This is a genomic window from Archangium sp. Cb G35, assembly GCF_001896145.1.
In the GTDB taxonomy this organism is placed as follows: domain Bacteria; phylum Myxococcota; class Myxococcia; order Myxococcales; family Myxococcaceae; genus Archangium; species Archangium violaceum.
Genome location: NZ_MPOI01000001.1, coordinates 1,491,333 through 1,547,092, shown reverse-complemented (window position 1 = coordinate 1,547,092; position 55,760 = coordinate 1,491,333). Strand labels below are relative to the sequence as shown.

52 protein-coding genes (2 of these 52 cut by a window edge) are annotated in these 55,760 nt (G+C 68.9%); 25 read left to right on the top strand and 27 right to left on the bottom strand.

The genetic code is table 11. From position 1 onward, the window contains the following. Together BO221_RS06385 and BO221_RS06380 are read right to left on the bottom strand one after the other, a co-directional pair. Positions 1-1,300, bottom strand: the 5' portion of a protein-coding gene (locus tag BO221_RS06385; RefSeq protein ID WP_083680764.1) for an alpha/beta fold hydrolase family protein. 107 nt of this gene lie to the left of the window's left edge; 1,300 of the gene's 1,407 nt are visible here — the first part of the coding sequence; the start codon lies at positions 1,298-1,300; the stop codon falls past the left edge of the window. A gap of 62 nt (positions 1,301-1,362) precedes the next feature. Further along, on the bottom strand, positions 1,363-2,652 hold the full coding sequence (locus tag BO221_RS06380) for an O-acetylhomoserine aminocarboxypropyltransferase/cysteine synthase family protein (RefSeq protein ID WP_073559346.1): 1,290 nt from the start codon (positions 2,650-2,652) through the stop codon (positions 1,363-1,365). Positions 2,653-3,199: 547 nt separating this feature from the next. Here BO221_RS06380 and BO221_RS06375 point away from each other — a divergent pair. Next, complete coding sequence (locus BO221_RS06375; RefSeq protein ID WP_073559345.1) at positions 3,200-4,660, top strand: sugar transferase; 1,461 nt, start codon at positions 3,200-3,202, stop codon at positions 4,658-4,660. Here BO221_RS06375 and deoD read toward each other — a convergent pair. Beyond that, positions 4,654-5,364, bottom strand: coding sequence for a purine-nucleoside phosphorylase (gene deoD / locus BO221_RS06370; RefSeq protein ID WP_073559505.1), 711 nt, complete (start codon positions 5,362-5,364; stop codon positions 4,654-4,656). The genes BO221_RS06375 and deoD overlap by 7 nt on opposite strands. 137 nt (positions 5,365-5,501) lie before the next feature. Here deoD and BO221_RS06365 point away from each other — a divergent pair, with 137 nt between their 5' ends. Then, on the top strand, positions 5,502-7,331 hold the full coding sequence (locus tag BO221_RS06365; RefSeq protein ID WP_073559344.1) for a HAMP domain-containing sensor histidine kinase: 1,830 nt from the start codon (positions 5,502-5,504) through the stop codon (positions 7,329-7,331). On the opposite strand, the gene pruA is transcribed toward BO221_RS06365, so the two are convergent. After that, complete coding sequence (gene pruA / locus BO221_RS06360) at positions 7,297-8,934, bottom strand: L-glutamate gamma-semialdehyde dehydrogenase (RefSeq protein ID WP_073559504.1); 1,638 nt, start codon at positions 8,932-8,934, stop codon at positions 7,297-7,299. The two genes, BO221_RS06365 and pruA, sit on opposite strands and share 35 nt — an antisense overlap. A gap of 131 nt (positions 8,935-9,065) precedes the next feature. Between pruA and BO221_RS06355 the strand changes: the two genes are divergently transcribed. Together BO221_RS06355 and BO221_RS06350 are read left to right on the top strand one after the other, a co-directional pair. Continuing rightward, positions 9,066-10,004 (top strand): aldo/keto reductase, encoded by a 939-nt coding sequence (locus BO221_RS06355; protein ID WP_073559343.1) that lies wholly within the window; start codon positions 9,066-9,068, stop codon positions 10,002-10,004. Further along, complete coding sequence (locus tag BO221_RS06350; RefSeq protein ID WP_073559342.1) at positions 10,001-10,504, top strand: methyltransferase; 504 nt, start codon at positions 10,001-10,003, stop codon at positions 10,502-10,504. The genes BO221_RS06355 and BO221_RS06350 overlap by 4 nt, the downstream gene beginning before the upstream one ends. 7 nt (positions 10,505-10,511) lie before the next feature. Here the strand turns inward: BO221_RS06350 and BO221_RS06345 are convergent, their stop codons facing one another. After that, entirely contained in the window at positions 10,512-10,892 is a 381-nt protein-coding gene (locus tag BO221_RS06345; RefSeq protein ID WP_073559341.1) for a PleD family two-component system response regulator, read from the bottom strand. Positions 10,893-11,094: 202 nt separating this feature from the next. Here BO221_RS06345 and BO221_RS06340 point away from each other — a divergent pair, with 202 nt between their 5' ends. Then, positions 11,095-11,493 (top strand): co-chaperone YbbN, encoded by a 399-nt coding sequence (locus BO221_RS06340; RefSeq protein ID WP_073559340.1) that lies wholly within the window; start codon positions 11,095-11,097, stop codon positions 11,491-11,493. A gap of 18 nt (positions 11,494-11,511) precedes the next feature. Here the strand turns inward: BO221_RS06340 and BO221_RS06335 are convergent, their stop codons facing one another. Next, entirely contained in the window at positions 11,512-12,219 is a 708-nt protein-coding gene (locus BO221_RS06335) for a serine protease (protein WP_073559339.1), read from the bottom strand. 150 nt (positions 12,220-12,369) lie between these two features. Here BO221_RS06335 and BO221_RS06330 point away from each other — a divergent pair, with 150 nt between their 5' ends. The 5 genes from BO221_RS06330 (at position 12,370) to BO221_RS06310 (ending at position 15,798) form a co-directional block, all read left to right on the top strand. Beyond that, positions 12,370-13,020, top strand: coding sequence for a hypothetical protein (locus tag BO221_RS06330; protein WP_073559338.1), 651 nt, complete (start codon positions 12,370-12,372; stop codon positions 13,018-13,020). Between the two features lie 78 nt (positions 13,021-13,098). Further along, a complete protein-coding gene (locus BO221_RS06325) occupies positions 13,099-14,295 on the top strand; it encodes an acetyl-CoA C-acetyltransferase (protein WP_073559337.1) in 1,197 nt (398 codons plus the stop codon). A gap of 29 nt (positions 14,296-14,324) precedes the next feature. Next, the gene (locus BO221_RS06320; RefSeq protein WP_047862989.1) at positions 14,325-14,540 is read left to right on the top strand and encodes a hypothetical protein; all 216 of its coding nucleotides are present in this window, start codon (positions 14,325-14,327) and stop codon (positions 14,538-14,540) included. 166 nt (positions 14,541-14,706) lie between these two features. Continuing rightward, positions 14,707-14,904: a hypothetical protein gene (locus BO221_RS06315; protein WP_047860063.1), complete on the top strand. Its 198-nt coding sequence runs from the start codon at positions 14,707-14,709 to the stop codon at positions 14,902-14,904. 168 nt (positions 14,905-15,072) lie between these two features. After that, a complete protein-coding gene (locus tag BO221_RS06310) occupies positions 15,073-15,798 on the top strand; it encodes a DUF1751 domain-containing protein (protein WP_073559336.1) in 726 nt (241 codons plus the stop codon). Between the two features lie 205 nt (positions 15,799-16,003). Here BO221_RS06310 and BO221_RS06305 read toward each other — a convergent pair whose 3' ends face one another. Next, entirely contained in the window at positions 16,004-17,644 is a 1,641-nt protein-coding gene (locus BO221_RS06305; protein ID WP_073559335.1) for a sigma-54-dependent Fis family transcriptional regulator, read from the bottom strand. Between the two features lie 139 nt (positions 17,645-17,783). Between BO221_RS06305 and BO221_RS06300 the strand changes: the two genes are divergently transcribed. Beyond that, complete coding sequence (locus tag BO221_RS06300) at positions 17,784-18,050, top strand: hypothetical protein (protein WP_073559334.1); 267 nt, start codon at positions 17,784-17,786, stop codon at positions 18,048-18,050. 36 nt (positions 18,051-18,086) lie between these two features. Then, positions 18,087-18,731 carry a YceI family protein gene (locus BO221_RS06295; RefSeq protein WP_073559333.1) on the top strand — a complete coding sequence of 215 codons (645 nt, stop codon included), beginning with the start codon at positions 18,087-18,089 and terminating at the stop codon, positions 18,729-18,731. A gap of 108 nt (positions 18,732-18,839) precedes the next feature. Here BO221_RS06295 and BO221_RS06290 read toward each other — a convergent pair whose 3' ends face one another. The 4 genes from BO221_RS06290 to BO221_RS06275 all read right to left on the bottom strand — a co-directional run bounded on the left by BO221_RS06290 (position 18,840) and on the right by BO221_RS06275 (position 28,252). After that, the gene (locus BO221_RS06290; protein WP_073559332.1) at positions 18,840-24,239 is read right to left on the bottom strand and encodes a hypothetical protein; all 5,400 of its coding nucleotides are present in this window, start codon (positions 24,237-24,239) and stop codon (positions 18,840-18,842) included. Between the two features lie 78 nt (positions 24,240-24,317). After that, positions 24,318-25,685, bottom strand: a complete 1,368-nt coding sequence (locus tag BO221_RS06285) for a peptidase MA family metallohydrolase (protein ID WP_073559331.1) — start codon at positions 25,683-25,685, stop codon at positions 24,318-24,320. Positions 25,686-25,723: 38 nt separating this feature from the next. Continuing rightward, positions 25,724-26,938: a threonine ammonia-lyase gene (gene ilvA / locus BO221_RS06280; protein WP_073559330.1), complete on the bottom strand. Its 1,215-nt coding sequence runs from the start codon at positions 26,936-26,938 to the stop codon at positions 25,724-25,726. A gap of 84 nt (positions 26,939-27,022) precedes the next feature. Next, positions 27,023-28,252: a Glu/Leu/Phe/Val dehydrogenase gene (locus tag BO221_RS06275; RefSeq protein ID WP_073559329.1), complete on the bottom strand. Its 1,230-nt coding sequence runs from the start codon at positions 28,250-28,252 to the stop codon at positions 27,023-27,025. Between the two features lie 91 nt (positions 28,253-28,343). On the opposite strand from BO221_RS06275, the gene BO221_RS06270 reads away from it, so the two are divergent. Continuing rightward, on the top strand, positions 28,344-28,829 hold the full coding sequence (locus BO221_RS06270) for a helix-turn-helix domain-containing protein (protein WP_073559328.1): 486 nt from the start codon (positions 28,344-28,346) through the stop codon (positions 28,827-28,829). Between the two features lie 89 nt (positions 28,830-28,918). Here BO221_RS06270 and BO221_RS06265 read toward each other — a convergent pair whose 3' ends face one another. From BO221_RS06265 to BO221_RS06250, 4 genes are all read right to left on the bottom strand, one after another. After that, entirely contained in the window at positions 28,919-29,740 is an 822-nt protein-coding gene (locus tag BO221_RS06265; protein WP_073559503.1) for an endonuclease/exonuclease/phosphatase family protein, read from the bottom strand. 197 nt (positions 29,741-29,937) lie between these two features. After that, entirely contained in the window at positions 29,938-31,203 is a 1,266-nt protein-coding gene (locus tag BO221_RS06260) for an RNA polymerase sigma factor (RefSeq protein ID WP_073559327.1), read from the bottom strand. Between the two features lie 59 nt (positions 31,204-31,262). Next, positions 31,263-31,697, bottom strand: a complete 435-nt coding sequence (locus BO221_RS06255) for a YciI family protein (RefSeq protein ID WP_073559326.1) — start codon at positions 31,695-31,697, stop codon at positions 31,263-31,265. Between the two features lie 266 nt (positions 31,698-31,963). Beyond that, positions 31,964-34,393, bottom strand: coding sequence for a DEAD/DEAH box helicase (locus tag BO221_RS06250; RefSeq protein WP_073559325.1), 2,430 nt, complete (start codon positions 34,391-34,393; stop codon positions 31,964-31,966). Positions 34,394-34,462: 69 nt separating this feature from the next. Between BO221_RS06250 and BO221_RS06245 the strand changes: the two genes are divergently transcribed. Further along, positions 34,463-35,554, top strand: coding sequence for an RNA polymerase sigma factor RpoD/SigA (locus BO221_RS06245; RefSeq protein ID WP_073559324.1), 1,092 nt, complete (start codon positions 34,463-34,465; stop codon positions 35,552-35,554). A 9-nt stretch (positions 35,555-35,563) separates the two neighbouring features. Here BO221_RS06245 and BO221_RS06240 read toward each other — a convergent pair whose 3' ends face one another. The 3 genes from BO221_RS06240 to BO221_RS06230 form a co-directional block, all read right to left on the bottom strand. Further along, entirely contained in the window at positions 35,564-35,962 is a 399-nt protein-coding gene (locus BO221_RS06240) for a YkgJ family cysteine cluster protein (protein WP_073559323.1), read from the bottom strand. A gap of 79 nt (positions 35,963-36,041) precedes the next feature. Continuing rightward, on the bottom strand, positions 36,042-36,911 hold the full coding sequence (locus tag BO221_RS06235) for a nucleotidyltransferase (protein ID WP_073559322.1): 870 nt from the start codon (positions 36,909-36,911) through the stop codon (positions 36,042-36,044). A 106-nt stretch (positions 36,912-37,017) separates the two neighbouring features. Continuing rightward, positions 37,018-37,239, bottom strand: a complete 222-nt coding sequence (locus BO221_RS06230; protein ID WP_143195283.1) for a hypothetical protein — start codon at positions 37,237-37,239, stop codon at positions 37,018-37,020. Positions 37,240-37,508: 269 nt separating this feature from the next. Here BO221_RS06230 and BO221_RS06225 point away from each other — a divergent pair, with 269 nt between their 5' ends. Continuing rightward, a complete protein-coding gene (locus BO221_RS06225; protein WP_073559320.1) occupies positions 37,509-37,790 on the top strand; it encodes a hypothetical protein in 282 nt (93 codons plus the stop codon). Between the two features lie 9 nt (positions 37,791-37,799). On the opposite strand, the gene BO221_RS06220 is transcribed toward BO221_RS06225, so the two are convergent. Then, positions 37,800-39,350 (bottom strand): MBL fold metallo-hydrolase, encoded by a 1,551-nt coding sequence (locus tag BO221_RS06220; RefSeq protein ID WP_073559319.1) that lies wholly within the window; start codon positions 39,348-39,350, stop codon positions 37,800-37,802. Positions 39,351-39,488: 138 nt separating this feature from the next. On the opposite strand from BO221_RS06220, the gene BO221_RS06215 reads away from it, so the two are divergent. After that, entirely contained in the window at positions 39,489-40,232 is a 744-nt protein-coding gene (locus BO221_RS06215; protein WP_073559318.1) for a DUF6683 family protein, read from the top strand. Position 40,233: 1 nt separating this feature from the next. On the opposite strand, the gene amrB is transcribed toward BO221_RS06215, so the two are convergent. The 5 genes from amrB to BO221_RS06190 all read right to left on the bottom strand — a co-directional run bounded on the left by amrB (position 40,234) and on the right by BO221_RS06190 (position 44,595). Next, positions 40,234-41,028 (bottom strand): AmmeMemoRadiSam system protein B, encoded by a 795-nt coding sequence (gene amrB / locus BO221_RS06210; protein ID WP_073559317.1) that lies wholly within the window; start codon positions 41,026-41,028, stop codon positions 40,234-40,236. A gap of 30 nt (positions 41,029-41,058) precedes the next feature. Next, entirely contained in the window at positions 41,059-42,624 is a 1,566-nt protein-coding gene (locus BO221_RS06205; RefSeq protein WP_073559316.1) for a beta-ketoacyl synthase N-terminal-like domain-containing protein, read from the bottom strand. 48 nt (positions 42,625-42,672) lie between these two features. Next, positions 42,673-43,527, bottom strand: coding sequence for a hypothetical protein (locus BO221_RS06200; protein WP_073559315.1), 855 nt, complete (start codon positions 43,525-43,527; stop codon positions 42,673-42,675). An 84-nt stretch (positions 43,528-43,611) separates the two neighbouring features. Continuing rightward, positions 43,612-44,328, bottom strand: a complete 717-nt coding sequence (locus BO221_RS06195) for a hypothetical protein (protein ID WP_073559314.1) — start codon at positions 44,326-44,328, stop codon at positions 43,612-43,614. Between the two features lie 9 nt (positions 44,329-44,337). After that, positions 44,338-44,595 carry a molecular chaperone DnaJ gene (locus BO221_RS06190; protein ID WP_073559313.1) on the bottom strand — a complete coding sequence of 86 codons (258 nt, stop codon included), beginning with the start codon at positions 44,593-44,595 and terminating at the stop codon, positions 44,338-44,340. A gap of 56 nt (positions 44,596-44,651) precedes the next feature. Here BO221_RS06190 and BO221_RS06185 point away from each other — a divergent pair, with 56 nt between their 5' ends. The 3 genes from BO221_RS06185 to BO221_RS06170 all read left to right on the top strand — a co-directional run bounded on the left by BO221_RS06185 (position 44,652) and on the right by BO221_RS06170 (position 49,084). After that, positions 44,652-45,410, top strand: a complete 759-nt coding sequence (locus BO221_RS06185) for a DUF4159 domain-containing protein (RefSeq protein WP_073559312.1) — start codon at positions 44,652-44,654, stop codon at positions 45,408-45,410. Positions 45,411-45,431: 21 nt separating this feature from the next. Continuing rightward, complete coding sequence (locus tag BO221_RS06180) at positions 45,432-47,717, top strand: glutamine amidotransferase (RefSeq protein ID WP_073559311.1); 2,286 nt, start codon at positions 45,432-45,434, stop codon at positions 47,715-47,717. Between the two features lie 1,028 nt (positions 47,718-48,745). Next, the gene (locus BO221_RS06170) at positions 48,746-49,084 is read left to right on the top strand and encodes a hypothetical protein (protein ID WP_073559309.1); all 339 of its coding nucleotides are present in this window, start codon (positions 48,746-48,748) and stop codon (positions 49,082-49,084) included. A gap of 46 nt (positions 49,085-49,130) precedes the next feature. Here the strand turns inward: BO221_RS06170 and BO221_RS06165 are convergent, their stop codons facing one another. Continuing rightward, positions 49,131-49,769, bottom strand: a complete 639-nt coding sequence (locus BO221_RS06165; RefSeq protein WP_083680763.1) for a TetR/AcrR family transcriptional regulator — start codon at positions 49,767-49,769, stop codon at positions 49,131-49,133. A gap of 143 nt (positions 49,770-49,912) precedes the next feature. Between BO221_RS06165 and BO221_RS06160 the strand changes: the two genes are divergently transcribed. Further along, the gene (locus BO221_RS06160) at positions 49,913-50,572 is read left to right on the top strand and encodes a hemolysin III family protein (protein ID WP_073559308.1); all 660 of its coding nucleotides are present in this window, start codon (positions 49,913-49,915) and stop codon (positions 50,570-50,572) included. A gap of 78 nt (positions 50,573-50,650) precedes the next feature. On the opposite strand, the gene BO221_RS06155 is transcribed toward BO221_RS06160, so the two are convergent. Beyond that, on the bottom strand, positions 50,651-51,274 hold the full coding sequence (locus BO221_RS06155) for a glutathione S-transferase family protein (protein WP_073559307.1): 624 nt from the start codon (positions 51,272-51,274) through the stop codon (positions 50,651-50,653). 66 nt (positions 51,275-51,340) lie between these two features. Beyond that, entirely contained in the window at positions 51,341-52,084 is a 744-nt protein-coding gene (locus tag BO221_RS06150) for a hypothetical protein (protein ID WP_073559306.1), read from the bottom strand. 185 nt (positions 52,085-52,269) lie between these two features. Between BO221_RS06150 and BO221_RS06145 the strand changes: the two genes are divergently transcribed. The 5 genes from BO221_RS06145 to BO221_RS06125 form a co-directional block, all read left to right on the top strand. Further along, on the top strand, positions 52,270-53,295 hold the full coding sequence (locus tag BO221_RS06145) for an aldo/keto reductase (RefSeq protein WP_073559305.1): 1,026 nt from the start codon (positions 52,270-52,272) through the stop codon (positions 53,293-53,295). A gap of 62 nt (positions 53,296-53,357) precedes the next feature. Then, positions 53,358-53,876, top strand: a complete 519-nt coding sequence (locus tag BO221_RS06140) for a hypothetical protein (protein WP_143195282.1) — start codon at positions 53,358-53,360, stop codon at positions 53,874-53,876. Continuing rightward, the gene (locus tag BO221_RS06135; protein ID WP_073559303.1) at positions 53,873-54,601 is read left to right on the top strand and encodes a hypothetical protein; all 729 of its coding nucleotides are present in this window, start codon (positions 53,873-53,875) and stop codon (positions 54,599-54,601) included. The genes BO221_RS06140 and BO221_RS06135 overlap by 4 nt, the downstream gene beginning before the upstream one ends. A gap of 249 nt (positions 54,602-54,850) precedes the next feature. Continuing rightward, complete coding sequence (locus tag BO221_RS06130; RefSeq protein WP_143195281.1) at positions 54,851-55,318, top strand: hypothetical protein; 468 nt, start codon at positions 54,851-54,853, stop codon at positions 55,316-55,318. Positions 55,319-55,326: 8 nt separating this feature from the next. Next, positions 55,327-55,760, top strand: partial view of a hypothetical protein gene (locus tag BO221_RS06125; protein ID WP_143195280.1) — the beginning only. Its footprint extends 847 nt past the window's final position; the window shows 434 of its 1,281 coding nt (coding positions 1-434); the start codon lies at positions 55,327-55,329; its stop codon lies off the right edge, out of view.

Here is a 55,760-nt window from a genome sequence, read left to right as displayed (position 1 = left end):
ACGTGCCCTCGTACCCCGGGCCCGGAGCACGAGGCAGGGCGAGCGCGCGCCGCAGCAGCCCGTCGAGCGGCTCCCACTCGATGAGGAAGCCGTCGTGCCCATGCGCGCTGGAGAGCTCCGCGTACTCCGCGTGGCGTCCGAGCGTCCGCAGGCGGTTCGTCAGCCGCTCCATGTGCTCGGGGTAGAAGAGTTGGTCGTTGTCGATGCCCACGCACAGGGCGCTCGCGCGGATGCGGGCCACTCCCCAGGGTTCACCCGTGTCTCCCTCCGGCGCGCGCGCGAGGTCGTGGTGGTCCATCGCTCCCAGCAGCGCCAGGTATGTCCGCGCGTCGAAGCGCGCCCGCAGCTTCGCGCCCTGGTACTCCAGGTAGCTCTGGATGGGGTAGAGCGCCCGCGAGGACCACCCGGCCGACTGTGCCGCTCCCGGGCGCGGCTGGTTCCTCCCGTGCCGCGATTGCAGGCCCGGCTCCGCCCGGTAGGTGAGCATCGCGAGCTGCCTCGCCAGCTCCAGGCCTCGCGCGGGCGCCTCGGGGAACTCCGGGTCCAGCAGCAGCGCCTGCCTCGCCACGTGGTTCCACCCCACCACCCACGGGCTCGCCTCCTCCGCCGCCGCGATGGGACAGATTCGCTCGAAGCGCTCCGGCGCCAGTACGGCGAGGCACAGGACGATCATCCCTCCCAGGGAGCCTCCCACCACCAGGGAGAGCCGTTCGACTCCCAGAGCGTCCAGCGCCTGCAGGATGGCCCGCGCCTGGTCCCACGGCGTCACCGTGGCCGGTAACGGGTGCTCGTTCTGCCGCAGGTCTCCCTTGGGTAGTGGCTCGGGAGGGGTGAAGCGGTGGTCGTCCACGCGCCTCGGGAAGCCCTCGTCCGCCGGCCCCGAGCTCCCGTAGCAGGAGCCCAGGTTGTTGAAGCACAGCAGCCGCACCCGCTCTGGATCCAGTGCTCGGCCCGGCCCGATGACCGGCTCCCACCACCCTCCCTCTCCTCCTGCTCGCATGTCTCCCGTCAGCGCGTGCACCAGCAGCACCGTGGGCACCGCCGTGTCAGGATTCACCGGGGGTTGGTTTCCTGGCGGGGTGGTGAGCCGGTGGAGATCCTCCTTCGTGCGGCGCACGACTCGCAACGCGTTCTCCCGCACCGTTTCTTTCGGGAGTATCTGGGCTCTCGAGCGCAGCCAGGGCAGGTCCTGCTCGGGCCCCCACCACCAGCCTCGCGCCACGTGGGACATGACCCGCGCCCCTGCTTCGAGCGGCAGGTCGGGCAGTGAGAGGTCGAAGACACAGGGCGACGGAGACATGGCGGGGTTCCTCGTGAGATGGATTCACGGCGAGATGAGGCGAGATGGGGCGGGTTCCTGGCTCAGGTCTCCGCGAGCCCCTGCTCCAGGTCCGCCCGCAGATCGTCCAGGTGCTCCAGTCCCACCGACAGCCGCACCAGTCCGTCCGTCACTCCCGTGCTCAGCCGCTCCTCGGGCGTCAACTGCTGGTGCGTCGTGCTCGCCGGATGGATGATCAACGAGCGCGTGTCACCGATGTTCGCCAGCAGGCTCCACAGCTTCACTCCATCGATGAGCTTGCGTCCCGCCTCCACTCCCCCTCGCACCCCGAACGTCACCAGTCCGCCCGCTCCGTTGCGCAGGTACTTCTTCGCGTTCGCGAACGACGGGTCCTCCTCCAGCCCCGGGTAGCGCACCCACTCCACCTTCGGGTGCCGCCGCAGCCACTTCGCCACCGCCAGCGCGTTCTCCGAGTGCCGCTCCACCCGCAGCTTCAACGTCTCCAGCCCCAGGATGAAGGCGTGCGCGTTGAACGGGCTCAGCGCAGGGCCCAGGTCCCTCAATCCCTCCAGCCGCGCCTTGCCAATGTACGCCGCCGCGCCCAGCGCCTCCGTCAGCCGCAGCCCGTGGTAGCCCGGATTGGGCTCGGTGAACTCGGGAAAGCGTCCGTTGTCCCAGGGGAACGTGCCCCCATCCACGATGACGCCGCCAATCGACGTCCCGTGGCCACCGATGTACTTCGTCGCGCTGTGCACCACGATGTCCGCCCCGTGCTTCAACGGGTTGAACAGCGCCGGCGACAGCGCCGTGTTGTCCACGATGAGCGGTATCCCCGCCTCGCGCGCAATCGCCCCCAGCGCCTCGAAGTCCGGGATGTCCAGCCGCGGGTTGCCCACCGACTCGATGTAGAGCGCCTTCGTCTTCGGCCCGATGGCCGCCTTCACCTCGTCCGGCTTGTTCGCGTCCACGAAGCGCGTCTGGATGCCCAGCCTCGGCAGCGTCACCTTGAACAGGTTGTACGTGCCCCCGTACAGGCTCGTGGCCGAGACGAGCTCGTCACCCGCCTTGAGGATGTTCAGGATCGCCAGCGTCTCCGCCGCCTGTCCCGACGCCACCGCCAGCGCTCCCACTCCGCCCTCGAGCGCCGCGATGCGCTTCTCGAAGACGTCCGTCGTGGGGTTCATGATGCGCGTGTAGATGTTGCCCGGCTCCTTGAGCGCGAACAGATCCGCCGCGTGCTGCGCGTTGCGGAAGCGGTAGCTCGTCGTCTGGTAGATGGGCACCGCGCGCGAGCCGGTGGTCGGATCGGGCTCGTAGCCTGCATGCAGGGCCAGGGTCTCGAAGTGCTTGGACTGCGACGGATTCGTGCTCATGGAGGTGCTCCTCGGGTGGGCTGAAAAAAGCCACGAGGGCACCGGAGGCCATGAAACGGCTGAGCCCACCGACCCTCGCGGGATGGTGGGCTCCGCTCTGCTTCGCCACGGGTCGACGAACGTCGGTCAACCGGCGGCGGGCAGAGGCCCACCACTCGGCATCCGCATTCGACGACAGGCGAAGGGCGCGAAGGTCATGATGCCCGCCAACATGAACCCCCTCCGCTATGTTGTCAAGACATCCGCTCTACAGGATGTCCGTGATGGCGGAAGTGTGGGGCGCAACACCCCCGGTGCGCGGTTCCCGGCGTGCTCGGAATATGCCGTCCGGCATGAAGCAGCCGGGCGAGCACGAGGGCGCCCCAACCCCCCAGGTCGGGTCTTTATTCCAGATCAAGCATGGACTCGGCTGCCGGGCGAGTGGCAAAATATGAGAGTGAGTCCCCCTGCCTCGCCTGTCCCTCCCCCCGGGACGACCACCGCGTCTGGCCGATTCCTCGCGGTCGCGGTCCCCTCCAAGCCGCTCTGGCTGGTTCCTCCTCGCGTCGTGCTGCAGCGCCGTGCCTCCCGCACGCTGCTCATGCACGCCCTGAGGGCCACCTCGCGCGTCTTCTTGCTGCTCGTCGCCGACATCGCGGCCTTCCTCATGGTCCGCGCCGCGTTGAACGTCGTGCAGACCAGCCACAAGCTCGAGCCCCTCGACGCGGCCACCCGGTGGGCCGTGCCGCCGCTCGGCTCCGCTGGCGGATGGCAGATGGGGGGTGCCCTCGTGGTGGGCCTGCTCATCGCCGGGGCCTATCGCTCGGGAGACGACTGGCGCTCGTTGCGGCGGGTCGTCAGCGGCGTGCTGCTCGCGGTGGGCCTGGTGCTCTGGCGCGATCTGTGGGTGCGCGGCATCGCCCCCGTGATGGTGCACTACTTCACCGCGGTGGGCGGCCTGGGCGCCGCCGTCATGGTGAACCGCTTCGTGCTCGACCAGCTCATCGCCCGGCTCATCCGCATCCCCGCCTTCCACTCCCCCGCCGAGCGGGTGATGTTGGTCGGCTCTCCGGATGATCCGACCTGCCAGCGCGTGCACAAGCGGCTGGAGCACTTCGGCGTGCTGGAGGTGGTGGGCTGGGTCTCCCCCACCGTGCCCGAGCTTCCCAGCGAAGGTCCGGACAAGGTGCTCGGCTCCGTGGATGACCTGTGGAACGTGTTGCAGCACAACGCCGTGGACACCGTGGTGCTGTGCGGCCTCGTGGACGATGAGCAGATCAAGGTGCTGACGGAGGCCGTGGTGTCCGCTGGCGTCCGGCTGATGGCCGTGTCCCGTTATGACCGGCTCGGCTGGGTGCGTCCCTCGCCCATCTCCTATCGCTCGATGTCCTTCATGGAGCTCACCGTCCCCTCGCTGCGCGCGCAGCAGATGTGGGTCAAGCGCCTGGTGGACCTGGTGTGCGCGGGCCTGGGGCTGCTGGCCATCTCCCCGCTGCTGTCGCTCATCGCCATCGCCATCAAGCTCGATTCGCGCGGGCCCGTCTTCTTCGCCCAGGAGCGGGTGGGGCAGGGCGGCCGCATCTTCCGCATGATGAAGTTCCGCACCATGCGCGTGGGCGCCGACGCGGAGAAGGCCAAGCTGGCCCACCTCAACACCAGCGGCGACGCGCGCCTCTTCAAGATTCCCAACGACCCTCGCGTCACCCGGGTGGGCGCCTTCCTGCGCAAGTGGAGCCTGGACGAGCTGCCCCAGCTGCTCAACGTGCTGCGCGGGGAGATGTCGCTGGTGGGGCCCAGGCCCTTCTTCGAGTCGGACCTGGTCAACTACCGCGAGCACCACTTCGGCCGGCTGGGCGCCCTGCCGGGCATCACCGGCCTGTGGCAGGTCAGCGGCCGCAGCTCCATCACCGATTTCGAGGACGTGGTCCGGCTCGACTGCGAGTACATCCACCGCTGGTCGCTCTGGTTGGACCTCGAAATCCTGCTGCGGACGCTGCCGGCCGTGCTGCGGCGCACCGGCGCCTACTGAGCGGCGGCCACGTCGAGCGCCAGCTCGATCATCTCGTCGAACGATGTCTGCCGCGCCTCGGCGCTGAGCTTCTCGCCGGTGCGCAGGTGGTCCGACACGGTGAGCAGCGCGAGCGCGCGGGCGTTGAACTCGGCGGCCAGGCCGTAGAGGCCGGCCACCTCCATCTCCACGGCGAGCATGCCCATCTGCTCGTGGACCGAGTAGTTCTCCCCGCCCGGGGCGTAGAAGAGGTCCGAGGTGAAGACGGAGCCGGTGCGCACCGGGAGCTTGCGCTTCTCGGCGGCCTCGACGGCCTGGCGGGCCAGCGCGAAGTCCGCCACGGCGGGGAAGTCCTGGCCCTTGAGGCGCATGCGGTTGACGTTGGAGTCGGTGCCGGCGGCGAGCGCGACGATGACGTCCCGCAGCTTCACGTCCTGGCGCAGGGCGCCGGCGCTGCCCACGCGGATGAGCACGCGGGCGCCGTACTCGCGGATGAGCTCGGTGGCGTAGATGGAGATGGAGGGGATTCCCATTCCATGGCCCATGACGGACACCTTGCGGCCGCGGCTCTGGCCGGTGAAGCCGTACATGTTGCGGACCGAGGTGACCTCGCGGGCGTCCTGGAGGAAGCGCTGGGCGATGTAGCGGGCGCGCAGCGGGTCGCCGGGCATGAGCACCACGTCGGCGAAGTCTCCCGGCGCGGCGGAGATATGGGGAGTAGGCATGGCGCGGGAGCATAGCCCCTTCGCCGTCCAGGCGAAGCGGTTCCGGCTGGCCGCCGGGCGATCGGCCGGGAGCATCCGGGAATCCCCAGCCAGGGCGGTGGGACGAGTCCCGCGCATGAGCATTCTTCCCGCAGGACATGAAGACGCTCTCCTTCCGCGCCCAACTCCTGCTGCTGATGCTCGCTCCCGTGCTGGTGACGACGGGGGTGCTTGGTGGGCTGGCCTACCGGGCGGCGAGCGAGGCGGTGCGCGAGAACGCCATCCAGGCGGTGGGGATCGCCGCGAACGCCCGCGAGCAGGTGTTGTTGACGCGGCTGCACCGGCAGCATGAGCGCGCCAGCGCCTTGCTGGACAGGACCGGCGAATGCGTGCCCGGCCAGGGCCCGGAGCGGGTCCGCTGCCTCCAGGGCGTGCTCAATGGTTTCGTGGCCACCGAGGGGGTGCGGGACGCGAGGCTGGTGGTTCCCGGGCTGCAACCCCTCCTGGTAGGAGCGGAGGCACGGTCGCTGGAGTCGCTGACCCCGCTGCCCGCCGGGCAACTGGCAAGTGTCGAACCCAAGCGAGGGCCGGAGCGCGTCTACGACATGCTCGTCCAGCGGGGAGGGATGAGTCTGGGCCTGCGTTTCAGTGCCACCACGCAGCTCGAGCCTCTCTTCCGGGATCGCTATGGTCTGGGCGAGTCGGGGGAGGCGTTCCTGACGGACAGCCAGGGCGGCTTCGTCACGGCGCCGCAGTATCCGGGGCCCTCGGGGGAGAGCCAGAGCCATCCCATCGATGTCCGTCCCATGAGCGCATGCCTGGAGGGCCGGGACGCGGAGCTCCTGGCTTCGGACTACCGTGGAGTGGGGGTCATCCACGGCTTCCGCTACATCGAGGAGCTCGGTGGCGGCTGCATCATGGCCCACGTCGAGCAGGCCGAGGCGTTCGCTCCGGTGCATATGCTCCGGACCCGGCTCGTCGAGCTCGCCGGAGTGCTGGCGGCGCTCGCCGTGGGGCTCTCCTTCGTCTTCGCGCGACGCTTCTCACGCCCGGTGTCGCACCTCACGGAGCGGGCCCGGGCGCTCCAGGCGGGCGCGCTCGACATCGTGGTGCCGGCCGAGGGGCCCCTGGAGCTGAAGACGTTCGCCGAGACCTTCACGAAGATGGCGCGCTCGCTCCAGGAGGCCACGCAGGAGCGCGAGCGGCTGCTGCGGGAGGTGCAGGAGGATCGGGCCCGATTGGAGGTGCTCGCCCGGCAGGCACAGGAGGCCGCCCGCATTCGCGAGGACCTGGTGGCCGTGGTGTCCCATGATCTACGCAATCCCATCTCGGCCATCTCCATGTCCGCCGGCGCGATGCTCAAGCGCGAGGGGCTCCAGGACTGGCAGGCGAAGGGATTGAGCCGCATCTACTCGGCGGCGGACCGGGCCATCCGGTTGATCCGCGACCTGCTCGACTCGACGCAGGCGCGGGTGGGAGGGATTCCCGTGGAGCGCAGGCCGCTGGACTTCCACGAGCTCGCCCGGCACGTGGTGGAGGAGGTCCAGCTCGCGCACCCCGAGCGGCACATCCACTTCGAGACGGGAGGGGAGGCCCAGGGGGCGTGGGACGCGGACCGCATGGCCCAGGTCATCACCAACCTGGTGGGCAACGCCGTGCAGCACAGCCCGGTGGACACGCCGGTGCGGGTGCGCTCGAGGGGAGAAGAGGGGGCGGTGTGCCTCGACATCCACAACGAGGGCCCGCCCATTCCGGCCGAGGTGCTGCCCACCCTGTTCGAGCCCTTCCGGCGGGGCCGGAGCGCGGGCGGCGGTGCGATGGGCAGCGTGGGCCTGGGGCTCTTCATCAGCCGGCAGCTCGTGGAAGCGCACGGGGGCTCCATCGAGGTGCGCTCCTCGCGGGGGGATGGGACCACGTTCACGGTCCGTTTCCCCCGCGCGAGTCCGGCCGCGGCTACTGCCCCATGTACGGATACGGGACGCGAGTAGGCGGGACGAGGTTCTCCTTGATGGTGCGCGGAGACGTCCAGCGCACCAGGTTCAGCATGGAGCCCGCCTTGTCGTTGGTGCCCGAGGCGCGCGAGCCACCGAAGGGCTGCTGGCCCACCACGGCACCCGTCGGCTTGTCGTTGATGTAGAAGTTGCCCGCCGCGTGCCGCAGCTCGCGCATCATCGTGCTGATGGCCTTGCGGTCCCGGGCGAACACCGCGCCCGTCAGCGCGTACGTGGCGCTCGTGTCGCACTCGCGCAGCGTCTCCTCGAACTTCGCGTCCGGGTACACGTACAGGCCCACCACCGGCGCGAAGATCTCCTCCTGCATGATGCGGTGACGCGGATTGGTCAGCTGCACCAGCGTGGGCTTGATGAACCAGCCCTCGCTCCGGTCCGCCTCGCCGCCCGCCAGGATGGTGGCCTCCGAGCCGCTGTTCTTCGCCAGCTCGATGTACGAGGACGTCCGCTTGAAGGACTTCTCGTCGATGACCGCGCCCATGAAGTTGCGGAAGTCGGTGACGTCGCCCATGCGCAGCTCGGCGATCATCTCCTGCAGCCGCGTCTTGAGCTTGGGCCACATGGACTCCGGCACGTAGATGCGCGAGGCCGCCGAGCACTTCTGGCCCTGGTACTCGTAGCCGCCGCGGACGATGGCCGTGGCCACCGCGTCCAGGTCATCCGCCGCCGAGGTGTGCACGAAGATGAAGTCCTTGCCACCCGTCTCGCCCACCAGCCGCGGGTACTGCTTGTAGCGGCCGATGTTCTCGCCCACCGTGCGCCACATACCCTGGAACGTGGGCGTGGAGCCGGTGAAGTGGATGCCGCCCAGGTGCGGGCTGGCCATGACCGGGTTGCCCACCGTGGGGCCGTCACCCGGCAGCATGTTGATGACGCCGTCCGGCAGGCCCGCCTCGCGCAGCAACTCCATGTTGTACCAGTTGCTGTAGGCCGCCGTGTTCGAGGGCTTGAAGAGCACCACGTTGCCCATGATGGCCGGCGCCACGGCCAGGTTGAGCGCGATGGACGTGAAGTTGAACGGCGCCACCGCGAACACGAACCCGTCCAGCGGACGGTAGTCCATCATGTTCCACGTCTGCGCCGGGCTCACCGGCTGATCGCTCAGCAACTGCTGCGCGAAGTGCACGTTGTAGCGCAGGAAGTCCACCGCCTCGCACGTCGCGTCGATCTCCGCCTGGTGCGCCGTCTTGGACTGGCCCAGCATGGTGGCCGCGTTGAGGATGGGGCGGTACTTCGTGGCCAGCAGCTCCGCGGCCCGCAGGAAGATGGCCGCGCGCTCCACGAAGGGCATCCGCGCCCACTCGTCCTTCACCGACAGCGCGTTCTGGATGGCCTGCTCCACGTGGCTGGCGTCCGCCTCGTGCAGCGTGGCCAGCACGTGCGAGTGCTTGTGCGGCATCCGCACCGTGTCCGTCTTGCTGGACTTGATGCGCTTGCCGCCGATGACGATCGGAATCTCGATCTGCTCGGAGGCCATGCGCTTGAGCGTGGCCTGCAGCTCGGCGCGCTCGGGGCTGCCGGGCGCATGGGAGAGCACGGGCTCGTTCTGCGGCGTTGGGACGCGGACGTTGGCGTTGATCACGCGGAGCTCCTCGGGGGAGAAATCGGGGAAAGGGCGGCGGAGCATAGCCCGTCGTCCCAGGGGTTGAATCCTCGGGGTATGTAAAACCCGTACCCGGGCACATCACATCCATCACCCTGACTGAGGCTCCCATGGCAGATGAACGATCGCTTCCCCGCTTCCAGCCCCGGCGGCAGCTCGGGCGCACTGGTTTCCGGGCCACCGCCGTGGGCATCGGAGACCTGGCGGACCGCTCCGTTCCCCTGGCGCAGTGCGTGGCCACGCTGCACCGCGCCATGGATGCCGGGCTCAACGTCGTGGACACCGCCCCCGGCTACGAGGATGGCTACAGCGAGCAGATCGTCGGCGAGGCCCTGCGCGGCCGGCGCGAGGGCATGTTCGTCATCGACAAGGTGGACTTCCTGGACCAGCCGGTGGCCCCGCAGGTGGAGGAGAGTCTGCGCCGGCTCCAGTTGGAGGCGGTGGACCTCTTCGTCTTCCACAACCTCTCGAAGCTGGACACATGGGAGCGGCTGGCCGCGCACGGTGGGGGGCTGGAGGAGCTGGAGCGCTGCGTGCGCCAGGGCAAGGCGCGCTTCCGGGGCATCTCCAGCCACCACCCGGACGTGCTGCGCGCCGCGCTCGAGTCCGGCCGCTGTGACGTGGTGATGTTCCCCGTGGGGCCCTTCGTCCACCCGCGCTACGTGGAGGAGATCCTCCCGCTGGCGAAGGCCAGGGGCGTGGGCACGGTGACCTTCAAGACCTTCGGGGCTGGCAAGTTGCTCGGGGACACCGAGGGCTACGGGCGGCCGCTCCAGGCCCGTCCGCGCGGCAAGGTGAGCTCGGGCGGGGCCGAGACGGATGCGCCCTCGCTGCCCCACCTCGGGGTGGAGGAGTGCGTGCGCTATACACTCACGGTGGATCCAGACGTGGCACTGATGGGGATGAGCTTCCCCAACGAACAGGACGCCGCGCTCCACGCCGCCGCGGCCTTCCAGCCCCTCACCGCTGAGCAGATGACGGATGTCCGCCAACGCGCGGCGCGGGCCATCGAGGGCAAGGGCGCCGTGTGGTGGAATCCTGGGGCATGACTGCCCTCACCGTCAGCCGCATCCTCTTCGTGTGCTTTTTGATCAACGAAGCCGTCGTCCTGGCGCGCACGCCTCCCGAGGAGCGCAAGCGCATCATCATGCCGCGGGCGATGCCCTTGCCGGTGCTCCTGTTGCTCGCCCCATTCTTCTTCGCGATGGAGCTGCCGGGCGGGTGGGGCTGGTTCGCGGCCTTCGCGCAGGCCCTGGGGTTGGGGATGGAGATCGCCGGAGAGCTCCAGCTCGCGCGCGCCCAGTCGTTCTCGATGTCGGCCAACCTTCCGGCCCAGCCGCAGACCACGGGGCTCTACCGCCGTCTGGAGAATCCCATCTACGTGGCCATCCTGCTGCAGCTGATCGCCTGGGCGGCGTGGATGCCGGTGGCGTTCATCGCGGTGGCGATGCAGCTCGAGGCCTTCCGGCGGATGGTGCGGGAGGAGCGCAAGTACCTGGCGCAGCTGGCGGTGTCCCACCGGGGCGCGGACAGCTTCCTGTGGAATTGAGGTCCGCTCAGCTCCGGGCCACGGCGGCGAGCGGGCGGGGCTGGAGCAGCTCGTGCATCCGCGCAATGAGGACGGCGGGCTGGACGGGTTTGATGAGGTAGGCATCACCGGCCTCGGGCATGCCCGGGCGGGGCGGGTGGCCGCTGATGAAGAGGAAGGGCACCGCCTGGAGCGCGGGCTCGGCGCGCACCTGGCGGCACAGCTCGTACCCGTCCATGCCGTCCATGTTCACGTCCGACACGATGAGGTCCGGCGGGCTCTGGCGCACCTGCTCCAGCGCGGACATGCCATTCTCGGCGAGCGCGCAGTCGAACTCCGGGGCCAGCAACAGCCGCAGCGTCTGGCGCATGGACCACGAGTCATCCACGATCAGGACTCTGGGCTTCACGGGGCTCTCCAGGATGACGGGCCTGCATCCGTGCCCCGGTTTCACCGGGGGTGCTCATGGGCCCATACCCACGAGCGCGGACGTGTTCAGTTTCGCTCGCTTCTTGGGGATTAGGAAGAGGGAGGCGGGGTGAATCTACCGTCTCGTTCCCTGGCCCCTACCTTTAGAGCGGGTGAGGTGCGGCCCGTTCTGGAGGAGTCCCATGGCGGTGGTGTCCCTGGACAGCAGGAGCTTCGGACCGACGTTGGGGCGGCCCGGCACCCTGCTCATCGACTGGTGGGCGAGGTGGTGCTCGCCCTGCCGCATCTTCGGCCCTGTTTTCGAGGGGATGGCCGAGCGGTACCCGGACATCACCTTCGCCCGGGTGGAGGTGAACGGGCAGCCGGAGCTGGTGGAGGTGATGGGGGTGCAGGTGCTGCCCACGTTGATGGTGTTCCGCGATGGCTTCCTGTTGCTCCACCACGTGGGGGTGCTGCTGGAGCCCATGCTGGAGGACGTCATCCGGCAGGCGCTCGCCCTGGACATGGACGAGGTGCGGCGCAAGCTGGCGGAATACCGGGCCAGCCAGGCGCGCGTCCGGGTCGGTCTGCACGGGGTGTGACGGTCTCCTTCGCGGGGACTACTGGCCCGCGCCACCGCTTCCGCCGACGCCCTGCTCGGCACCGGGCCGGGCCAGCTCCGCGACGAGCGTGTTCAACACGGGCGCCATGTCGGCCGTGGGCGTCGCGATGCTGCACGCCGCGCCTCCATGCACCAGGCCCACCACCTGGAGCTGACGGTCCACCACTGGCGCGCCGGAGTCTCCCTTCTCTCCCGTCAGGCTGGTGAAGAGTGCCTGGGGCACGCCCGGCAACGAGGGGCAGCGTCCGAGCCGCTTCAGCTCCACCTCCTGCGGCTCGTTGGGCCGATCGGTGCGGCCGAAGAAGAGGAGCCCTTCTCCGGGAAGGGGCATGGCGGTGGCCACGTGCAGCGGGCGCACCGGGGCCGCCTCGTCGAAGCGGATGACGGCGACGTCCCGCACGGAGTCCACCACCTTCACGACGCCGCTGAGCATCCGCCCGCTGCGCAGCACCACCGGCTGGCGCTCGCCCGGGGCCACGTCGATGCAGTGCGCGGCGGTGAGTGCATGACGTCCGTCCTCGACCACCACGCCCGCGCACTGCCCGGGAAAGAGCGTCACCGTGGCGTCCTTCAGGGCGGTGAAGGCCTGGCTCGTGCCGTCCTCGGACTCCGGCTTCTCGGCCTCCGGCTTCTTCGACGAGCCACACCCCGCCAGCGCCACCACCGCCAGCACTCCGGCCAGCCTCGAGAGTCTCTTCGCTCGCATCACCGTCCTCCCGCGGCGCAGCCGTTGCTCCGCTGCTGGAGACGATGTGCACGCCTGAACGGTGGCTATTCCCGCCGGTCCGCTCAGCGGGCGTGCGGCCGGGCCCGGGCCGGGCTAGGGTGCGCGCCCCATGTCCCCGGGAGTCCCGCCATGAGCCCCCTCGCCGAGCTGCTCCTCGTGCTCGTCGTGTTGGGGATGGCCGTGAAGCTGCTGCTCCTCAATTTCTGGCGGGCCGTCCTCTTCGTGTCCCCCGGCAGCGTCCGCCTCCTGCCCGTGTCCTCCGCCGAGGGCATGCAGGTGCCGCCCGGACTCGCTCCGCTGGCGAGCCAGCTCCAGGCCCTGGGCTTCGTTCCCCTGGGCAGCCACGTGGAGAAGCCCCGCTTCCAGAAGGGCACCCCTTCCTACGATTTCGCACACGCAGGGGAGCACACCTTCGCCACCCTTCATTTCTCACCCCGGGGCGAGCCCCGCGTCTATCTCCTCACCCCGCTCGCTCCGGAGGGGTTCGTGCTCACCGCCGGTTACCCGCGGCCGGGTTTCGAGATCCCCGGCCGTTATCGCTCTGGGGGCTTCCTGGAGTCCTCTCCCGAGCGGCTGCTCCAGTTCCACCGCGTGCGTCTGCTGGGGCTCCAACCTTCGGAAGATTTCACCTGGGAAGATCGGTTGCGGTCTGGGCAGGCATGGTACCGGGGGCTCGGACAAAGGGAGATTCGTCGACAGAACCTCCAAGGGTTGTTGTGGACGGTTGTGGCCCTTGCCATCGTCGCCGGTCTCTTCCTGGGGGGCGACCGCCCGGTCTGATGCACCTGGAGCGTGCACCGCATCCGTTTGGGGAGTAGGAAGAACGAATCTTTTCAGCCCGTCTGGAGCCGTCCCGAGATGAAGAGCGTGTCCAAGAGCGAAGAAATCTACTTCCTGTCCGGTAAGCGTACGGCCTTCGGTACGTACGGCGGCTCGCTGAAGGAGCTGAGCGCCACCGATCTGGCCGTGGAGTCGGCCCGGGCCGCGCTCGAGCAGGCGAAGGTATCGCCCGAGTCCATCCAGCACGTCATCTACGGCAACGTGGTGCAGACGAGCGCGGACGCCATCTACCTGCCCCGGCACGTGGGCCTGCGCACCGGGGTGCCGGTGCCGGTGCCGGCGCTGGGCGTCAACCGGCTGTGTGGCTCGGGCTTCCAGGCCTTCGTCACGGCCGCGGAGATGATGCTCACCGAGCAGGCCGACTGCGTGCTGGCCGGTGGCACCGAGTCCATGAGCCAGGCCCCCCACGTCATCCGCGGCGCCCGCTGGGGCATTCCGCTGGGCAAGGGCGGCATGGAGGACATGCTGTGGACGGCGCTCACGGACAGCTACACCGGGTCGCCCATGGCGATGACGGCCGAGCAGCTCGCGATGGACTACTCGCTGTCCCAGGACGCGGTGGACGAGTACGCGGTGCTCACGCAGAAGCGCTTCGCCGCCGCCCAGGAGTCGGGCCGCCTGGCGCAGGAGATCTGCCCCGTCACCCTGAAGACGAAGAAGGGCGAGACGCAGTTCGCCAAGGACGAGCACAACCGGCCGGACACCACGGTGGAGGGCCTGAAGAAGCTGCCCAAGGTCTTCAAGAAGGACGGCGTGGTGCACGCGGGCGCGGCCAGCGGTATCAGCGACGGCGCGGGCTCCATGGTGATGGCCACCCGGAGCTACGTGGAGAAGCACGGCCTCAAGCCCCTGGCCCGGCTGGTCAACTGGGGCATCTCCGGGTGCGACCCGAAGGTGATGGGCATCGGCCCGGCCCCGGCCATCCGCCGGCTGCTCGAGCGCGCCCAGTGCAAGCTGACGGATGTGGAGCTCTTCGAGGTGAACGAGGCCTTCGCCCCGCAGTACCTCGCGGTGGAGAAGGAGCTGGGCCTGCCGCGCGAGCAGACGAACGTGAATGGTGGCGCCATCGCCGTGGGCCACCCGCTGGGGGCCTCGGGCGCGCGCATCACCATGACGCTCGCCTACGAGCTCAAGCGCCGGGGCGCCCGCTACGGCATCGGCTCGGCCTGCATCGGCGGCGGCCAGGGCATCGCGCTGCTGATCGAGGCCCTCTGATTTCTCAGACGAATACGGAACCCATGACGATGAGCAACGAGCTGGATGCGAAGGCGGCCCGCGAGCGGGCCAAGGCGATCGCCGAGCAGCGGCGCGCCGAGCGCCGCAACCGCAAGCGCAAGTGCGTGGTGTGTGGCGTGGAGGAGAGTGACAAGACGCCGCTGGGCGCCCACCCGGACGGCATCGGGCCCTCGTGCAAGGACGAGCTCACCTGTCAGGCTCGACGCGCCGCCGCCTCGCGGTGAGACGTACCCGGGGAGGCGCCCTACGTCCCGGGTCGCCTTCCCCTCCTGCCGGGTAGGAGTGTCGTGCGCTGGGCAGGAAAAAGGCCGGAATTTCGGGCCGTTTCCTTGATGGCCGTCAAGACTCGCGGTAAACCTGCGGAATCTCTTGGCTACACGAGGGTCGGGAATGGCCGTCATCAACTTCACGGGAGTCAAGGTGTTCTCCACCACGCTCGCGCGCGATCGCGAGAACATGGGCGAGAACATCACCAAGTGGCTCAAGGAGAACTCGAACCTGGACGTGGTGGACAAGATCGTCACGCAGTCCTCCGACAAGGAGTTCCACTGCCTGACCATCACCCTGTTCTACCGCCATAAGTCCTGAGCGGGACGTCCTGTCGGTGACGACACGGGCCCCGGGCGCTCTCCCCTGAAGCGGGGATGGGCGCCCTTCGCTTTTGGCACGCCCGGAAGTGGACGGAAACGGTTGCGAAGCGGGCGGTGTTCCACCACCTTTGGACGACTCTCGGGTGTTCCGAGTCAGGAGGGTTGGATGCGACCGATGCGTAGCTTTGGCGGCGGCGGAGGCGGGGGATTTGGCTTCCCCAGCGTGGAATCCACGGCGGCCAGGCTGGCGATCGGGCTCGTGGTGGGCTCGGTGTTGTCCCTGGCGGTCCGCTCCCTGGGCGCCATGCTGGTGCTCACCCCGGGCGCCGTGTTCCCCGGGCTGATGCTCTGGCAGCCCTTCACCTACGGCTTCGTCGAGCTCCACCCCTTCGGCATCATCTTCGGCGCCTTCGCCCTCTACTCCATTGGCGGCGGCCTGGAGATGAGCTGGGGCTCCAAGCGCATGCTGTGGGTGGTGCTCGGCGGCACGGTGCTCGCGGGTCTCCTCACCATCGTGCTCTCCCTCTTCTTCCCCCAGCTGCGGGGTGTGCCGTACACCGGCGGCTGGGTGATGGGCTCCATCGCCTGGGTGGCCTACGGCCTGTCCATCGGGCGCGGGCAGACGAACTTCTGGGGCATCCCCATCACTGGCAACGTCTTCGCCGGCATCGGCGCCGGTTTCGTCATCCTCAACGGGCTCTCGGCTGGCTGGCGCACCCAGGTTCCCGAACTCCTGGCGCTCGCCATTACGTTCATCGCCGTGCGCGGCGGGAGTCCTCGCACCCTCATGCTCCGCCTCCAGCACTGGCGGCTCCAGCGGCAGCTCCGTGGGCGGTCGCGCCACCTGCGCGTCATCTCCGAGGATCGCCCGGACGACCGGTATCTGAATTGATTCCGGGTGGGGCTCACGGGGGGAACCCGGGGCCCAGGCACCCTCACCCCGTCCCTCTCCCGGGGGGCGAGGGGTGGTTGGCTCGGTGGGGCAGGGTGCTTTCGCTAAGCAGGGTGCTTTCGCTGAGCAGGGTGCTTTCGCTGAGCAGGGTGCTTTCGCTGAGCAGGGTGCTTTCGCTGGACCAGGTGCTCCGCGGGGGGGGCACTCAGTTGGGGGCTTCGGGCTCTCCGTATTGCTTGAGCTTTCGGTAGAGCGTCGCCACCCCGATGTCGAGCTGCTCCGCCGTGCGCGCCCGGTTCCCTCCGTTCTGCGCCAGCACCGCGAGGATGTACTCGCGCTCCATCGCCTCCAGTGTCCGCGGTGAGTCCCCGGGCACCAGGCTCGGCGGCGCCGCGCGCACCTCCTCCGGTAGATCGTCCCGCTCCACCCGGTTGCCCTCGCACAGCGCCACCGCCCGCTCGATGGCGTTGCCCAGCTCGCGCACGTTGCCCGGCCACCCGTACCGCAAGAGCTGGTCCGCCGCCTCCGGTGACAGCCCCGACACCCTCCGCCCCAGCCGCTCCGTCGCCTCCGCCAACAGCATCCGCGCCAGCGGCAGGATGTCGTCGCGCCGCTCCCTCAGCGGCGGCACCCTCAATTCAATCACCCGTAGGCGGTAGTAGAGGTCCTGCCGGAAGCGTCCCGACACCACCTCCGCCGCCAGGTTGCGGTTGGTGGCCGCCACCACCCGCACGTCCACCTTGCGGCTCTGGTTCTCCCCCACGCGCCGCACCTCCTTCTCCTGCAGCGCGCGCAACAGCTTGGCCTGCATCGACGCGGGCACCTCGCCCACCTCGTCCAGGAAGAGCGTGCCCCCGTGCGCCGCCTCGAAGAGCCCCGGCCTGTCGTGCGTCGCCCCCGTGAAGGCCCCCCTCACGTGGCCGAACAGCTCGCTCTCCAGCAGGCTCTCCGTCACCGCCGCGCAGTTCACCGCCACGAACGCCTTGTGCGCCCGCCCCGACTCCTCGTGGATGAGCCGCGCCACCCGCTCCTTGCCCACGCCGCTCTCTCCGGTGATCAGCACCGTCGAGTCCACCTTCGCCGCCCGCCGCGCCAGGCTCAGCACCTGCTTCATCGCTTCCGTGCGCGCCACCATGCCCGCCGGGTCCTCCGGCACGCCCGACACCCGCGCCAGCGTCTGCCGCTTCGCCCTCAGCTTGCGCTCGGCCTGCTTCAGCGCCTCCGTCACCTGCGCCAGCGCCCCCTCCATGCACTGCGTCTCGTAGAAGCGCAGCGCCTCCTTGCACTCGGGGCTCCACTCCTCCTCCGGCTTGCCCAGGATCTGGCAGACCGGGTCTCCCTTGCCCACGCAGCGCGTCTCGATGCAGTACACCGGCTTGCCGTTGCAGTAGCTCATGTAGCCGCTGGCGAAACCCGTCAGAGCCCAGCACACCGCCTCCTCCGCCTTCCCCAGGTGCAGCAGGTGCTGCTCCGCCTCGTACGAGTGGTGCCACAGCGCCTCCGCGAAGGGCTCCGGTCCATCCTCCGCGTGGCGCTCCACCGGCTCCAGCACCACCTGCCCCTGCAGCGTGTGCAGCCGCCCTCCCGCACGGCGCCACTGCGACTCGTCCTCCCACGGGAAGGAGCTCTTCATCGTCTCCGCCGTCCGCCAGCCGTGCGCGAAGCCCAGCCGCGTGAGGATGCCCCGCGCCGCCGTCATCCCCACCGTCCCGATGAGCTCCTTGCGCAGCAGCCCCAACGCCACCGGATCCAACAGCAGCACCCGCTGGCCCGCGAAGTGGATGAGCCCTCCGTTCGGGTCGAACGTCAGCAGCTCGTTCAGGTTCAGCTCCAGCCTCGGCGCCATCGGCTACTCCCTCTCAGGATGATGCGTCTCTCTATCGTTTTGAGAGCCCGGGCGCGAGCCAAAGTAGGAGAGGTGAGGAATTTCGAGGGGTTGAAAGGCCGGGTTTCCTGGCCCGGGGGTTGCTAATGGTTCTCCCGAGATGAGCACGGACCTGGAACAGCGCGAGCGGGTGAGGGGAGCGGCGGTGGCCGCCCGGGTCCGCCAGAAACTCGCGGCCCGAGATTTCGCGGGGGTACAGTCCCGCGCGTCCGCACCGCACGCACGGCTCGCGCATCTCAGTGTGGAGTTCTTCCCGCCGCGCTTCTTCGTTTCCGGTGCGGCCCACCTCGAGGATCGGCTCACCCCGGTGTTCGAGGGCTTCCGTCATTCACGTCTGTCCATGCGCAGCGATTCGCTGCGTGGATGAAACCCGCTGTACGTCGTTCAACTGGAGAGAAACACCATGAAGCTGTCCTTCAAGCCCGCCATTGCCGCCCTCGTGCTCGCTTCCCCGTCGCTGGCCTTCGCCGCCGAGTTCACCATCGACTCGGCCCACTCGGCCGCGAACTTCTCCGTGAAGCACATGATGGTGTCCAACGTGCGCGGCGCCTTCTCCAAGGTGACTGGCACGGCCAACATCGACGAGAAGGACATCACCAAGTCCACCGTGGAGGCGGTCATCGACGCCACCACCATCAACACCAACGAGCCCAAGCGCGACGAGCACCTGCGCAGCGCGGACTTCTTCGACACCGCGAAGTACCCCACCATCACCTTCAAGTCGACGAAGGTGGAGAAGGCCGGCCAGGGCCTGAAGGTGACGGGCGACCTCACCATGCACGGCGTGACCAAGCCGGTGGTGCTGGAGGCCGAGGGCTTCACCACGGAGGCGAAGGATCCGTGGGGCAACACCAAGCGCGGCGGCTCGGCCACCACGAAGATCAACCGCAAGGAGTTCGGCCTGGGCTGGAACAGCGTGCTGGAGACGGGCGGCGTGGCGGTGGGCGAGGAGGTCACCATCACGCTGGACCTCGAGCTGAACAAGAAGCAGGCCCCCGCGGCCACCCCGGCGGCTCCCGCCACCAAGCCGGCCCCGGCCAAGAAGTAGCCGGCTGAAGCAGCACGGGGCGTGAGCCCGGAGGGGCCTCGGAGACGAGGCCCCTTTTTCATTGCGGGAACCGCCGGTGCGTACGGCCACCGGCGGTGGAGGAGGGGCTCAGCCCTCGGCGACGGCCTGCACGCTCGCGCGGTAGATGAAGATGCGCGAGGTGTTGGTGCGCATGTCCGCGGGGATGACGAAGAAGCCCTGGCCCGGGTTCTTGTAGTCATCGGAGAAGCCGGCCACCTGGCGCCCGTCGGTGAAGGTGACGCGGACCTTCTGCTGGCCCTCGGTCTGCGGCGGACGGCTGCCCGTGGCGAGCATGAAGAAGATGGCCTTCACGCGGCTGACCGGGATGCGCTCGGGCGCGAAGCCGGTCTGCTGCTCGAGCGGGATGACCTCGTCGAGCAGGTCCACGTCCCGGATGGCGCCGCGCTTCACCTGGCCCTCCACCGTGTGGATGATGACCCGGTGCTCGCCCTCGATGAAGGCGTTGACGGGGGCCATGACGGCGCTGGCGGAAGAGGAGGACCGCACGGCCGGGATCGTGTTGAGCGTCGGGCGAGGCGGTGGCGCTCCAGGCACCAGCACCTGAGGAGTCACCGGTGCGGCGGACGCGGTCGCGGGAGCCCTTGGGGTTGCCACGGCGGCGGCAGGTGCCGGGGGAGGGGCGGCGATTCGCGAGGCCATCGGAGACGCCGGAGGATTCACGGGCAGCGGTGCGCTCCGGGCCACCGGAGCGGCGGCCACGGGAGCCGGCGGCGGAGGCGGAGCGAAGACCGGTGCCGCCACGGCGGGCGGCTCCACGCTGTCCTCCGTGAGATCGATCTCCGTCGTCTCGGGCTCGGCCTCCATGACGGGGAGCTCGGGCTCGGGCTCGGCCTCCATGATGGGGATGTCGTTCTCGGTCGTGGGCCGATCGAAGGCGGGCGGCTGGGCGCTGGCCAGCTCCTCGGTGGGAGTGGCGAGGCCGTCGCTCTGACCCCACGCGGGGGCCTGCTCCTGGCTGGACCAGTGGGGTTGCGCTTCGGGCTCCGGCTCCTCGGCGGACCAGGCGCTGTTCGTGCCGAACAGGGACGGATCACGGCCGGCGTTCACGGGCTCGGCGTCGTGGGCCGAGGTTCCCCACTCCCCCTGGTTCTCGGTGGTGGGCGCGTTCCAGTCGGTCTGCGTGCCACCGGCCTGCTGCTCCTCCCAGCTCGACGCCTCCGGAGCGGGCTCGCCCCACGACGTCTCGGCGGGAGCGCTGGACCAGGCCGAGGCCTGCTCCTCGGGCGCCGCCTCCATCACGGGCTGCTGCTCCGCGGAGGCGCCCCACTCGGGAGCAACGGCCGGAGCCTCGGAGGACTCCGTCGTCGCCCACTCGGGCTGGCTCTCCTCGACGGGCGCGTTCCACCCGTTCTGGCCATCGGCGGAGGCGTTCCAGTCCGTGCCCGGCGTGGCGGCAGGAGCGGCGTTCCAGTCCTGCGTGGCGCCACTGGAAGCCCACTCCGCCTGCGGCTCGGCGTTCTCCGCCGGCTCGGAGGCCATCCACGGCTGCTGCTCCGCAGGCGCGGCCCACTCGGCCTGGGCCTCCATGACGGGCTGCTCTTCAGCGGGAGTGGCCCACTCGGTCTGGGCCTCCATGACGGGCTGCTCCGCGGGAGCGGCCCACTCGGCCTGGGCCTCGAGAACAGGCTGCTCCCCGGCGGGAGTGGCCCACTCGGGCTGCGCCTCCATCACCGGCTGCTCTTCGGTGGGAGTGGCCCATTCGGGCTGCGCCTCCATGACGGGCTGCTCTTCAGTGGGAGTGGCCCATTCGGGCTGCGCCTCCATCACGGGCTGCTGCTCGGTGGCAGGCTGCTCCTCAGCAGGCGTCGCCCACTCGGCCTGAGCCTCCATGACGGGCTGCTCTTCAGCGGAAGCGGCCCATTCGGGCTGCGCCTCCATCACCGGCTGCTGCTCGGTGGCAGGCTGCTCCTCAGCGGGAGTGGCCCACTCGGCCTGAGCCTCCATGACGGGCTGCTCTTCGGCGGAAGCGGCCCATTCGGGCTGAGCCTCCATCACCGGCTGCTCTTCAGCGGGAGTGGCCCATTCAGTCTGCGCCTCGAGAACAGGCTGCTCTTCAGCGGGAGTGGCCCATTCGGCCTGGGCCTCCATGACGGGCTGCTCTTCAGCGGGAGTGGCCCATTCAGTCTGCGCTTCGAGAACAGGCTGCTCTTCAGCGGGAGTGGCCCATTCAGTCTGCGCTTCGAGAACAGGCTGCTCCTCAGCGGGAGTGGCCCATTCGGCCTGGGCCTCCATGACGGGCTGCTCTTCAGCAGGAGTGGCCCATTCAGTCTGCGCTTCGAGAACAGGCTGCTCCTCAGCGGGAGTAGCCCATTCAGTCTGCGCTTCGAGAACAGGCTGCTCTTCAGCGGGAGTGGCCCACTCGGCCTGAGCCTCCATGACGGGCTGCTCTTCGGCGGAAGCGGCCCATTCGGGCTGCGCCTCCATGACGGGCTGCTGCTCGGTGGCAGGCTGCTCCTCAGCGGGAGTGGCCCACTCGGCCTGAGCCTCCATGACGGGCTGCTCTTCGGCGGAAGCGGCCCATTCGGGCTGCGCCTCCATCACCGGCTGCTCTTCAGCGGGAGTGGCCCATTCAGTCTGCGCCTCAAGAACAGGCTGCTCTTCAGCGGGAGTGGCCCATTCGGCCTGGGCCTCCATCACAGGCTGCTCTTCAGCGGGAGTAGCCCATTCAGTCTGCGCTTCGAGAACAGGCTGCTCCTCAGCGGGAGTGGCCCACTCTGCCTGGGCCTCCATGACGGGCTGCTGCTCGGCGGCGGGCTGTTCCTCGGCGGGAGTGGCCCACTCGGCCTGCGCCTCCATCACCGGCTGCTCCTCGGCGGGAGTAGCCCACTCGGGCTGCTGCTCGGCGGCGGGCTGCTCTTCAGCGGGAGTGGCCCACTCGGCCTGAGCCTCCATGACGGGCTGCTCTTCAGCGGGAGTGGCCCACTCGGGCTGCTGCTCGGCGGCGGGCTGCTCTTCAGCGGGAGTGGCCCACTCGGGCTGCGCCTCCATGACGGGCTGCTGCTCGGTAGCCGTAGCCCACTCAGGCTGGGCCTCCATGACGGGCTGCTCTTCAGCGGGAGTGGCCCATTCAGTCTGCGCCTCGGCGGCGGGCTGCTCTTCAGCGGGAGTGGCCCACTCGGCCTGGGCCTCCATCACCGGCTGCTCCTCGGCGGGAGTAGCCCACTCGGCCTGAGCCTCCGTGGCAGCGGCGGGCTCGGAGGTCATCCACTCGCCCTGGACCTCGATGGCGGCCTGCCCGTCGGCGGACGTCGTCCACTCCGGCTGGGTCTCAACGGGAGGCAGTCCGGCGTCCTCGCTCAGGGGCGTGCCGTACGCCGAGGTGTTCTCGGGCTCGGCGGGCGTCTCCGGCTGGTGGCCCCACGTGGCACTGGCCGTCGCGAACTCCGGAGTGCTCATGTACTCCGCGGCGCTCTCCAGCGGGATGCCCTCACCGGTGTTTCCGGCCTCGTTCCCGCTCCAGCTCGCCTCGCTCGTCTCCAGCGGCACGGGCTCGTCCGAAACCGACGCGCCCGGCTGCTCCGAGTGCCCCAGGAAGTCCGAGGCGCTGGCCAGCGGGACGGCGTCGCCCGGATTGCCCGTGTCGTACGTCTGCTCGTCTGCGGGCGCCGCCTCGAGCGTGTCCGTCTGCACGCCCCAGTCCGATGGCCGCGTGGCCTCGGGCTCGAACGAGTCAGCGACCTCGACGGTGTCCGCCTGGAGATCGGGTGCCACCTGCACCGGGTTCAGCTCCAACGTCGTCACGTGCGTGCCGTACGCGGGGTCCAGCGCGGGCGCCGGGGACTCCATCTCGGCACCGACTTCCGCCATGTCGAACGTGGGCGGCTCCACGCCAGCCTCGGCCGTGGGCTCCTCGGTGGTGGTCTCCCACGGCGTCTCGGCCGCGGCGGCCGCGTCCGGCTCCGGCGAGGCCTCTAGCTCCGAGACGTCGAACGTGGGCGCCCCGCCCGCCGAGGCGGGCTCGGACCGCACGTCGTTCGGGTCCTGCGTGGGAACGGGCACCGCGTCGGGCGCGGTCTCGTACACGGGGATCGCGTACGACGCGGTGATCTCCATCGGATCTTCTTCGGACGCGTCCTCGGACTGCTGCGCGGTGCCCTGCTCCGCGTCCACCGCGAGCGGCGCGGAGGCCCACTCCTCGGAGACGGGAGGCGAGAGCTCCTCGGCGTACACCGGCTCGGCGGCGAGCGGCGTTTCGGCCTCTTCCTCGATCAGCTCGATGTCCGAGTGCTGGATCTCGATGGTGCGCAGGGGCGCGCGCGGATGCTCCTCGGCCACGGGCGGCGCCAAGGAGGCGGTGGGCGTCTGCGCGTCGGCGTTGAGCGAGGAGAAGTCGTCCTCACCCAGCTCGAGGGGACCCGAGCTCTCCGGCTCGGCCGTGACGTCGTGCTCCAGCGTCCGCGCCGAGAGCGAGGCCGCCGAGGGCGCGGTGACGTCGTTCCAGTCGCTCATGTCGACCGACTCGGGAACGCTCTCGGGGATGGGGATGGCCTCGCTGACGGGCGAGACGTCTGTGTCCGTTACCTCGAAGACGTCCTCGGAGGCGGGCTCCGCGGAGGCGGGCTCCGCGTCGTCGAACCTCATCGGATCGTCCTCGGCCTGGGCCTGGGACTCGGCGGGAGGCTCCGGCGTGGGCTCCTCCCAGGGCGCGGGCTCGTTCAGCGCGGGGACCTCGAGGTTCTCGGTCTCGAGGCTGAGCTTGACCGGATCCGGCATCGGCTGCGGCTGCTGCGGCACGTACCCGGGCACCGGGGAGTTGTAGGCGGGCTCCTGCTGCTGCGCGGTGGCATCGGCCGCGTAGGCCTGTGGCGCATCGGCCGCGTAGGCCTCACCCTGCGGGGCGGCGTAGCCCTGGTTGGGGTCGTAGCCCTGGTTGGGGTCGTAGCCCTGGCCAGCGTAGCCCTGGTTGGGATCGTAGCCCTGGTTCGGGTCGTAACCGGCGGGGTAGGCGTACCACTGGCCGTCGTCGCCGTAGTAGCCCTGGGGCTGCTGAGCGTAGCCCTGGTTGGGGTCGTAGCCCTGGCCGGCGTAGCCCTGGTTGGGATCGTAGCCCTGGTTCGGGTCGTAGCCCTGGTTCGGGTCGTAACCGGCGGGGTAGGCGTACCACTGGCCATCCTCGCCGTAGTAGCCCTGGGGCTGCTGAGCGTAGCCCTGGTTGGGGTCGTAGCCGGCGTAGCCCTGGTTGGGATCGTAACCCTGGTTGGGGTCGTACCCAGCGGGGTAGGCGTACCACTGGCCGTCGTCGCCGTAGTAGCCCTGAGGCTGCTGCGCGGGGTCCTGGACGGACTGCTCCTGCGCCGGGTCACCCAGGTGCCCTCGCAGCTCGTTCAAACGAGCTTCCTCCGTGGGGGAAAGATTCCCCCGCGTCCGCTTCTCGTCCAGGAAGCGAAACTCCCTCATCGCCGCGCGCGTGTCGGACATCGTCACCTCGCTGCGGACCCGGGGCCGGGACTCCTGCCGCAGCGCCATATCAAAAAATTTCCGTGGGCGAGTGTAGGGGACTCAAGGGGAGGGGTAAACTTCGCGAACACGGAATCCGCCTGCTCGCTACCTCCGCGAGAGAGTGGCCTGGACAGAGGCCTCCAATTCCGCGACGCCGCGGCCATAGCGCTGCCGGAGGGCCTCCTCGAAGGAAGCGCCCTGGCCCACCTCGCGGATGAGCTCGAGCAGCCGGGCGGGCCCTCCTTCGTTCAGCAGCTCACGGACGGCCACGGCCGACGTTCCATAGGCCAGGGCCGGGTCGCGCTGCTGGATGAGGGCCCCACCGGCCATGTCCGAGAGGCGCGGGAGCTGCCCGTTCTGGGCGGCACCGCGCATACGGGTGGCCAGCGCGTGGGGCGGCTTGTCGCTGCCCAGGTAGCGCCATTCCACGTACTCGGCAAGGCCCTCGTTGAGCCAGATGGGGACACGCTGGCCGCCCTCGGCGGCGCGCACCAGGTCATCCACCACGGCGTGCACGTACTCGTGGACGAGCGTGGCCTTGGTCTGCTGGGTGAGCTCGGCGGCGTCGTTGATGCGGATGGCGCCGTCCGAGTACAGCCCGGCCGCCATGCGCGCCAGGGCCGAGCCCTGGTGGGTGCGGAACTCCTCGCGGGTGTAGAGGATGACGTCCACGGGAGCCTCGCGCGTCTCGCCCAGCACCTGGCGGGTGTGGAAGTGGGCCTCGTCGAGCGCGGCGACGATGCGGCCCTCGTACTCGGCGCGCTGGCCGAAGTCGCGCGCGTTGTTGAAGTACTTCACGACGAAGCGGCTGTTGGAGCGGGTGCGCATCCCGTCCGAGGCCACGCCGGATTCATAGGACAGGCCGGTGGAGGCCGAGCCGGAGGCGGGCTGGACGGAGCCCTTGTTGTCCTCGGTCTCGCCGGTGAAGCGCCGCTCGATGGCGCGGGCCTGGGCCATGGCGGCGCTCTCCTCGCTGGAGGCGCTGCGGGCCTTCTGCATGAGCGCTTTGGCCTTGGCCGCCTCGGGCGAGCGCGGGGGCACCTTGCCCAGTGCCGCGAGGGCGCCCTGGGGATCCTTGTCCTCGAGCAGGAGCTTGCCCAGCTCCAGGCCGAAGTGGCCCTCCTTGGGGAAGTGCTCCAGGCCGCGGCGCAGGGCGTCCTCGGCGGTGCCGCGCTGGTCCGTGGCGAGCGCGGTGCGGGCGAGGCAGCGCAGGCCCGGGGCCGTCTCGTCGTAGAGGACGGCGCGCTCGCCGAGCGAGTACGCCATCACGCCATCGGAGCTGGCGAGGGCCTCGCAGCCCTTGAGGAGCGAGGTGGCGATGGTGCGGCGATCGGGCTGGGAGTAGCCCTTGGGGTCCACGGAGGACCAGGCGAGGTAGAGGTCCTCCCAGGCACGCTGGGCCGCGAGTTTCTGGGCCTGCGCGGGCGTGGGCGGATTGGCGGACAGCAGGGAGAGGAGGAGCAGGGCGCGCATGGCCCGCAGTATCGCCGAGCCTCCGCTCCGGAATGAAATCAGGTCTCTTCCGAGACCTGCCAGCCCTTCTGTCCCAGGCCGCCCATCAGCTCCTCGATGTGGCCGCGGCCGCGCGTCTCCAGCGTCACCTCCACGGCCACTTCACCCAGGCCCGCCTTCGAGAAGGCACGGTTGTGGTAGATCTCCACCACGTTGGCACCCGCCTGGGCGATCTCCGCGGTGAGCCGCGCGAGCATTCCCGGCCGGTCCGGCATGCGCACCACCAGCCGCACCAGGCGCCCGTCCTTCACCAGGCCGCGCTCGATGATGCGGCTGACGAGGTTGACGTCGATGTTGCCGCCGGACAGCAGCAGCACCACCTTGCGCCCGCGCGCCGAGGGAATCTTCCCGTGGATGAGCGCCGCCAGGCCCACCGCGCCCGCGCCCTCCACCACCGACTTCTCCCGCTCCAGCAGCAGCAGGATGGCGTTGGCGATCTCCTCCTCGTCCACCGTGACGATGTCGTCCACGTAGCGGCGGATCATCTCGAAGGTGTAGTCGCCCGGGCGCTTCACCGAGATGCCGTCCGCGATGGTGGTCCCCGCCGGCAGCTCCACCAGCTTCCCCGCGTCCACCGAGGCCTTCATGCTCGCGATGGCCGAGGCCTGCACGCCAATCACCTTGATGCGCGGGTTGGTCTCCTTGAGCGCGCACGCCACGCCGGAGATGAGCCCGCCGCCGCCAATGGGCACCACCACCATGTCCATGTACGGGCATTGCTCGAGCAGCTCCAGCCCGATGGTGCCCTGGCCCGCGATGATGAGCGGATCATTGAAGGGGTGGACGAAGACGCGGTTCTCCTTGTCCTGGATGCGCAGGGCCTCGGCGTAGGCCTCGTCGAAGTTGGCCCCGTGCAGCACCACCCGCGCGCCGTACGAGCGCGTGCGCGTCACCTTGATGAGCGGGGTGCGCTCGGGCATGACGATGGTGGCGTTCACCCCCAGGCGCCCCGCGTGGTAGGCGAGCCCCTGCGCGTGGTTGCCGGCCGAGGCGGCGATGACGCCACGGCCCCGCTCGTCCGGCGACAGCGTGAGCAGCTTGTTGAGCGCTCCCCGCTCCTTGAAGGCACCCGTGCGCTGCAGGTTCTCCAACTTGCAGTTCAGCGTGGCGCAGTCCGTGAGCTCCTTGAACTGCTCCGACTTCGGGCAGGGCGAGCGGTAGACGGCGTCACCGATGCGCTGCTGGGCGTCTTCGATTTGCTGGAGGGTGACCATGGGCGTGTGAGGCGCCTGATAACCGAAGCGCCGCCGGGGCGAAAGGGGAGGGCGCCCCGGGCCGCCGGTTGCCCGGCCGCCCTGTCAGATGCCGCGCAGCACCGTGGCCTTGCCCACGCGGCCGATGGCCAGGATGAATGCCGCGGTGCGCAACGTCACCTTGCGCGAGCGCGCCAGCTGCGCCACCCGGTCGTACGCCTCCTTCATCGTCCGCTCCAGCTCGGCGTTTACCCGGTCCTCCTCCCACGAGAGGTGCTGCAGGTTCTGCACCCACTCGTAGTAGCTGACCGTCACACCGCCCGCATTGGCGAGGATGTCCGGCACCACCAGCACGCCGCGCTTGTCGAGAATCTCGTCCGCCTCGGGGTCCGTGGGGCCGTTGGCGCCCTCGATGACGAGCCGCGCGCGCACCGCGTTGGCGTTGTTGCGGTTCAAAGCATGACCGAGCGCGGCGGGAATGAGGACGTCGCAGTCGGAGAAGAGCACGTCCTCGCTGGCGCAGGCCTGACCGCCGCCGAAGCCGGTGACGGTGCCGGTGCGCTTCACGTGCTCGAAGAGGCCGGGGATGTCCAGGCCCTGCGGGTTGTACACGCCGCCGTACACGTCCGACACGGCGATCACCACGCCCCCGTCCTGCCACAGGAGCTGCGCGGTGTGGCTGCCCACGTTGCCGAAGCCCTGGATGGCGAAGCGCGTGCCCTTCATGGGCATGCCCGCGTCGCGGAGGATTTCCCGGGTGATGTAGAGCAGGCCGCGCCCCGTGGCCGAGTCACGGCCCCGGGTGCCGTAGAGCTCTGCGGGCTTGCCGGTGACGATGGCCGGCGAGTGCCCGTGGTAGCGCGAGTACTGGTCCATGATCCACGCCATCACCTGGGGGTTGGTGTTGACGTCGGGGGCGGCGATGTCGCGGGTGGGACCAATGACGTCCTGGATCTGATCCACGTACTTGCGGGTGAGCCGCTCCATCTCCTTCATGGAGAGCTGGGTGGGGTCCACGGCGATACCGCCCTTGGCACCGCCGTAGGGCAGGTTCACCACGGCCGTCTTCCACGTCATCAGCGAGGCAAGCGCCACGCACTCGTCCTGGGTGATGGTGGGGTGGTAGCGCAGGCCGCCCTTCATGGGGCCGCGGCTGTTGTCGTGCTGGGTGCGGTAGCCGATGAAGGTGCGGATCTCTCCGTTGTCCAGCTCGATGGAGACCTGGACCTTGACCTCGCGCAGGGGGGTGGCGAGCAGCGTCTCGATGCGCTCACCCACGTCCATGATGCGCGCGGCCTTGCGGAAGTAGTAGTGAATCCCTTCGAGGGCGTGCATGTCCGGAGTGCTCTCCTGGGCCGGCTCCCACGGAGGGGACCGACGACGGCGCGAGACCTTAACAGATGGGGTGCGCTAGCATGGGTTGGCGATGCGCTCCAGTTCCCCGCCAGCCCAGGATGCGAGCGGGCACCTGCAGGGGCTCGCGCGGCGGATTCGAGGCCTGCGAGAGCGGCGGGGCCTGACCCAGGAGGAGTTCGCCGAGCGCAGTGGCATCTCGGTGAGCTTCGCTTCACTGCTGGAGCGGGGCGAGCGCAGCCCCAGCTACGAGACGCTCGTGCAGGTGGCCGGGGCGCTGGGGGTGCCCCTGGCGGAGCTCTTCCGGGTGGAGGAGGACGAGGCGGTGGGGGCGCACCGGTTGGTGGAGTTCGCCCGGGCGCACCAGCTGACGCGGACGGAAGTGGACCGGCTGCTGGCCGTGGCCGAGGCGATGTTCGCCGTGCGGGCGCCTGGAGGGGAACCCGCCGTGGAGACGCCGCGCTGCAAGGAGCCGGACTGTGGCAAGCCGGTGCTGGCCAAGGAGCTGTGCGCCGCGCACTACCACCGGGCTCGCCGGGCGAAGCCGCCCGCTTCCTGACTCGAGCGGGGGAGGGGAGACAGACGAAGGGCCCGGAACCGGCGGGTGGTTCCGAGCCCCTGGGAGGCGAGGTGCTTTTCGTGGCCGTGCTACGGCGCGGGCACGGTGATGGTCATCTTCACCGGCCGGTGGTCGCTGCCGGTCTGCGCCAGCTTGTGCAGGTCGGTGGTGCCGATCGCCTGCGACACGTAGAAGCCGTCGATGCGCGTGCCTTCATCGGGTCCACGCGGCTTCAGGCCGGTGCGGGCGCCGATGTTGTTCGGGTCGTCGTCCACCACCTTGTTCCAGTCCGCGCCCAGGACGAGCAGGCGCTCGCTGCGGTTGGCGAACGCCACGACATTGTCCGCCATGACGGCATAGGGGCTGCCAATGCCGTCCTGGCAGCGCAGCGGGGGCATGTGCAGCGACGCGAGGCGGAGCCATCGGCCGTTGTTCAGCTGCACGTCCACCCGGGCGATCCACCGGGTCATGATGCCTCCCAGCACGGGATCGTCACAGTCGTTGGCATCGACCCCCTTCACCAGCACCAGCTGATCGGCGGCCTGGACCACCGAGCGGCGGATCACCACGGCGCTGCCCTGCACGGCATCCGATGACGTGTCCTGGCGCACGATCCAGGTGTCCAGATCGAGGATGTCGCGCAGCACGACGTTCTTGGCCTCCTGGACGAACACGATGTCGGCCTCGGGACCGATCGTCTTCCAGTCCTCCTTCACCCCCGGGTTGCCGCGGAAGGCGAGGTTGGCCGTCACCACACGTAGCTGCGCGGGGGCCGAGAGCGTGGCCGCCGTGGTGGGCGTGGTCGCAGACCGAACGCTGGCGAGCGCCGCACCGGAGGCCACCAGCACGGCGAGTGCCGCTCCAGCGAGGGTGGCGAATCGCTTCATCAGGGATGCGGGATGGGGACTCATGGTCATGGCGCCTCTTCGTGAATGGAGATGGCTCGAAGGTCTTCTGCCCTTCAATCCAGAGAGGCTCCGTCCGGCCTGCCATCCCAGAAAAAGAATATTCCCGGATTTACGGGGAAGACCCTCACCCTGGCCCTCTCCCAGAGGGAGAGGGGACATCCACGGGTCCTCGGAGCATGTCCCAGGACTTCGTGGATACGTCACTCGCTCGGGGTCGTGGTGCACGCGGCCGCGCGCTCGAGCAGCAACTGGCGCTCGCGGACGTTGCGCGTGAGCGAGGCCGCGCGCTCGAACTCCGCACGGGCCTCGTCGAGGCGTCCGAGCTTCGCGAGCAGATCCCCTCGCACGCTCGGCAGGAGGTGGTAGCCCTCCAGCGCGCGCTCCGAGGTCAGCGCATCGACGATCTCCAGTCCCGCCGCGGGACCGGACGCCATCGAGACGGCGACCGCGCGATTCAGCTCCACGACGGGCGAGGACGTGAGCTGGGCGAGCTCCTCGTAGATCTCCGCGATGCGGGCCCAGTCCGTCTGCTCCGGCGTGAGCGCCCGTGCGTGACAGGCGGCGATCGCGGCCTGCATCACGTACGGGCCCCGCTCGCCCCCGAGCTTTCCGGCCCGCTCCAGCGCCGCGAGCCCCCGGCGGATGAGGAGGCGATCCCAGCGCGCACGGTTCTGCTCCATCAACAGGATGGGCTCTCCCGATGGGCCCACCCGCGCCCTCAGCCGCGAGGCCTGGAGCTCCATCAGCGCGACGAGACCGTGGACCTCCGGCTCCTCCGGAACGAGCTCGGCCAGGATGCGGCCCAGACGGAGCGCGTCCTCGCAGAGCGCGGGCCGGACCCAGTCGTCACCGGCGGTCGCCGAGTAGCCCTCGTTGAAGACGAGGTAGACGACCTCCAGCACCGATGACAGCCTCGCGGCGAGCTCCTCCCCCCGGGGAACCTCGAAGGGGACATGCGCCTCGGAGAGGGTCCGCTTGGCCCGGACGATTCGCTGGGCCACCGTGGGCTCCGGCACCAGGAAGGCCCGGGCGATCTCCTCGGTGGTCAGTCCTCCCAACAGCCGCAACGTGAGCGCGACGCGGGCCTCGGTCGAGAGCACCGGATGACACGCGATGAGCATGAGGCGCAGGAGATCATCGCCCACGTCATTGTCGATCGCCGTCTCGAGGTCCGGTGTCCGTTCGGTCTCGAGCTCGTGGCCGAGCTCCTCGTGCTTGCGCTTGAGCAGCTTGTTGCGGCGGAACTGATCGATCGCCCGGCGCTTCGCGGTGGCCATGAGCCAGGCGCCCGGCTTCTCCGGAACACCCGACGTGGGCCACTGCTCGAGCGCGGCGACGAGCGCGTCCTGTGCGAGCTCCTCGGCCATACCGACGTCTCGCACGAACCGCGTGAGACCGGCGATGAGCCGGGCCGACTCGATTCTCCAGACCGCGTGGATCGCGCGTTGCGTCTCGGTGGCCGTCATGGCGGCCGATCAGAACAGCTTCGGCCGCCCGTGCAAGAACGGGGTTGCTCCGGCTCCGGCTACTTCTTCGCGTTCTTCGCGGCCAGTTCCGCGGCCAGACGCTCCTCCGACTCCCGGAGCTCGGGCGTGAGCTCGGGACCGAAGTCGTCCAACTCGACCACCCGGCGGATCTCGATCTCGCTCTCCCCGGGCATGGGGTTGGGGCAGCGCTTGACCCACTCGATCGCCTCTTCCATCGACTTCACCTGCCACATCCAGAAGCCGGCGACCAACTCCTTGGTCTCGGTGAAGGGCCCATCGATCACCGTCCGCTTGGTGCCGGAGAACCGGACGCGCGCGCCCTTGGCGCTCGGGTCCAGCCCCTCGCCAGCGAGCATGATGCCGGCTTTCACCAGCTCCTCGTTGTACTTCCCCATGGCCGCCAGCATCTCCGTGCTCGGCATGGCGCCCGCTTCGCTGTCCTTGGTGGCCTTGACCAGAACCATGACCTTCATCGCGTCGCTCCTTCGTGGGTGGATGCCGGGGTTTTTCCCGGGCTCTTACCCTGACGTCGAACGAGGGCCGGCGAGATCGACATGGGATTTTCGATTATTTTTCCATCCCCTCTCCCCTCGGGAGAGGGACGGGGTGAGGGTGCCCGGATCCCGGGTTGAACCCTCGACCCACCGTGTTCCACGGGTTGGAGCACGGGGACAGACACCCTCACCCCCACCCTCTCCCGGGGGGAGAGGGGGTTTGCGAGGGAGTCCTCGCCTGCTGGCTACCGGCGGCGGGCCCGCTCCAGCTTGAGCGTCTTCTCGCCGTGCTGCTTGCCGTTGAGGGCCTCGAAGGCCGGCACGTCCTCGTCGGCGACGAAGACATACGCGTACGTGGGCTTGAGCTCCACGCGCTGCACCTTGCCCGCCGGCGCCCCCATCGACTCCAGGGTGCTGGTGACGGCGGCCTCGTCCTGCGCCTCGGAGCGGCCCAGGCCCACCCACAGGCGTGCCTGGCCGGGCACCTCGGGCGTGGACTCGGGACGCTCGGTGCGCTCACGGCGCGGCGGACGCTCGCGCGTGCCACGCGGCCGGTGCTTGTCCACCTTCAGCGCCTTCTCGCCGTGCTGCTTGCCGGTGAGCGCCTCGAAGGCCTCGGACTCGGACTCGGGCACGTAGGCGTAGCCGTACGCGGGGCGGAGCAACGCCTTGTTCACCTTGCCCGCGGGAGCGCCAGCGGCCTCCAGGGCGGCGATGAACTTCGCCTCGTCCAGGCCATCGTCCATGCCGATGTTGAACTTCAGCTTCACCTCGCCGGGGCCGGCGTCGGGAGAGGGCGGCGGCCGGTTCGGATCGCGCTCGCCGCGCGGCCGGCTCTTCTCCACCTTCAGCGTCTTCTCCTTGTACGCCTTGCCAGTGAGGGCCTCAAAACCCGCCAGGTCCTCCTCGGCGATGAAGACGTAGGAGAAGCCGGGCTTGAGGTCGGCACGCACCACCTTGTTGGCGGGGGCGCCAGCCTCCTCCAGGGCGGTGACGATGCTGCCGGGCCCCAGGCCATCCTCGGTGCCCAGGTTGACCCACAGCTTCACCTCGCCGGGGCCGGCCTCGAAGGACGCAGGGCCACGCTCGCTCCGCTCGGGACGGTCACGGCGGCGCCTGTCGCCCCGCTCACCGCGCTCGCGCGACTCACCCTCACCCCGGGACTCCCGGCGCTCCTCGCGGCGCGGCTTGTCCCGATCCCGCTCGCGGTCACGGGGACGCTCGCGGTCGCGCTCACGCTCCTTGCGGCGGCCCTCGGGCTTCGCCTCCTGCTGCTCGCCGCGCTCGGCCTGCTGGGCGGCCTGGACCTTCTCCATGCGCAGGTGGCTGAAGAAGTACTTCAGCAGGAAGGCCATCAGGTCATCCGCGTCCGGACGGGCCTTGAGCTGCGCGGCCAGGGGCAGGAAGCCCTCGAAGATGGCACCGGAGGCGGCCTCGCGGATTTCACGCACGTGGCGCTCGGCCCACAGGCGCATGGCCTCCTCGGGGGCGGGCATCTGGCGCTTCTCGAACTTGATGCCGAACTTCTTCTCCAGCGTGGTGTACGTGGCCAGCTCGCGGCCGGAGAAGAGGTTGATGGCGGTGCCCTTGTTGCCGATGCGGCCGGTGCGGCCCACCCGGTGCAGGTACACGGCCGGATCCTCGGGCAGCGAGTAGTTGATGACGTACTCGAGGCCGGAGATGTCGATACCGCGCGCCGCGATGTCCGTGGCCACCATGAAGGCCACTTCCCCGCGCTTCACCTTGCCCATCACCCGCTCGCGCTCCTTCTGCGGCAGGTCTCCGTTGAGCAGCTCCGCGTCGAAGCCGTTGCGGTTGAGCACCGCCGTCACCAGCGCCGTGTCATCGCGGGTGTTGCAGAAGATGATGGCGTTGGGCGGCTCCTCCGCCTCCAGCACGTAGATGAGGTTGCGCGGCTTGGGCAGCGCGTCCGACACGTCGTAGCGGATGTGGTGGATGTGCTCGACGGTGAAGACGTCGCCGGAGAGCAGCAGCGTCTCCGCGTTCGTGGTGTAACGCGCGATCAGGTTCTGGATGTCCGTGGGCACCGTGGCGCTGAAGAGCAGCACCTGCCGGTCCTTCGGGAGGCGGTCGAGGATGCGCGTGACTTCCTCGTAGAAGCCCTGGTTGAGCATCTCGTCGGCTTCATCCAGCACCGCGTGGGTGCAGCCCTCGAGCTTGAGGTTGCCGCGGTTGATGTGGTCGAACACCCGGCCGGGCGTGCCCACGATGATCTGCGTGCCCTCCTCGAGGGCGTCCTCCTGCTGCTTCATGGAGGCACCGCCGTAGATGGCGGCGACCTTGACGCCCTTGTGCTTGCCCAGGGCGGCCAGCTCCTCGGACACCTGGAGCGCCAGCTCGCGGGTGGGGCAGAGGATGAGGGCGCGTACCTTCTTGTCCTCGGCGGAAATCTTCTCCAGCAGGGGCAGGCCGAAGGCGGCCGTCTTGCCGGTGCCGGTCTTGCTGCGCACGATGAGATCCCTGCCCGCCATGACGGGGCCAAAGGCCTTGGCCTGGACAGGGGTGGGGTTGGTATAGCCACGGTCCGCGATGCCGCGACGGAGGGGCTCGGACAGGTTCAGGTCATCGAAGCTGACGTCCGCGACGTACTCGGCGGGGCGCGACGGGGCTTCGGCAGTGGTTTCCGGCTGCTCCGGAGATTGGATGTCGCTCATCAAGCTTGGGGCATAACCCCTGCATTAGGCTCTGGCAACAATCGGCTCACTTTGCTTAAGGAACTCCTCATGGCGATTGGGAGGAAGAAGACGGGAGGGACAGGGACCCGGACCCGGGCGAAGCGGCCCGCCGCTGCCCCGCCCCCCGAGGAGGCCGAGGTCGAGGAGGCCGAATCCGCCGAGCCGGAACCGGACGCCCTGGAGCCCGCCCCCGAGGAGCTGGAGGAGGTGGAGGCCGAGGTGGAGGAGGCTCCCAGCCCCCCCAGGGCGGCCCTGGTGAAGGCGGGGGAGACGGGGCTGGCCCGGACCGACCCCCTCCAGGCGTACATGAACGAGGTGCAGCGCCACCCCCTGCTCTCCCGCGAGGAGGAGGTGTCGCTGGCCAGGCATTTCCGGGACACGGGGGACGTGAAGGCGGCCTACCGCCTGGTGGCGGCCAACCTGAGACTGGTGGTGAAGCTGGCCCACGAGTACCACCGCAACCCCCTGTCACTGTTGGACCTGGTGCAGGAGGGCAACATCGGGCTGATGCAGGCAGTGAAGAAGTACGACCCCGAGCGCGGGGTGAAGCTCAGCTCCTACGCCGCATGGTGGATACGCGCCTACATCCTGCGTTACATCATGGACAACTGGAAGATGGTGAAGCTGGGGACGACGGAAGCCCAGCGGAAGCTCTTCTTCAAGTTGCGCCAGGAGCAGGACAAGTTGATGGCGCAGGGTTTCGAGGTGACGCCGAAGATGCTGGCCGAGCGCCTCGACGTCACCGAGCAGGACGTGGTGGAGATGGACCAGCGGCTGGGCCACGACGAGATGTCGCTGGACGCGCCGGTGGGAGGGGACGATTCGGGGGCGACGCGGGCGGACCGCTTCCTGCCGTCCTCGTCGGTGGGCGCCGAGGAGCGGCTGGGCAACGAGCAGCTCAAGGCGCTGTTCCGCGAGAAGATGCAGGAGTTCGCGAAGTCGCTCGAGGGCAAGGAGCGCTACATCTTCGAGAACCGGCTGATCTCCGACGAGCCGCTGACGCTCCAGGACATCGGTGACAAGTACGGGGTGAGCCGCGAGCGGGCGAGGCAGATCGAAGCGGCGCTCATCAACCGGATGCGCGAGTACATGCGCGAGCACATTCCGGACTTCGACCTGGTGGCCAACCCGAAGGGGTGAGCGGGCGGGCTACTGCGCGGTGTAGCGCCGGTGCCGGCCCCGGAAGTGCTTGTCGAGGTAGTCCTCCAGCTCGGGGCCCTTCTCTCCACCCGCGGCGGCGAGCAGGGCGTGAGCCCCGTCCACCACCGAGAGCGCCTCCTGGAGGGACACCTCTCCCTCGGAGAGCGCGCTGAAGAGGTGGCAGTGGTAGCGGCGGCAGCCCTCGGGGCGCTGGGCGTAGGCGGTGCAGGTGCGTCCCTCCAGGGCGGCGCAGCGCTGCGGGAGGATGGGCGTGCCGTCCTCGCGCTCCTTCACGGGCAGGCCCAGGGCCTTCAGGGGCCCGGCCTCGGTGGGCCGGAGCGGGACATGGGTGAAGAGGGTGCCGTCGCAGCACAGGCCACAGCGCAGGCACAGCGTGGAGAGGGACATCGGGGCACGGCTTCCGGGGAGCGAGGAGCCCCCTTGCTAGGGGTGAACGGCCTGCCAGGCAAGGGGCTCGTCGTGTGCCTCAGTCCTTCTTCGGCTCGTGGTAGTCGCGGAACGTCGCGACCTCCTCGAGGCGGGCGTCGGTGTAACCCCAGTGCTCGACGTCCACGTTGTACTGCCCCTTGGCGATCAACATTCCCCGGCAGAGCTTCTTCTTCTCGGGCTCGTTGTGCTGGTTGCGGGCCCGCTCGAGCAGCTCGTCCCAGACCCAGCGGGGCACGTGGTCTCTCTGGCCGGGGTAGCTGAAGCGGTAGAAGGTGACGTGGGCCAGCAGCACCTCCCAGTGCGGGTCGAACCGCCGCATCAGGTGCTTCCAGTCCATCTGCTTGCCGCGCGCGAGGATGAGGTGGTTGATGTCCGTGCCGTCGAAGCGCTCGCGCTCGCAGACGAAGGCCTTGGACCAGATGATGTCCTCGGGTGGCGCCACGAGGATGGGCAGCCCGTGGATGACGCCCGGGTGGGCCGCGTCGATCCAGTGGTCATCGACGATGGCCACGCCGTTGCCCGAGCTGAAGATGAGATCGGCGAAGTACTCGTCGTTGGCGTAGGCCTTCGCGATCCACACCGGATCATGCATCTTCGTCTGGAAGCCCATGGAGCCCAGGGCTTCCATGGCGCGCTCCACGTGCTCGCGCTTGAGGAAGAGGTCCAGGTCCTTGGTGTCGCGGTAGATGCCCGTATAGAGGTGCAGCGCATAGGCGCCCGCGACCACGAAGGGAATCTCCGCGTTCTTGAGCGTGCTGAGCGCGAGCAGGTGCGCGCCCCGCTCGATGGGAGGGCGCTGGTCCGCCTGCATCGGAGGCGGCGCCTTGCTCGGTTTGCTCAACGGCCTGGAGGAGTCCTGGCTGCTGTCCTGCCCCTCGGTCGGATTGTCGGTCTGTTGAACGGTCATTCCACGCCCTCGGTGTCCTGGCAGGGAGGTTAGGGATGGGGATTTCCGGGGGCAGGACGGTCCACGGTGGCGCCAGCCTGCCCGGCCGCTCCCCAGGCGGGTGACATCAACTCGGGTTCGCCCAGAGCGCCGTTCCCGGCTCCGAGCCATTCACCTGCCGCTCCGCGTGGCGGTAGGCGCGGGCCTTGCTGGGCGCATCCACCTTCATCTGCTCGCCGCGCGGGCCGTGGAGCTCCAGGTGGTAGCCCCGCTCCCGCTGGCCCTCGTTGGCGATGCTCCAGCCCGCCTGCTTGATGTGCTTCTTGCACACGCGCTCGCGTCCCTTCATGGTCGTCTCCTCATCCTTCGTCGCGGCCATGACGGACCGCGTCACGAGGGTGGAGGATTCGTCCGCTCCAACGGCGCTGCATGCTGTGGCCGGAGGTGGAGGCTCGGATGCCCGCCCATCGGCCTGGCGCGCGTGAGTGCATGGCCGCCGGGCTCCCACGGGGCGTCGGAGCGCCTCGCGGCGTGTCCGCCGGGCCCTCCAGCATGGGCGGTGGCCCTGGCACCCGGGGGCGGGGCGTTCTCATGGTGTGGGGACGGAGGGAGACGACCATGGCACTTCCCAAGCACCTGGACGACGCCGCCGACAGGCTGCACGAGGCCTTCGCCCGTATCGAGGATGCTCGTGCGAAACCCACGAGCCAGGAGAGTCTGCGCGAGTGGTTGAGCGCGCTCACGGACTACGCCCAGGCGTTGATGGACCTGCACGAGTTCAGCAACGAGTCGGTGCACGAGAAGCTCCACCTGCTCTCGGGCCTGCTCAAGCTGCAGTCCTTCCCCGAGGAGCCCCTCCGGGAGCTCGAGCCCCAGGCCCCCCAGACTCCCGGCACTTGAGCGGGTGTGTCACGCCCGGCGCCGTGCCGGCATGCCGCCGAAGGGCCACTCGAAGCCCGGGTACCGGACCAGCTCCGGTGCCGTGCGGCCTCGCCAGGCGAGGGCCTCTCCGGGGCGCATCAGCAGTGCCTGGGGTCCGTGACCCACCTGCCGGCGCACCTGCTTCAACCGCTCGGGATATGGGTCCGCGTCGGGATTCTCGTCCCTCGTGCTGGCGCCACTCACCGGCTCGCCCGGGTAGCCCGGGTAACGCGGGCCCATGCCCTCGCGCCAGTACCAGGGCGCGCCCCCGTCCGCGCACGGCACCACGTAGCGCGCGCCGAGCAGCTCGCCGTAATGCAGGGCTTCCTCTGGCCCGGCCATGAGCTGCTGCGGCTTCCCGAGCGACTCCACGGGCACGTCGACGAGGTAGGCGTCCAGCGTGGTGTAGCCGAAGAAGAGGGGCTCGAGCCGGAAGCCGCGCACGCCGCAGAAGAGCACGTCCACGGGCGCTTCCTTCCTCAGCGCGCGGCAGACGGTGCGCATGTCTCCGCGCACGTCGTGTCCGGCATCCGCGAAGAAGGCGGCGGAGAAGCCCGGTGCGCGCACCAGCCAGGTGTTCCCCTCGTTGAAGAGGCCCGGGTAGAGGCCCTCGCCGTCGGTGGGCTGCTCGCCGTGGAAGGGCAGGGCGCGCACGGTGATGTCACCCACGAGCCGCTCCTCGCCCCAGCGCAGCGCCTCGACGCGGGTGTAGCCGAGCTGTCGCAGCCGCAGCACGCAGTCGGTGGAGAAGAGGCTCTCCCGCTCCACCGCCGGGACGAAGATGCGCGTGTCGCGCGGGAGCTGGAGCAGCGAGCCCAGGTGGAAGTGGTCTCCATGCGAGTGGGTGATGACGACCGCGTCCACCTGGCCCAGGTCCCTCGGCTGCATGGGCGGATAGTCCGGCCGGTCGAGCCGGCTCGCGGGGCGGAAGTAGGGGTCCACCAGGACGCGCGCCTGGGTGCTCGACACCAGCACGGTGTTGTGGCCCACGAAGAGGGCGCCGGGAGCGGGCACGTCCACGGGGCCGTCGTGGCGCACGAGCCAGCCCGCGCTGGACATGTCCGCGAGCAGCTCCCCCACGGCGGGCACGGCGGAGAGGGCCCGCAGCTCGGCCCGGGTGGCACCGCGCGCCAGCGACGCGAAGAGCTCGGCGAGGGCCGGCCATTCGCCGGACTTCACGGGGAAATCGAGTCCCAGCTCCTCCTGGCGCAGGTGGAGGACGCGGGGCTTGTGCCGCGTCGCGTTGGGGAAGAGCACCTCGTGACGCAGCGGGCGCCGGCCTCCGCGCCGCCGGCCCTCGTCGCAGAGCGCGGCATAGCCGGGCGTCTCCTCCAGCCAGCGCACGAGCGCCTTCGCCTCGCGCAGCGATCGCTCCGGCCCCAGCTCGGCGAGCCGCTGCTTGAGGGGGACATGGGCTTGCCGCACGGGCCTCGAGGTGGGGCCCTGGATGCTGCACCCCAGGTCCTCGTGGTGCTCGGCCTCGGTACGGGCGGAGGCGAGGACGGCGAGGCTGACGCCACGGTGGAGGGTGAGCCGCATGGGGACGCTGCTAGCAGACTTGCTTGCTCGCTCCCATCCTTTCCGATGATGCTCCGCGCCGACCGGGAGCAGGGGCCGGAGGGAGAGGGTTGTCGCGTCCGGTAGGCTCTAAGTTCCCGTCACCTTGTGGAGGGGGAGATGAATAGCTTCTTCAGGATGGTTCCCGTCATGCTGGCGGGACTCCTCCTGCTCGGTGCCGCGAGGCCGGAGGGCGCACCGTCCCTCAGTCCCTTCAGACACTACGACAGCAACGTCTTCATCCACGGCAACTTCAGGCCCGCCTTCCAGAAGCAGTGGAAGGCCAGTGCCGAGCGCCGGAAGAACCCTCCTCCCGAAGGAGAGGACCCGCCGTTGCTGCCGCTCTCGGTGTCCTCGTTTCGCACCGTGACAGGCCCCACCGTGCCCAAGCGGCTCGCCGAGAGCGTGAAGTCGCTCGGTTCGGAGGAGCGCGAGGGGCTCGAGGGCGCCCTGACACAGCTGCTCAAGTCCCATGAGCAGACGTTGGATCAACAGGACGAGACGCTGCTGAAGAACAACCTGGCGGGAGCCTTCAACTCCTTCTTCGCGGCCTCGTTCTACGTGCTCAAGAATGGCCAGGAGCTGACTAGCGTGCAGCGGCAATCCATGTTGCAGCAGATCAACGCGGCCATCGCCAAGGGGCTCCAGGACCGGCGCATGTCGGACCGGGACAAGCAGGAGCTGTACGAGTCGGTGGTGCTCGCGAGCCGCATCATCCTCGGGCTCTACAACGAGGGGCGGGACAAGGGGCGCTCGGAGCTGACGCGCGAGTCCCGCGAGCTGGCGAAGGAGCTGCTGGACGAGATGATGGGCATCCGCATCGAGAAGGTGCACGCCGAGGACGATGGGGTGTGGATCGAATGACTCAGGCCCGCGGGTAGAAGGCGAACGCGCCGTAGCCGACGACCTCGCTCTTGTCTCCGGCGGTGTCCCCCGAGCTGCGCAGATCGAGCAGTTCGGCGTTCAGGCCCCGGCGCTTCGCCACGAGCAGCAGGCCGTTGATGGCCGCCGCGCCGCACGCGCGATCGTCCTCGAGGGGCCCCTCGAGCTGGAGGATGTGATCGGCCGTCTCGCGGTCCACCCGCCGGGCGAGCTCATAGGGCAGGTAGTGCGACAGGTCGGAGCTGATGATGGGCAGCACGTCCTGGGTCCAGAGCGTGTCGAGCACCTCGGCCACCTCCTCGGGCGGAGCGGAGCCCACCACGAGCGGCAGCACCTCGAAGTCTCCCAGCGCGCGCTGGAGGAAGGGGAGTTGCACCTCGAGCGAGTGCTCCTTGCGGTGGGCGAGGTCCGAGGCGGTGACGTACGGGGTGGCCTCGGCCCGCGCGCGCAGCGTGCCGTCGACGGGCACGTCTCCGAGCGGGGTGCGGAGGGCCTCGGCGTCCGGGTGTGCCAGCCCGTTGAGCAGGACGAAGTGGCAGGGCCCGAGCAGCAGCACGTGCCTCACCCGGCCCTTCAGCGCGCGCAGGCAGGCATAGGCGCTCGCGGCCACCGGGCCCGAGTACATGTAGCCGGCATGGGGGACGATGAGCGCCGCGGGAGACGGAGGCGGACAGGCGGACGCCTGCTCCAGCCATTGGTCCACCTGACTGGCGAGGAGGGAGGAGGTGGCGGGGTAGAAGGAGCCCGCCACCGCGGGAGCGCGAACACGAGCGGCCATGACCCCACTACGGGTAGGGCCGCTCCGCGCTCAGCGCCAGGGGCGCGAGATGACGCAGGCGTTGATGCCGCCCACGCCCATGGAGAGCTTGCCAGCGCAGCCCTGGGGAGTGGCCACCGCCTTGTCGAAGACGTAGCGGGGGTGCACGCGGCCGATGTCCTTGTTGAGCTCCTCCTCGGACAGCGGCGTGGGGAACACCTGGCCCCGGGCGTAGCCGAGGTACTGGGCCGTCAGCTCCCAGCCGCCACCGGCGCCCATTCCGTGGCCGAAGGTGCCCTTGCGCGCCGTCACCAGCACCGTCTCGGGCAGCACCGCGCGCAACGTCTCCACCTCCAGGTAGTCACCCGGGGTGGCGGTGGCATGCAGATCCCAGCTGCCAATCTCGGACGGCTCCACGCCCGCCTTGCGCAGCGCCTCGTGGATGGCCACGGTGGGGCCCTCCTTCGAGGGCGTGATGATGTGGTCCGCGTCCGCCGTGACGCCCACGGTGATGGGCTCCATGCCCAGCGGCTTGAAGCCCTTGGCGGTGAAGTGCTCCAGGTCCCCGAGGATCCACACCACCGAGCCACCGGCCACGTGCGTGCCGCGCAGCTGCGTCAGCGGCTTGGACACCGCGCCGTCCGCGCTCACCACGCGCGCGTTGTAGAAGCCACCCACCGTGAGCGGGTGCGGCGGAGGATCCGTCATCCCCATCACCACGGCCTTCGCGTCGCCGCAGTTGATGGCGTCCAGCGCCAGCTTCAGCCCGTAGCCGAACGACGAGCACGCCGCCACCGGCGCGAACGTCATGCCGGTGATCTTCCCCATCATCGAAATCTGCGACGCGGGGGTGTTGTGGATGTTCCAGAGGATTTCCGACGGCACCGCGTTCCACGGCGGCTCGGGGGCGCTCCACTTCTTCTGCAGGCGCTGGTTGCGCGTCCGCTTCTCCTTGATGACGGCCAGCTTGGCGGCTTCCACGTTGCCGCCCTGCTGCACGCCCAGGCCTTCGATTTCCTTCTGCTCGGCGAGGTACTCGCGCAGCTCCGGGGACTGGCCGGCCCAGAAGTGCCACCAGTTCTCCTCGGCCACGTCCCGCTCGGCCTCGTCCACGGTGGAGGGCTCGGGAGGCAGGCCGGGCAGGGGCTCACGCGTCTCCAGCCAGCGGCGCAGCGTGCCGTTGCGCTCGGGCGAGGCCCAGAACCGGTCCCACCGCCGCTGGGCGCGGTGCAGGTTCAGGGTGATGTCGTGGATGGTCGGCAGATCTCCCAGGCCGGTGCCCACGTAGACGTGGGAGCGCGCGCCCAGCGCCTGCAGCTCCTGCTCCAGGCCGGGGTTCTGGCCCAGCGCCTGGATGAAGGAGCCAATGGCCATCTTCGTCGGCATGCCCATCTTCTTCTCGAGCTGGGCATAGCGCGTGGCGGGGAAGCGGGCGTCGATCCACGGCTTGTACTCCGCGAAGTCGAAGTCCGGATTGCCGACGAGGAAGTTGTCCGGACCGAAGCCGTTGAAGGGGGAGAGCCAGCTCTCCGACGATGCGAGGTTCCTCTCGAAGGCCTCGATGTTCCGGGACTTGGGAGCGACCACGCCCCAGCCGAAGATTCCCACTCTGCGCACGTTGTGACCTCTGATTCCTGGTTCGCCGCCAACCCTCGAGCCACCGCCTTACAGCGGCTCGATCTTCAGGTTGTCGAAGAAGAGCTGGGCCTCCCAGCTGGAGAACCCGAAACGGTCGTGACCCTTGCCCTCGAGCGGCAGCGGGTCATCGAACTCCATGAAGGGCTTCCCATCGATGGACCAGCGTAACAGCGAGCCCCTGCGCTCGATACGCCAGTGATAGGTGCGGCCGATCTCCACCGGGTAGGGCCGGGCCTCCACCCGCATGTGCGTGTTCTGGCTGAACACGCCCGTCTCCACCAGCCCCGAGCCCTTGCCACCATTCTGCTCGGCCACCTGCCGCGCCTGACGCTGGAGCGCGTCCAGGGGCGCGCCGTGCTCGTCCAGCCGCGCGATGATGGACAGCGAGTTGTTCCACCCGCCGTGAATGAGGATGTACCCGGAGGCATGGTCCGAGCCGTCGCCGAAGATCTCCACCTTGATGTCGCCCTCTGGGGACTGGGAGCGCACGTCGAACTCGACGGCCACGTCGCGCGGCAGCTTCGCCTGGAGCCAGAGCGGGTTGTTCTTCACACCCGGTGAGAGCAGCTGCCCGTTCACCACGCGCCAGTGGCCGCCAGTGGAGAAGAAGTCGCGCTGCACCACGTTGGGGTCCGAGAAGTCCTGGCTGTAGGGGACGGTGGCGGTGGTGGCGGGCTCACTCCGGAAGAGGGCGTAGTGGATGAGCGGGAACTGGATGGCGAGGATGATGGCGGCGAGCACCGCCCAACCCCGGCGGGACAACCCCTCGGGTTTCTTCCAGGCGACGGTGGCCTCGGCGTCCGCGGCGGGAGCGCTATCGGCCTCCGGGCTCTTGGAGTCCCGGTTCTCGGGGTTCTTCTCCTTGCGTCTGGCCTGGCCCATGGGTGTCGCTCGTCCCGGGGGGGTGGAGGGGGGCGCGGACTGTATGCGCGGCCCCGGTGGAGGTAAAGGCTGGTTCCAGCCCGGCTACTTGCCGCCCCGGGGGGCGCTCCAGCGCTTCTCGGTGGCCTTGAGCTCGGCCTGGCGCATCTTCAACCGTTGGCGCTCGGCGAGCTGGCGCTCCTCCTCCTCGGGCGAGGGGCGCACGGCGATCTGATAGACGCTGCCGGCGATGGCGAAGAGGCCCGCGGCGATGATGAGGCCCCAGGGCTGGCTGGCCATGGCGCTGACGAGCCCGCCGAACTGGTGCAGGGCCGCCATGGCGCCGAGCACGAGCAGCCAGCCGCCGAGCAGCGAGGCGATGATGGCGGCCACGTGGCGGTGCAGCACCGCGGCGACGAGGCCGCCGAGGATGAGGCCGGGCGCGAAGCCGACGAGGAAGTCGCTGGGGCCGGCGATCTGCCCGCCCAGCAGTCCGATGGGGACACCCACGCCGAGGTAGATGATGGCGGGCGGGAAGATGAAGCCCAGCACGGCGAGCACCGCGGCGGTGGCGGCGGGCATGCGCGGGTCCATGGACATGCCGAATTTGGTGAACAGTACGCTCGTCCACGCCAGGCCGATGAGGGCCCCCAGGGGCCCGGCCACGATGCGGAAGACGCGGCCTCCCCCGAAGAGCAGCATCGCGAGGCCCACCACACAGCTCACGATGCCGGCCCACATGGGCATCAGCCGGTAGATGGCCACCCAGCCGGCGGGGTTGAACGTCTGGTAGGCCTTGAGGGCTTCGAGGTACGAGTCCACGACGGTGTCCTAGTAGCGCGTGGCGGCGAGCACCACGAGCAGCACGAGGAGGACGGCGGCCAGGATGGCGAAGCCGTAGAGCGCGGGAGCGGTGGAGGCACGGCGCAGCAGCTCCTCGGCCTGCGCCTTGTCCTCCGGGGTGGGGTTGTCCGCCAGGATGCGCTCGGCCTCACGCCGGGCGGAGAGCACGTCCCCCGAGTCCTTGAGCTTCCACGCCGCCTGCATCCGGGGGGAAGCAGGATTCGGCGTCTGTCCGCCTTTCGCCATGGGGGAACTCTATAGCGGGGAATGCAAGGGCGCGTCGACGGTATATAGAACCCCCTATGCCCGTGCGCCCCCTCAGCCGTCGTACCCTCCTGCTCGGGAGCGCGGCGCTCGTCCCGCTGCTGTCCGGACGTGCGTCCGCCTTCGGAGAGAAGAGCCGCTTCATCCCCGCCGTGGCCCGGCATGGTGGCCGGTGGGACACGAGATTGTCGGGGCTCCGACGAATCGCCTGGGAGCTCCAGCGGCGTACCTCGGTGGAGGTGTTGCCGGACGCCCGGCCCTTCGACCTCTCCAGTCCGGACCTCTTCGACTACCCCTTCCTGTACCTGGGCGGGGACGGGGCGTTTCCGCCCTTCAGTGAGGCGGAGGTGGAGAACCTGCGGCGTTACCTGACGTTTGGCGGCTTCCTGCTGGCGGACGCCAATGACGGCAGCGACGGGGAGGGCTTCGACGCCAGCTTCCGCCGCGAGCTGGCGCGGGTGCTGCCGAAGAGCCCGCTCACCCCGGTGCCCTCCAGCCATGTCGTCTTCAAGAGCTTCTTCCTGCTGGACTCGGCGCCGGGCCGGTTGCTCAACAAGCCACAGTTGCTGTCGGCGAACCTCGGAAAGCGGGCGGCGGTGATGTACTCGCAGAACGACCTGGCCGGGGCATGGAACCGCAGCGAGGCGGGAGACTATGAATTCGACGTCTCCCCGGGCGGAGAGCCCCAGCGCGAGCTGGCCGTGCGGCTGGGAGTGAACCTCTGCATGTACGCGCTCTGCCTGGACTACAAGGACGACGCCGTCCACCTGAACCTCATCCTCAACAAGCGCCGCTGACACGAGGCCCCCGACTCATTCATGGACACCACGCCTTTCAATGCCTGGAAGCTCGTCAGCCTCTCGCCGCTGCCCGTATGGGTGCTGGTGCTGCTGGGCGTGGGCCTGGCGCTCGGAGTGGGGCTGGCGGCGTGGGGCGTGCGGCGGGAGCCGGCGCGGCTGCGGCGGTGGGCCCTGTGGTCGCTGCGCGCGGGCGCGGCGCTGGCGGCGCTCTTCTTCCTGTTGGAGCCCGGCATCCGCAACCTGCAGGTGGCGCGGATGAAGAACCGGCTGGCGGTGCTGGTGGACCGCTCGGCCTCGATGAACTTCCCGGTGGAGCCGGGAGGCGTGACGCGCTCGGCGCAGGCGGCGGCCTTCCTGGAGAAGGCGGCGCCGGGGCTGGCGGGGTTGCAGGACCGGTACACGGTGGAGGTGTACGGATTCGATCCGGAGCTGTCGCCCACGTCGGCCGAGGCGCTGGCGAAGGAGCCGGCGCGGGCGGGGACGTCGGACCTGTTGTCGGCGCTGCGCTCGGTGGGAGCGGGGGCGCAGGGGACGAAGAAGCTGGGCGGCGTGCTGCTGGTGAGCGACGGCGCGGACAACGTGGAGCTGGCGGGAGGAGCGGTGGGCCGGGCGCGAGCGGCGCTGGCGGACCTGAACGTGCCGGTGTCCACGTTCCTGGTGGGGCGCGAGGCGCTGAAGGACCTGTCGGTGGATCGGGTGAAGGTGGACGACTTCGCCTTCGTGCGCAACTCCATCACGGTGGAGGTGGAGGTACACGGCCGGGGCTTCTCGGGGCAGGACGTGCCGGTGGTGCTGAAGCAGGAAGGGAAGGTGGTGGCGAGCAAGTCGGTGCGCTTCGAGTCCTCGGATGACATGAAGCCGGTGGGTTTCACCTTCACGCCGGACCAGACGGGGCGCTTCGTGTACACGGTGAGCATGCCGGTGTTCCCGGACGAGGCGGTGGGGGACAACAACACGCGCTCGTTCGTGCTGAAGGTGATTCGGGACCGGGTGCGCGTGCTGCTGGTGGTGGGGCGGCCGTCGTGGGACGAGCGCTTCCTGCGTGGGCTGTTGAGGCAGGACGCGAACGTGGACCTGGTGTCCTTCTACATCCTGCGGACGATGTCGGACGACCCGGGAGTGGTGAGCCAGGAGCGCGAGCTGTCGCTGATTCCCTTCCCGATGGAGGAGATCTTCGACACGAAGCTGGACACGTTCGACGTCGTCATCTTCCAGAACTTTGGATACACGGACACGTCGCTGTCGATTGCCCAGTACGAGCGCAACCTGGAGCGCTACGTGCACAACGGCGGTGCGCTGGTGATGATTGGAGGAGACAGCGTGCTGGGCGAGGGCCGCGCGAGCATGCCCACGCTGTACGAGACGCTGCCGGTGGAGGGAGCGGGTCCAGCGAACGTGGAGCCCTTCAAGGCGCGGCTGACGCCGGAGGGAATGCGTCACCCGGTGACGGCGATGGCGTCGGGAGGGGCGGGCACGGAGACGGTATGGGCGGAGCTGCCGACGATTCCGGGAGCGAACCAGACGCGGGCGAAGAATGGGGCGACGGTGCTGCTGGACCATCCGTTCATGACGGTGGACGGGAAGAACGCGCCGCTGGTGGCGGTGTGGGATTACGGGCGAGGCCGGTCGATGGTGGTGGCGACGGACGCGAGCTGGTACTGGGCCTTCACGGCGCACAAGGGAGGCTCGCCGAGCCGAGCGTATGACCGGTTCTGGAGCAACGCGCTGCGGTGGCTGGTGAGGGATCCGGACCTGACGACGCTGAACGTGACGGCGGATCCTCCCGCGGTGGAGCCGGGCAAGGCGGTGGGGGTGGTGGTGTCCTCGAGGACGGCGGACTACCAGCCGGCGCAGGACGCGCAGGTGAGGGTGGAACTGGTGTCTGTGGATTCGCAGAAGCCGGTGGCGGTGCAGACGGGACAGACGGGTCCGGACGGAGTGGTGCGGCTGGAGTTCGCGCCGCCGGCACCGGGGCCGTACAAGCTGGTGGCCACGGCGAAGAAGGGCGAGACGGACCTGGGGAAGGGTGAGGACGCGGTGGCGGTGCGAGCGGTGGGCCCGGAGCTGTCGGACGCGTCGGTGCGGCCGGAGCTGATGGAGCAGATCGCGAAGTACACGGGAGGCAAGGCGTTCCGGCTGCCGATGGATGGATTGCCGGATGACGTGCCGTTGCTGGACCCGCCGGTGGTGGAAGTGGGCCGGGCGAAGGATCGGCCGCTGTGGGACCGTTGGTACTACCTGGTGGCACTGGTGGGGCTGCTGGGCACCGAGTGGTTCCTGCGCCGCCGCTTCGGGTACGTGTGAAGAATCACTCCTGATCAAACACTCCGCGGAACCAATCATCCGTGGAGCCAATCACCCCTCGCCCTCCGGGAGAGGGACGGGGTGAGGGTATTGGAAGAACTCGGGTTCCATCCCCACTGCCTCCACTCGGTGTTGGAAGAGAGGCTGTTCCTCATGGACTACTTCCTTATGTCTCGGAACAGGCGGAGCATCGACGTCGAAAGTTTCGTCGAGCTGCTGCCTCCTCCGAGCGCTTTCTTGCGTCGGTCTTCATCCGAGCATTTTACGTTCTGCGTTTGGGCGGCGCGTCAATAATGCTGAATTTCAAGAATGGCTCCTCTGAATTGCGAAAGCCAGACCACGTGAATACCGATAGGGATTTTAGGCTTTCCGAATATGAGAATACATACCTGGCATTCACCAATCCACCGAACGCATCAAATATATGGCGTGGAATCCTAGAAAAGCCCTCCCTATAGTAATCAAGGCCTGAACCCGCTTTCTTTTTTTTGCCTTTGAGTGTTTCCCATTCGCCAGGATCTGACGGAATAAGGACCCCAAGACAGAACGACGATGAGGTCCATGCATCTCGGGAGACTTTTCCGGTTTCCTTGAGAAGTTGACCGAATAGCTTATTTATCGTATTCGCAGAGTCGGTGGAATGATTGGACTTTGCTTCAAGCAATATCTTCGTCGGCATGCCCACTGGCCACATTGCGCGGTTCAAAACCAGTTCGATATCCGCGCGCTCGTCATTGTCTCGGCCGAAATGAGATTCCGATGCATTGATTAGATTCTTCTTCTCAAGAAAGAGACGCAACGAGTCTATCAATTGGGCTTCTGGATCTCTACGCATATGTCCTTTAGTCTAACGAATAGCGTTTATCTGACGCTGCGGCAACGCGAATAGAAGGAAGCTTGAGATGGATGGGGTCGCTGTTCCCCTGTGTCAGGGTAGTTGACGCCTGGAGTCACCTACAGGAAAACCAATTCCTAATACTACCCGGTCACTGAGTCTGCTCCGCAAGAGTGGGCAGAACTACACCTACGTGCATGGCTGCTCGGGCGAGTCGTTCTTCGGTATCCATCTCTCGCTGGCCAACGATGAGAGCCGCGACATCCGGCCCCAGTTCATCATCGTCGGTGGCCCGGACAGCAGCTTCTACCGCATCGCCGATGTCCAGAGACCCTCGAAGAACACGCTGGAGTTCACGCTCTCCTTGGGCTCGGAGGTCTTCACGATCGAATACGAGCGCATCAACGACTCGGTGGGCTTCTGGAGTGGACGGCTCTTCAACGGTCCATGGACGCAGGACGACGGCATGTACCTCGCCGACCATGCACGTCTGTCCCGATTCAATGAAGTCTGTGAATCGCTGGAGGACTGACGCGCGAGGGTTTCCGGCGCGTCAGCGTCCCTGGCGGGAGCACGGCTCAGCCCCGCCGCTTCGTCCCACTCTTGGCGCCGGGCGGGACCGGGTCCTTCGGCAGGTGTCTCAGCCCCATCCAGCCGAGTGCGGCCACGTGGCGCGCCACGTGGTCGATGGAGAAGGCGCGGCCCTCCGCCGCCCACCACTGTCCCACCTGGGTGACCATCCCGACGAGCGCGTTGGCGTAGATGGGCGCGACCTTCGGGTTGTAGCCCGCCTGCTCGAACTCGCTCTGGAAGATGTCTCCCACGCGCTCGGCCAGGTCGTCGATGACGCGCGTCAATCCTCGCCGGGCCTCGTCGTTCGGCGAGTCGCGCGTGAGCACGGCGAACCCCGCCGGCTCCTCCTTCACGTACGTCATGAAGGCCATCACCGCGGCCTCGAAGCGCTCGCGGGGGATGCCCTTCGCGATGCTCTCCGATACGCGCGCCACCAGGTTGTCCATCTCCCGGTCCACGATGGCCGCGTACAGGCCCTCCTTCGCACCGAAGTGCTCGTAGACGATGGGCTTGGACACTCCCGCCTTCTGCGCGATCTCCTCGATGGAGGCCGCCTCGTAGCCGTGCGAGGCGAAGACCGACCGTCCTACCTCCATCAACTGCACCCGGCGCTCCGCACCCGACAGGCGTTGTTTCCTGGCCATGTTGACCTCGAACCTACGCTTGGGTAGGTTACCGGACCGAAAGTTACTCGGCGGTAACCCGCCGTGGAAGAGGGAGTCCTCGTGTACCTCGCCGCTTGCTTCGCTGTCTTCGCCATCGCGGGTTTCGAGGCCGAGGCGCGGTCATGAGCGCCGCGGAGGCCGTGGGCGGGAAGCCCCGGATGCGGGGAGTGCTGCACCAGTTCGCGGCCGCCGTGGCACTGGGGGCGGGACTCGTTCTCGTCTCCATGGCGCCTGGCGCGCGGGCCGCCACGGGGGCGGCGCTGTTCTCCGTCAGCCTCATCACCCTGTTCGCAGTGAGCGCGACCTACCACCGGGTGAACTGGTCCGTGCCCGCGCGGGCATGGATGCGGCGGATGGACCATGCGTCCATCTTCATCCTCATCGCGGGCACCTATACGCCCGTGGCCCTCATCGGCCTGCCGGAAGCGGTGGGCAACAGCCTGCTGCGTGCCATCTGGGCCGGCGCGCTGCTGGGAGTGCTGCAGTCGCTGTTCTGGGTGAACGCACCCAAAGCCATCACAGCCGCGCTCGCCGTCGGGGTGGGCTGGACGCTGGTGCCCTATATGGGCGAGGCGTACCGCTCGCTCGGGGCGGCGCAGCTCGCGCTCATCCTCGCGGGCGGGGTGGCCTACACGGCGGGCGCGCTCGCGTACGCCTTGAAGCGGCCGAACCCCCGGCCCGGAGTGTTTGGCTACCACGAGGTGTTCCATGCGCTGACCATCGTCGGCGCGGTGCTCCACTTCACCGTGGTGCTCCTGCTGGTCCGCTCCGCTCCCGCCTGAGAGGCGGGCCCATCAGAGGGCCCACATCATCAGTGCCAGCGGTTCCGCCGGGGACTGGCTCGAGCTCCGAGGTGACGGCTACTTCTTCGGCAGCAGTGCGTCGTCGATCTGGCGGGCGCGGATGGCGGCGGGGCGGCTGTTGATGCGTGCGGCATAGCGCTCGAAGACCGGACGCTTCTCGATGCTGCCGAACTGCATGCCCCAGCTGATCTGCGAACCGGTGTAGACGTCCGCGGCGGTGAACCGGTCACCGGTGAGGTAGTCGCCCTTCGACAGCACGTTCTCGAGCGCGTTGAGGACCGAGTCGAGGCTGCCATAGCCCACCGTCCCGGCCCGCTCGGGGGGAACCTGGAAGCCCATGGCCTTGTTGGAGATCGCCGACTCGACGGGGCCGGCGCCGAAGAACAGCCAGCGGTAGTAGGGGCCGCGCTCGCGGCTTCCCGGCGCGGGAGCCAGGTTCGCCTGCGGGAAGGCATCGGCGAGATAGGTGCAGATGGCCGCCGCCTCGGTGACGACCGTGTCGCCGTGGCGGATCGCCGGGACCTTGCCCATCGGGTTGATCGCCAGATAGGCGGGCGCCTTCATCGTCGTGCCGTACTCGAGCACCTCGGTCCGATACGGCTGCCCGACCTCCTCCAGCATCCAGCGCACGATCCGGCCGCGCGACATCGGGTTGGTATAGAAAACGAGCTCGTCGGACATGGTTTGCTCCTTGGGGTTGGGGCCGCGACCCTAGCCCGGTTCGTGGCGTGGTGGGCGGGAGAGCTTCTACGGCTTGGGCGGCTTGGGCGTCCTGCGGATGGGACTGTCGCCAAGCTCACTGGTCACGGGCTTCGACTCCAGCTGGCAGTCGTCCGGAGAGAAGTGATTGTGGTGCGAAAACTTCACCGTCAGCCGATGCTTGCCGGGTGGCACGGGGTATTCCGACGAGAGCTCCACCACCGTGCGGTAGGTTGCTCCGGGCTTCAATTCGATGAACCGGCCGGGCGGGGCCCGCTTGGCCATCATTCCCTGATAGGCGATGCGCTGGCCGTCGACCTCGACCTGGAAGAGGTTGTTCGACAGCTTTCCCTTCTCGGCGACGCTGGGCCCGTCGAGCTGGAGCGTCCGCGTGAGCGAGTTGGAGATCTTCAGCTCCACGGAGTACTTCCACCCGTCCGGGCCGGGGGTCGCCTCGAAGAGGCTGACGGTGACGGGCCAGGTCAACAGCTTCGCCTCGCGCGTCTTCAGGTCGACCAGGTGGCGGACGCCCACCTCGTCCTCGATGAGCATCGACGTTCCCGTCGCGTCGAGCGCCATCGACTTGAAGAACACCACCTGCACGCCGGTCTCCACCTGCTCGTCGACGAGGTACTTGTAGACCTCGACCTGCCAGAGCGGCTTGCCGGACTTCTCGTCGACCGCGAAGAGCACGCCGTTGTGTGACCACCGGGATTCGTAGCGCACGCCGTCCCGGGTGATGGGGGCGATGACCGGCGGCGGGGGCCTGCTCGCGGAAGGATGGTCGGTCATGGAGAGGTTCTCCCGAGGGGTGAAGGGCGAAGCATGTTCCACCACTCTATCGCCCGCTGGCATGTCCGTGACGCGTTGGTTGCGGCTCTGACAAAGCGGAGTTTCGCGGTCATTGCTTGTGGCGGGGGACGCACGCCCGGGTTAGGCCGAGGGCATCGCGGCGCCTGCCGCCGCAGGAGGGAATCATGGAATACCGCAAGCTGGGCCACAGCGGCCTGAAGGTGTCCAACCTGTGTCTGGGAACGATGACGTTCGGTGAGCCCGCCGAGGGCTCGATGATGCACGGGGTGGCATCGGACGAGAAGACGTCCTTCGCCATCATGGACCGGGCGCTCGAGGCCGGTATCAACTTCTGGGACACGGCCAACGTCTACGGCAACGACGGGCTCACCGAGCGCGTGCTGGGCAACTGGTTCACCCGCACGAAGCGGCGCGACGAGGTGGTGCTGGCCACCAAGTTCCGCTTCCGCATGGGCAAGGGGCCCAATGACACGGGGGCCTCGCGTTATCAGATCCGCTCGGCGGTGGAGGGGAGCCTGCGCCGGTTGCAGACCGATCGTATCGACCTGTACCAGGTGCACATGCAGGACATCGACACGCCCGAGGAGGAGACGCTCCGGGCGCTGGAGGACCTGGTGCGCCAGGGCAAGGTGCTCTACATCGGCGCCAGCAACTACGCCGCCTACCGGCTGGTGGACAGTCTGTGGACCAGCAAGACGCAGCACCTCTCGCGCTTCGTGGCGCTGCAGGCCCAGTACAGCCTGGTGGTGCGCGAGCTGGAGCGCGAGCACGTGTCCGTGTGTGAGCAGTTCGGCCTGGGCATCCTCCCGTGGTCTCCCCTGGCCGGCGGCTTCCTGTCGGGCAAGTACCGCAAGGGCCAGCCCCCGCCGGACTCCTCGCGTCTGGCGAAGTGGAAGGACCGGCTGGCGGGCTTCGACACCCCACGGAACTGGCGCATCCTCGAGGCGGTGGACGCGGTGGCCAGCGAGCTGAACGCCTCAGCCTCCCAGGTGGCCCTGGCGTGGCTGCTGCGCAAGCGCGCCGTCACCTCCGTCATCTTCGGCGCTCGCACCGTGGAGCAGCTCGAGGACAACCTGAAGGCCGCCGAGCTGAAGCTGGATGATGCCCAGTTCAAGCGGCTGGATGAGGCCAGTGCCCTGGAGCTGGGCTACCCGTACGACTTCATGCAGCGCATCCAGGGCCGCTGGTAGCGGCCGCGTCAGGTGTTCGGGAGGCTGGTGGACCTGTGGGGGGCGCTATGTTCGGACGCCCCATGCCAGTCTCCCTCTTTCGTGCCGCGTTGCTCCTGCTGTTCCTCTCGGGTTGCCGGACGGCCTCGAACCCTTCTCCACCCCTCGATCCGGAGGTCGCCGGGCTGCTCCAGCGGCTCAGGGCCACTCCCGACGATGGACTGGCCACGTACGAGCTGGCCGCTCGCTACGCCGGGCTGGGAGAGAACGAGCAGGCGCTCCGGTGGATGGAGCGGCTCGAGGCGCTGCGTTGGCGCTACGGAGTCGGGGACGCGCACTTCGGTGCGCTCGCGCGGACGCCGGAGTACCGCGAGGTCGCGGCGCGGCTCGCCACCCTCCATCCCCTGGTGGCCCGTAGCAGCCCCGTCTTCACCCTCGCGGAGAAGGCCCTCACCCCCGAGGGCATCACCTACGATCCCGTCACCGACACCTTCTTCGTGAGCAGCATCCGCAAGCGCAAGGTGGTTGCCCTGGCCCGGAATGGCCAGCTGCGTGACTTCACGGGCTCGGGGCAGGACGGCCTCCTGGGGTGCTCGGGATGAAGGTGGATGCCGCGCGCCGTCACCTCTGGGTGGCCAGCTACGCCAGCAGGGGCATGGAGAACGCGCAGCCCGAGGAGCGGGGACACTCCGGACTCTTCCAGTACGATCTGCGCACCGGTGGGTTGCTCCGCCGGTTCGCCCTGGGCAACCAGCCCCGCGCGAACCTGGTCAATGACATCGCGCTGGACGCCTCGGGAGACGTCTTCGTGACCAACAGCGAGCGAGGCACGGTGAGCGTTCTGCGCGCGGGTACGGAGGCGCTCGTACCGCTCATGCCCGAGGGCTCCTTGCCCTATCCCAACGGCATCGCCCTCTCGGAGGATGGGGCCCGGCTCTACGTGGCGCACTCCCAGGGCATCGCCTCGGTGGATCCTTCGACGGGACGGCACACTCCCGTCCGGGCGCCACCGGGCGTGCTGCTGGCGGGCCTCGATGGAATGTCCATCTACCGGAGCAGTCTGATTGGCGTACAGAACGGCTTCGGACGGGGGCGCATCGTCCGCTTCCATTTCGGCGCGGACCCCACGCGGGTGGAGCGCGAGGAACCCCTCGAGTCCGGCAACCCGCTATTCGACATCCCCACCACGGGCACGGTGGTGGGCAACACCTTCGTCTATATCGCCAACAGCCAGCTCCGCAGGCGAGGGCCCGAGGGCGAGCTCCTGCCCCCGGAGCAACTCGACGAGACCGTGCTGCTCCAGGTGGCGCTAAGCCAGCCGAAGTAAGTCCGTTCAGGGGTTTGTCCTCAGCTCGAAAGCAGGAGGGACCCCTCCGGGCACGGTCTCGCCAGACTTGTCCAACAGTTGGACAAGTTCGTGAAGAGCGCGCCCGGCAGGCGGACTCACCCACCCCTGAAAGGACTTTGTTCCGATGGCTTAGATGAGTGACGCGGGCGTCCTCCCGGGTCCGTGGCTGGAGCGGCGCGGACTGGTAGGGTAGGGCGCATGCGGCTCGATGACACGGAACGAGATGTGATGCGCTCTCTCCTGCCCGGGGAGAAGCAGCTGCGGCGCTGGGTGTTCCTCCTGGGTGGCTTGGCGCTGATGGGCGGGTGTGATGGAGGAGAGGTGCAGCCAGAGGAGCGCCCCACCTTCAGCAAGGACGTGGTTCCCCTCTTCCAGGGCTCGTGCGGCTTCGGCTCGGGGTGTCACGGCACGGCCCAGCCGGCGGGCCATGTGCAGCTCACCCTCGGCTCCGGGGATGCCGCCACGCTCCTGGCCCGGTTGAAGGAGAAGAGCGTCCGCGAGCCCTCGTTGCCGCTGGTGGACCCGGGCAATCCCTCGGGAAGCTTCCTGCTGCACAAGGTGACGGGGGACTACACGGGCCTGCCGTGCGCTCCGAGCGCTTGTGGCGAGCGCATGCCCCAACGCAGCACGCCTCTTCCCCAGGAGAGCCTCGACATGCTGGAGCTGTGGATCCAACAGGGCGCCGTGCTCGAATAGAGGGGTTCATGAAGCTCCACGCCATGGCCTCTTCCTGGAGATTCCTCACCTGCCTGGGCCTGCTGTCCGCGGCCTCCGTGCATGCACACGGGGGCTTGATGGAGACCGACAGCTACACCTCGCGCCGGGGACACCCGGAAGACCGGTTGATGGGCTTCACCCGGGGCACGCTCCTCTCCCGTGATGACGGTGCCTCCTGGCGCTGGGTGTGCGCGGAGGCCATGGGCTATGGCAGCTGGCCTCCAGAGCGCTACGTGTGGCTCTCGAGTGGGGACATCCTCACGGCCACGGGCAAGGCGCTGTTGCGCTCGCGTGATGGAGGCTGCACCTGGGTTGCCTCGACGGCGTTCCAGGACCTCTGGGTCTCCAGCCTCGCCGAGCACCCCACGGACGGCTCCCTGCTCTACGTGGCCACCGGAAGGCCCGCGATGACCAACCTCCT

Bases quoted from the DNA above. Each gene is read 5' to 3' on its own strand.
- BO221_RS06380 (WP_073559346.1), bottom strand. From the start codon at position 2,652: ATGAGCACGAATCCGTCGCAGTCCAAGCACTTCGAGACCCTGGCCCTG.
- deoD (WP_073559505.1), bottom strand. From the start codon at position 5,364: ATGCCTACTCCCCATATCTCCGCCGCGCCGGGAGACTTCGCCGACGTG.
- BO221_RS06365 (WP_073559344.1), top strand. From the start codon at position 5,502: ATGAAGACGCTCTCCTTCCGCGCCCAACTCCTGCTGCTGATGCTCGCT.
- BO221_RS06355 (WP_073559343.1), top strand. From the start codon at position 9,066: ATGGCAGATGAACGATCGCTTCCCCGCTTCCAGCCCCGGCGGCAGCTC.
- BO221_RS06350 (WP_073559342.1), top strand. From the start codon at position 10,001: ATGACTGCCCTCACCGTCAGCCGCATCCTCTTCGTGTGCTTTTTGATC.
- BO221_RS06340 (WP_073559340.1), top strand. From the start codon at position 11,095: ATGGCGGTGGTGTCCCTGGACAGCAGGAGCTTCGGACCGACGTTGGGG.
- BO221_RS06335 (WP_073559339.1), bottom strand. From the start codon at position 12,219: ATGCGAGCGAAGAGACTCTCGAGGCTGGCCGGAGTGCTGGCGGTGGTG.
- BO221_RS06330 (WP_073559338.1), top strand. From the start codon at position 12,370: ATGAGCCCCCTCGCCGAGCTGCTCCTCGTGCTCGTCGTGTTGGGGATG.
- BO221_RS06325 (WP_073559337.1), top strand. From the start codon at position 13,099: ATGAAGAGCGTGTCCAAGAGCGAAGAAATCTACTTCCTGTCCGGTAAG.
- BO221_RS06320 (WP_047862989.1), top strand. From the start codon at position 14,325: ATGAGCAACGAGCTGGATGCGAAGGCGGCCCGCGAGCGGGCCAAGGCG.
- BO221_RS06315 (WP_047860063.1), top strand. From the start codon at position 14,707: ATGGCCGTCATCAACTTCACGGGAGTCAAGGTGTTCTCCACCACGCTC.
- BO221_RS06310 (WP_073559336.1), top strand. From the start codon at position 15,073: ATGCGACCGATGCGTAGCTTTGGCGGCGGCGGAGGCGGGGGATTTGGC.
- BO221_RS06305 (WP_073559335.1), bottom strand. From the start codon at position 17,644: ATGGCGCCGAGGCTGGAGCTGAACCTGAACGAGCTGCTGACGTTCGAC.
- BO221_RS06300 (WP_073559334.1), top strand. From the start codon at position 17,784: ATGAGCACGGACCTGGAACAGCGCGAGCGGGTGAGGGGAGCGGCGGTG.
- BO221_RS06295 (WP_073559333.1), top strand. From the start codon at position 18,087: ATGAAGCTGTCCTTCAAGCCCGCCATTGCCGCCCTCGTGCTCGCTTCC.
- BO221_RS06290 (WP_073559332.1), bottom strand. From the start codon at position 24,239: ATGGCGCTGCGGCAGGAGTCCCGGCCCCGGGTCCGCAGCGAGGTGACG.
- BO221_RS06285 (WP_073559331.1), bottom strand. From the start codon at position 25,685: ATGCGCGCCCTGCTCCTCCTCTCCCTGCTGTCCGCCAATCCGCCCACG.
- ilvA (WP_073559330.1), bottom strand. From the start codon at position 26,938: ATGGTCACCCTCCAGCAAATCGAAGACGCCCAGCAGCGCATCGGTGAC.
- BO221_RS06275 (WP_073559329.1), bottom strand. From the start codon at position 28,252: ATGCACGCCCTCGAAGGGATTCACTACTACTTCCGCAAGGCCGCGCGC.
- BO221_RS06270 (WP_073559328.1), top strand. From the start codon at position 28,344: ATGCGCTCCAGTTCCCCGCCAGCCCAGGATGCGAGCGGGCACCTGCAG.
- BO221_RS06265 (WP_073559503.1), bottom strand. From the start codon at position 29,740: ATGAGTCCCCATCCCGCATCCCTGATGAAGCGATTCGCCACCCTCGCT.
- BO221_RS06260 (WP_073559327.1), bottom strand. From the start codon at position 31,203: ATGACGGCCACCGAGACGCAACGCGCGATCCACGCGGTCTGGAGAATC.
- BO221_RS06255 (WP_073559326.1), bottom strand. From the start codon at position 31,697: ATGAAGGTCATGGTTCTGGTCAAGGCCACCAAGGACAGCGAAGCGGGC.
- BO221_RS06250 (WP_073559325.1), bottom strand. From the start codon at position 34,393: ATGAGCGACATCCAATCTCCGGAGCAGCCGGAAACCACTGCCGAAGCC.
- BO221_RS06245 (WP_073559324.1), top strand. From the start codon at position 34,463: ATGGCGATTGGGAGGAAGAAGACGGGAGGGACAGGGACCCGGACCCGG.
- BO221_RS06240 (WP_073559323.1), bottom strand. From the start codon at position 35,962: ATGTCCCTCTCCACGCTGTGCCTGCGCTGTGGCCTGTGCTGCGACGGC.
- BO221_RS06235 (WP_073559322.1), bottom strand. From the start codon at position 36,911: ATGACCGTTCAACAGACCGACAATCCGACCGAGGGGCAGGACAGCAGC.
- BO221_RS06230 (WP_143195283.1), bottom strand. From the start codon at position 37,239: ATGAAGGGACGCGAGCGCGTGTGCAAGAAGCACATCAAGCAGGCGGGC.
- BO221_RS06225 (WP_073559320.1), top strand. From the start codon at position 37,509: ATGGCACTTCCCAAGCACCTGGACGACGCCGCCGACAGGCTGCACGAG.
- BO221_RS06220 (WP_073559319.1), bottom strand. From the start codon at position 39,350: ATGCGGCTCACCCTCCACCGTGGCGTCAGCCTCGCCGTCCTCGCCTCC.
- BO221_RS06215 (WP_073559318.1), top strand. From the start codon at position 39,489: ATGAATAGCTTCTTCAGGATGGTTCCCGTCATGCTGGCGGGACTCCTC.
- amrB (WP_073559317.1), bottom strand. From the start codon at position 41,028: ATGGCCGCTCGTGTTCGCGCTCCCGCGGTGGCGGGCTCCTTCTACCCC.
- BO221_RS06200 (WP_073559315.1), bottom strand. From the start codon at position 43,527: ATGGGCCAGGCCAGACGCAAGGAGAAGAACCCCGAGAACCGGGACTCC.
- BO221_RS06190 (WP_073559313.1), bottom strand. From the start codon at position 44,595: ATGGCGAAAGGCGGACAGACGCCGAATCCTGCTTCCCCCCGGATGCAG.
- BO221_RS06185 (WP_073559312.1), top strand. From the start codon at position 44,652: ATGCCCGTGCGCCCCCTCAGCCGTCGTACCCTCCTGCTCGGGAGCGCG.
- BO221_RS06180 (WP_073559311.1), top strand. From the start codon at position 45,432: ATGGACACCACGCCTTTCAATGCCTGGAAGCTCGTCAGCCTCTCGCCG.
- BO221_RS06165 (WP_083680763.1), bottom strand. From the start codon at position 49,769: ATGGCCAGGAAACAACGCCTGTCGGGTGCGGAGCGCCGGGTGCAGTTG.
- BO221_RS06160 (WP_073559308.1), top strand. From the start codon at position 49,913: ATGAGCGCCGCGGAGGCCGTGGGCGGGAAGCCCCGGATGCGGGGAGTG.
- BO221_RS06155 (WP_073559307.1), bottom strand. From the start codon at position 51,274: ATGTCCGACGAGCTCGTTTTCTATACCAACCCGATGTCGCGCGGCCGG.
- BO221_RS06150 (WP_073559306.1), bottom strand. From the start codon at position 52,084: ATGACCGACCATCCTTCCGCGAGCAGGCCCCCGCCGCCGGTCATCGCC.
- BO221_RS06145 (WP_073559305.1), top strand. From the start codon at position 52,270: ATGGAATACCGCAAGCTGGGCCACAGCGGCCTGAAGGTGTCCAACCTG.
- BO221_RS06140 (WP_143195282.1), top strand. From the start codon at position 53,358: ATGCCAGTCTCCCTCTTTCGTGCCGCGTTGCTCCTGCTGTTCCTCTCG.
- BO221_RS06135 (WP_073559303.1), top strand. From the start codon at position 53,873: ATGAAGGTGGATGCCGCGCGCCGTCACCTCTGGGTGGCCAGCTACGCC.
- BO221_RS06130 (WP_143195281.1), top strand. From the start codon at position 54,851: ATGCGCTCTCTCCTGCCCGGGGAGAAGCAGCTGCGGCGCTGGGTGTTC.